The 57,671-nt window shown below is 45.3% G+C and carries 44 protein-coding genes and 1 tRNA gene (2 of these 45 cut by a window edge); 13 read left to right on the forward strand and 32 right to left on the reverse strand.

Annotation, left to right across the window (positions count from 1 at the left end; translation table 11 throughout):
- The 3 genes in view from KN811_RS17270 to KN811_RS17280 are tightly spaced (at most 12 nt apart) and all read left to right on the forward strand, a layout consistent with a single transcriptional unit that may run on beyond the window.
- A protein-coding gene (locus KN811_RS17270; protein ID WP_187964127.1) for a TolC family protein crosses the window boundary here: on the forward strand, positions 1-122 show its final stretch. Its footprint begins 1,240 nt before the window's first position; 122 of the gene's 1,362 nt are visible here — the last part of the coding sequence; its start codon lies off the left edge, out of view; the stop codon is at positions 120-122.
- A 12-nt stretch (positions 123-134) separates the two neighbouring features.
- Positions 135-3,314 (forward strand): efflux RND transporter permease subunit, encoded by a 3,180-nt coding sequence (locus KN811_RS17275; RefSeq protein ID WP_187964126.1) that lies wholly within the window; start codon positions 135-137, stop codon positions 3,312-3,314.
- 1 nt (position 3,315) lies between these two features.
- Positions 3,316-4,407, forward strand: coding sequence for an efflux RND transporter periplasmic adaptor subunit (locus KN811_RS17280; protein ID WP_187964125.1), 1,092 nt, complete (start codon positions 3,316-3,318; stop codon positions 4,405-4,407).
- 189 nt (positions 4,408-4,596) lie between these two features.
- Here the strand turns inward: KN811_RS17280 and KN811_RS17285 are convergent, their stop codons facing one another.
- Positions 4,597-5,994, reverse strand: a complete 1,398-nt coding sequence (locus KN811_RS17285) for an aminotransferase-like domain-containing protein (RefSeq protein ID WP_187964124.1) — start codon at positions 5,992-5,994, stop codon at positions 4,597-4,599.
- A 164-nt stretch (positions 5,995-6,158) separates the two neighbouring features.
- Here KN811_RS17285 and KN811_RS21885 point away from each other — a divergent pair, with 164 nt between their 5' ends.
- From KN811_RS21885 to KN811_RS17305, 4 genes are all read left to right on the forward strand, one after another.
- Positions 6,159-7,361, forward strand: a complete 1,203-nt coding sequence (locus tag KN811_RS21885) for a hypothetical protein (RefSeq protein ID WP_247716539.1) — start codon at positions 6,159-6,161, stop codon at positions 7,359-7,361.
- Positions 7,362-7,470: 109 nt separating this feature from the next.
- Positions 7,471-8,283, forward strand: coding sequence for a helix-turn-helix domain-containing protein (locus tag KN811_RS17295; RefSeq protein WP_187964123.1), 813 nt, complete (start codon positions 7,471-7,473; stop codon positions 8,281-8,283).
- 80 nt (positions 8,284-8,363) lie between these two features.
- Entirely contained in the window at positions 8,364-8,822 is a 459-nt protein-coding gene (locus KN811_RS17300; RefSeq protein WP_216334913.1) for a YybH family protein, read from the forward strand.
- Positions 8,823-8,952: 130 nt separating this feature from the next.
- A complete protein-coding gene (locus KN811_RS17305; RefSeq protein WP_187964122.1) occupies positions 8,953-9,477 on the forward strand; it encodes a DinB family protein in 525 nt (174 codons plus the stop codon).
- A gap of 496 nt (positions 9,478-9,973) precedes the next feature.
- Here the strand turns inward: KN811_RS17305 and KN811_RS17310 are convergent, their stop codons facing one another.
- From KN811_RS17310 to KN811_RS17330, 5 genes are all read right to left on the reverse strand, one after another.
- Positions 9,974-10,192 carry a hypothetical protein gene (locus KN811_RS17310; protein WP_187964121.1) on the reverse strand — a complete coding sequence of 73 codons (219 nt, stop codon included), beginning with the start codon at positions 10,190-10,192 and terminating at the stop codon, positions 9,974-9,976.
- Positions 10,193-10,679: 487 nt separating this feature from the next.
- Positions 10,680-13,337, reverse strand: coding sequence for a sodium:solute symporter family protein (locus KN811_RS17315; RefSeq protein ID WP_187964120.1), 2,658 nt, complete (start codon positions 13,335-13,337; stop codon positions 10,680-10,682).
- Positions 13,338-13,356: 19 nt separating this feature from the next.
- Complete coding sequence (locus tag KN811_RS17320; protein ID WP_187964119.1) at positions 13,357-15,393, reverse strand: family 20 glycosylhydrolase; 2,037 nt, start codon at positions 15,391-15,393, stop codon at positions 13,357-13,359.
- 61 nt (positions 15,394-15,454) lie between these two features.
- Positions 15,455-17,056, reverse strand: coding sequence for a sialidase family protein (locus KN811_RS17325; protein WP_247716540.1), 1,602 nt, complete (start codon positions 17,054-17,056; stop codon positions 15,455-15,457).
- A 12-nt stretch (positions 17,057-17,068) separates the two neighbouring features.
- Entirely contained in the window at positions 17,069-18,235 is a 1,167-nt protein-coding gene (locus KN811_RS17330; protein ID WP_187964118.1) for a n-acyl-d-glucosamine 2-epimerase, read from the reverse strand.
- Between the two features lie 176 nt (positions 18,236-18,411).
- Here KN811_RS17330 and KN811_RS17335 point away from each other — a divergent pair, with 176 nt between their 5' ends.
- Positions 18,412-19,131: a FadR/GntR family transcriptional regulator gene (locus KN811_RS17335; protein WP_187964117.1), complete on the forward strand. Its 720-nt coding sequence runs from the start codon at positions 18,412-18,414 to the stop codon at positions 19,129-19,131.
- 94 nt (positions 19,132-19,225) lie between these two features.
- On the opposite strand, the gene KN811_RS17340 is transcribed toward KN811_RS17335, so the two are convergent.
- The 3 genes from KN811_RS17340 to KN811_RS17350 all read right to left on the reverse strand — a co-directional run bounded on the left by KN811_RS17340 (position 19,226) and on the right by KN811_RS17350 (position 25,045).
- Complete coding sequence (locus KN811_RS17340) at positions 19,226-20,728, reverse strand: RagB/SusD family nutrient uptake outer membrane protein (RefSeq protein WP_187964116.1); 1,503 nt, start codon at positions 20,726-20,728, stop codon at positions 19,226-19,228.
- A gap of 10 nt (positions 20,729-20,738) precedes the next feature.
- Positions 20,739-24,041 (reverse strand): SusC/RagA family TonB-linked outer membrane protein, encoded by a 3,303-nt coding sequence (locus KN811_RS17345; protein ID WP_187964115.1) that lies wholly within the window; start codon positions 24,039-24,041, stop codon positions 20,739-20,741.
- A 77-nt stretch (positions 24,042-24,118) separates the two neighbouring features.
- Positions 24,119-25,045 carry a dihydrodipicolinate synthase family protein gene (locus KN811_RS17350; protein ID WP_187964114.1) on the reverse strand — a complete coding sequence of 309 codons (927 nt, stop codon included), beginning with the start codon at positions 25,043-25,045 and terminating at the stop codon, positions 24,119-24,121.
- 135 nt (positions 25,046-25,180) lie between these two features.
- On the opposite strand from KN811_RS17350, the gene KN811_RS17355 reads away from it, so the two are divergent.
- Complete coding sequence (locus tag KN811_RS17355; RefSeq protein ID WP_187964113.1) at positions 25,181-26,317, forward strand: recombinase family protein; 1,137 nt, start codon at positions 25,181-25,183, stop codon at positions 26,315-26,317.
- A gap of 381 nt (positions 26,318-26,698) precedes the next feature.
- On the opposite strand, the gene KN811_RS17360 is transcribed toward KN811_RS17355, so the two are convergent.
- Positions 26,699-26,780: transfer RNA gene (locus KN811_RS17360), tRNA-Leu, on the reverse strand.
- A gap of 306 nt (positions 26,781-27,086) precedes the next feature.
- Between KN811_RS17360 and KN811_RS17365 the strand changes: the two genes are divergently transcribed.
- A complete protein-coding gene (locus KN811_RS17365) occupies positions 27,087-28,490 on the forward strand; it encodes a dipeptidase (protein ID WP_187964112.1) in 1,404 nt (467 codons plus the stop codon).
- Between the two features lie 60 nt (positions 28,491-28,550).
- On the opposite strand, the gene KN811_RS17370 is transcribed toward KN811_RS17365, so the two are convergent.
- The 5 genes from KN811_RS17370 to KN811_RS17390 form a co-directional block, all read right to left on the reverse strand.
- Entirely contained in the window at positions 28,551-29,864 is a 1,314-nt protein-coding gene (locus KN811_RS17370; protein WP_247716541.1) for an NAD(P)/FAD-dependent oxidoreductase, read from the reverse strand.
- Positions 29,824-30,822: a 4-hydroxyproline epimerase gene (locus KN811_RS17375; RefSeq protein ID WP_187964111.1), complete on the reverse strand. Its 999-nt coding sequence runs from the start codon at positions 30,820-30,822 to the stop codon at positions 29,824-29,826. Before KN811_RS17375 ends, KN811_RS17370 begins: the two co-directional genes overlap by 41 nt.
- A 33-nt stretch (positions 30,823-30,855) precedes the next feature.
- Positions 30,856-32,580, reverse strand: coding sequence for a DUF885 domain-containing protein (locus KN811_RS17380; protein WP_187964110.1), 1,725 nt, complete (start codon positions 32,578-32,580; stop codon positions 30,856-30,858).
- 183 nt (positions 32,581-32,763) lie between these two features.
- Positions 32,764-34,347 carry an aldehyde dehydrogenase (NADP(+)) gene (locus tag KN811_RS17385; protein ID WP_187964109.1) on the reverse strand — a complete coding sequence of 528 codons (1,584 nt, stop codon included), beginning with the start codon at positions 34,345-34,347 and terminating at the stop codon, positions 32,764-32,766.
- A gap of 116 nt (positions 34,348-34,463) precedes the next feature.
- Positions 34,464-35,378: a dihydrodipicolinate synthase family protein gene (locus KN811_RS17390; RefSeq protein WP_187964108.1), complete on the reverse strand. Its 915-nt coding sequence runs from the start codon at positions 35,376-35,378 to the stop codon at positions 34,464-34,466.
- A gap of 266 nt (positions 35,379-35,644) precedes the next feature.
- On the opposite strand from KN811_RS17390, the gene KN811_RS17395 reads away from it, so the two are divergent.
- A complete protein-coding gene (locus tag KN811_RS17395; protein ID WP_187964107.1) occupies positions 35,645-36,493 on the forward strand; it encodes an AraC family transcriptional regulator in 849 nt (282 codons plus the stop codon).
- Here the strand turns inward: KN811_RS17395 and KN811_RS17400 are convergent.
- The 4 genes from KN811_RS17400 to KN811_RS17415 form a co-directional block, all read right to left on the reverse strand.
- The gene (locus KN811_RS17400) at positions 36,479-36,847 is read right to left on the reverse strand and encodes an MmcQ/YjbR family DNA-binding protein (RefSeq protein WP_187964106.1); all 369 of its coding nucleotides are present in this window, start codon (positions 36,845-36,847) and stop codon (positions 36,479-36,481) included. The genes KN811_RS17395 and KN811_RS17400 overlap by 15 nt on opposite strands.
- Before the next feature lie 79 nt (positions 36,848-36,926).
- Positions 36,927-37,565 (reverse strand): DUF4230 domain-containing protein, encoded by a 639-nt coding sequence (locus KN811_RS17405; protein WP_187964105.1) that lies wholly within the window; start codon positions 37,563-37,565, stop codon positions 36,927-36,929.
- Positions 37,566-37,575: 10 nt separating this feature from the next.
- A complete protein-coding gene (locus KN811_RS17410) occupies positions 37,576-37,932 on the reverse strand; it encodes a DUF4260 domain-containing protein (RefSeq protein WP_216334915.1) in 357 nt (118 codons plus the stop codon).
- A gap of 61 nt (positions 37,933-37,993) precedes the next feature.
- A complete protein-coding gene (locus KN811_RS17415) occupies positions 37,994-38,758 on the reverse strand; it encodes a cyclase family protein (RefSeq protein ID WP_187967563.1) in 765 nt (254 codons plus the stop codon).
- A gap of 118 nt (positions 38,759-38,876) precedes the next feature.
- Between KN811_RS17415 and KN811_RS17420 the strand changes: the two genes are divergently transcribed.
- Entirely contained in the window at positions 38,877-39,842 is a 966-nt protein-coding gene (locus KN811_RS17420) for a M20/M25/M40 family metallo-hydrolase (RefSeq protein ID WP_187967562.1), read from the forward strand.
- A 79-nt stretch (positions 39,843-39,921) separates the two neighbouring features.
- Here the strand turns inward: KN811_RS17420 and hemW are convergent, their stop codons facing one another.
- The 7 genes from hemW to KN811_RS17455 form a co-directional block, all read right to left on the reverse strand.
- Positions 39,922-41,049 (reverse strand): radical SAM family heme chaperone HemW, encoded by a 1,128-nt coding sequence (gene hemW, locus KN811_RS17425; RefSeq protein ID WP_187967561.1) that lies wholly within the window; start codon positions 41,047-41,049, stop codon positions 39,922-39,924.
- Between the two features lie 38 nt (positions 41,050-41,087).
- Entirely contained in the window at positions 41,088-41,642 is a 555-nt protein-coding gene (gene ruvC, locus KN811_RS17430; protein WP_187967560.1) for a crossover junction endodeoxyribonuclease RuvC, read from the reverse strand.
- A 54-nt stretch (positions 41,643-41,696) separates the two neighbouring features.
- On the reverse strand, positions 41,697-42,254 hold the full coding sequence (locus tag KN811_RS17435) for an energy transducer TonB (RefSeq protein WP_187967559.1): 558 nt from the start codon (positions 42,252-42,254) through the stop codon (positions 41,697-41,699).
- 89 nt (positions 42,255-42,343) lie between these two features.
- Positions 42,344-43,513: a tetratricopeptide repeat protein gene (locus KN811_RS17440; RefSeq protein WP_187967558.1), complete on the reverse strand. Its 1,170-nt coding sequence runs from the start codon at positions 43,511-43,513 to the stop codon at positions 42,344-42,346.
- Between the two features lie 49 nt (positions 43,514-43,562).
- Positions 43,563-45,101: a M56 family metallopeptidase gene (locus tag KN811_RS17445; RefSeq protein ID WP_187967557.1), complete on the reverse strand. Its 1,539-nt coding sequence runs from the start codon at positions 45,099-45,101 to the stop codon at positions 43,563-43,565.
- 62 nt (positions 45,102-45,163) lie between these two features.
- The gene (locus KN811_RS17450) at positions 45,164-46,567 is read right to left on the reverse strand and encodes a M56 family metallopeptidase (RefSeq protein WP_187967556.1); all 1,404 of its coding nucleotides are present in this window, start codon (positions 46,565-46,567) and stop codon (positions 45,164-45,166) included.
- The gene (locus KN811_RS17455; protein ID WP_187967555.1) at positions 46,564-46,932 is read right to left on the reverse strand and encodes a BlaI/MecI/CopY family transcriptional regulator; all 369 of its coding nucleotides are present in this window, start codon (positions 46,930-46,932) and stop codon (positions 46,564-46,566) included. The genes KN811_RS17450 and KN811_RS17455 overlap by 4 nt, the downstream gene beginning before the upstream one ends.
- 156 nt (positions 46,933-47,088) lie before the next feature.
- Here KN811_RS17455 and KN811_RS17460 point away from each other — a divergent pair, with 156 nt between their 5' ends.
- Positions 47,089-47,595: a DUF456 domain-containing protein gene (locus KN811_RS17460; protein ID WP_187967554.1), complete on the forward strand. Its 507-nt coding sequence runs from the start codon at positions 47,089-47,091 to the stop codon at positions 47,593-47,595.
- A 236-nt stretch (positions 47,596-47,831) separates the two neighbouring features.
- Here KN811_RS17460 and KN811_RS17465 read toward each other — a convergent pair whose 3' ends face one another.
- The 6 genes in view from KN811_RS17465 to KN811_RS17490 are tightly spaced (at most 52 nt apart) and all read right to left on the reverse strand, a layout consistent with a single transcriptional unit that may run on beyond the window.
- Positions 47,832-49,091 carry a hypothetical protein gene (locus KN811_RS17465; protein WP_216334918.1) on the reverse strand — a complete coding sequence of 420 codons (1,260 nt, stop codon included), beginning with the start codon at positions 49,089-49,091 and terminating at the stop codon, positions 47,832-47,834.
- A gap of 21 nt (positions 49,092-49,112) precedes the next feature.
- Positions 49,113-50,603 carry a calcineurin-like phosphoesterase C-terminal domain-containing protein gene (locus tag KN811_RS17470; protein WP_187965976.1) on the reverse strand — a complete coding sequence of 497 codons (1,491 nt, stop codon included), beginning with the start codon at positions 50,601-50,603 and terminating at the stop codon, positions 49,113-49,115.
- Positions 50,604-50,655: 52 nt separating this feature from the next.
- Positions 50,656-52,635: a calcineurin-like phosphoesterase C-terminal domain-containing protein gene (locus tag KN811_RS17475; protein WP_187965977.1), complete on the reverse strand. Its 1,980-nt coding sequence runs from the start codon at positions 52,633-52,635 to the stop codon at positions 50,656-50,658.
- An 11-nt stretch (positions 52,636-52,646) separates the two neighbouring features.
- Positions 52,647-53,879, reverse strand: a complete 1,233-nt coding sequence (locus KN811_RS17480; protein ID WP_187965978.1) for a BACON domain-containing protein — start codon at positions 53,877-53,879, stop codon at positions 52,647-52,649.
- Positions 53,880-53,899: 20 nt separating this feature from the next.
- Positions 53,900-55,465, reverse strand: coding sequence for a SusD/RagB family nutrient-binding outer membrane lipoprotein (locus KN811_RS17485; protein WP_187965979.1), 1,566 nt, complete (start codon positions 55,463-55,465; stop codon positions 53,900-53,902).
- Positions 55,466-55,475: 10 nt separating this feature from the next.
- Positions 55,476-57,671, reverse strand: the 3' portion of a protein-coding gene (locus tag KN811_RS17490; RefSeq protein ID WP_187965980.1) for a SusC/RagA family TonB-linked outer membrane protein. Its footprint extends 1,404 nt past the window's final position; only the last 2,196 of its 3,600 coding nucleotides appear in the window; its start codon lies beyond the right edge, outside the window — the gene reads right to left on this strand; it ends in the stop codon at positions 55,476-55,478.

The following is a 57,671-nucleotide window of genomic DNA, read 5'->3' on the forward strand; positions in this document are numbered from 1 at the left end:
AGCAAACCTTACAATTTACAGACAAGGAAAGGATCACCGCCTATTATCAGTACTGGCAGTACGTTATACGTTTAGCCGGGGCCCGGGCAGATTTTTCCCTGTTGACCCGAACATTCAATTAAAAAATTTAAAATATGAAAATAATCAGGCTCTCACTGAGAAACCCTATCGCCGTTATCGTGGTGATTCTGGCCCTCATATATTTCTCCTTCCTGGCCATACGGAAGATCAAAGTTGATATTTTTCCTCAGATAACATCTCCTGCCATTTATATCGCCATGCCATACGGAGGATTGTCTCCCGCATATATGGATGGTTTCATGGCCAACGAGTTTCAAAAAGTACTGGTTTTTGTCAGTGGCGTACAGGACATGGAATTTAAAAGTGTCCAGGGACTTACCCTGATGAAACTTTCTTTTTACCCGGGAACCGATATGGCGCAGGCAGCCGCAGAAGTATCTACACAGGTATCCCGTGCCATGGCATTTACCCCTCCGGGGGCGGTCCCTCCCCAAGTGGTTCGTTTCGATGCCGGGGCACAACCCGTAGGCCAGTTGGTGTTCGAAAGCCCGAAACGTTCTATCGGGGAACTTCAAAACCTGGTACTGTCCCGTATTCGTCCCATGTTTGTCAATATCCCAGGGATCAGCGCCCCGGCACCTTTCGGGGGGAATACCCGGACCATGGTGGTCAATGTTATTCCCGAACAAATGCACGCTTATGGTTTAACGGCAGAAGAGGTTATGCTCGCCATTAACCGGAATAATTTCCCTTCACCGGCCGGTAATGTGCAAATTGACAACCAGGATTATATGGTCCCGGTCAATACCCTGGAGCTGGGTCCGGAAGACTTTTTAAATACTCCTGTAAAAACCGGAAACGGGCCTACGGTATTTATCCGCGATATTGCCACTGTCACCGACGGAACGGACAAAATTACAGGATATGCATTGGTTAACGGAAAGCGTACGGTATATCTTCCCATCATAAAAAAGGCAGATGCATCTACCCTGGATGCCATAAATAACCTTAAAAATTCCATGGACCTTCTCAAAGATACACTCCCTGAGGATGTCTCTGTGGAGTACGTATTCGATCAGTCCGGATATATAGAAAATGCGCTTTCCAATCTGATGCATGAAGGAATACTCGGAGCCCTGTTAACGGGACTCATGGTACTTCTGTTCCTGGGAGACAAACGAGGGGCGCTCATTGTTGTACTTACAATACCCATCGCCATTTTATCGGCCATAATCACCCTCTATTTGTTTGATCAGACCATAAATATAATGACCCTGAGTGGCCTGGCCCTCGCCATCGGGGTACTGGTAGACGAGGCTACGGTAACGATCGAGAATATTCACCAGCATTTTGAAACGAACAAACCCAAAAGCAGGGCCGTTTTAGATGCCTTGCTGGAAATCTCGGTTCCCAAATTGCTTATCCTTTTATGTATCCTCGCCGTACTGATCCCGTCGTTCATGATGGCCGGTGTACCGAGGGATATGTTTATGCCATTGTCCATAGCGGTCGGTGCAGCAATGGTCGCTTCGTTTCTCGCTTCCCAAACCTTTATCCCGGTGCTGGCTAACTGGATCATGAAAAACAATCACACCGCCCGGGAACAGAAAAAGCAACCGGGACGTTTTGAGAAATTCAGGAATACATACCTCCATACAATTCTGGGCGGCAAAAAACGTAAACCGCAGATCGTGGGGGGCTATCTCTTAATTGTAATCCTCCTGGTAGGACTCTGCTTCTCATGGATAGGGACAGATATTCTGCCGGCCAGTGATGCCAGGGACCTACAGTTGCGTATCCAGGCACCGCAGGGATCAACACTTGAAAAAACCGAGGAATATATTCTAAACATTGAAGATCTCATAAAGGAAGAAACAGGAGAGGGTGGAATTAAGATCACTTCCGCTTTTGTAGGGATGCATTCCCCAAACTCTCCGATCAATCCTATTTTTCTGTTTACCACCGGATCTCACGAAGCGGTTTTGCAGTTTTCGGTCAACGGGGAGGCCTACAACGGTTCCATGGAAGCCCTGAAAGAAAGGATCCGGAACAAGGTAGCCGGCAAATTCCCGGAAATACAACTCACTTTTGAACCGATGGAGCTCGTGGAAAAGATCATGAGCCAGGGCAATACCACTCCCATAGCCATAAAAATACTGGGCAAAGACCTGAGCCAGGCCAAAACATATGCGCTAAAGTTACAGGACAGGTTAAAAGATATCGACTATATGAGGGATGTCCATATCACCGAACCTCTGAACTACCCCAGTATTTCCGTACAGGTAGACCGCGAACGGGTAGCCCAGTTCGGCTTGAGCATGAAACAGGTAAATGCAGCCCTGACCACGGCAACTTCCTCATCGCGGTACATCAACAAAAATGTATGGATAGATCCTAATTCGGGCCTGGTCTACCAGGTACAGGTGCAACTACCGGAAACCCGTATCAAAGCTCTGAACGATCTGAGAAAACTACCGTTAAAACCCGGTAGTCTTCATCCCATTTTAGAAGATGTAGCAGACCTGACCCCTTCGGAAGAGCAGGGACAGGTTAACCGACAGGGACCAAACCGGTTCATTACCCTGCTGGCAAATACACACGACAAGGACCTGGGGAGTGCCGCGGTCGCCGTAAAAAAAGCCATTCGGGATATTGGTCCTCCCCCGAGGGGTTACCTGGTTAAAATGACAGGAGCTACTGAAATACTGGGAAGCACCCTTTCGGGCTTGCAGGAAGGATTATTCATTGCCATCATTGTCATTTTTCTATTGCTCTCGGCATACTATCAATCATTCCAGGTGTCCGCCGTTATCCTGTCTATGGTACCGGCAGTGATTGGAGGCAGCCTGCTGTTCCTGCTGTTTAGTGGAAGTACGCTTAATCTGCAGTCCTACATGGGGATGATCATGGCCGTCGGCGTTTCCGTATCCAATGCGGTATTGATCGTAAACCAGGCAGAAGTTTACCGGACAACACAGAGGATCCCGGCATTTAAAGCCGCTCTGGGGGCAGTTGAATCGCGTTTCCGCCCTATTTTAATGACAGCTTCGGCCATGATCGCAGGAATGATCCCCATGGCCCTGGGCATAGGAGACGGAGGAGGACAGGTAGCACCATTGGGGCAGGCCGTTATCGGCGGATTGCTTTTCTCTACTTTGGCCTCTCTCCTGGTATTGCCGTATATCTATACACTGATCCGCAGCAAAGCCACGTTTGACAGTGTATCCCTGGATCCGGACGACCCTTCATCCAAATACTTTACACCTCAGTCTGAAACAAAAATCGAATCATAAAATGAAAACAATCCATAATTCCATACTGGCAGTGTTTACCGTATTGGCGGTTTCCTGCAATACCGATAAACAAGACCCCGTAACAAAGGCCTCTCCGGGGAAGGAAAATGTTATTTCCCTGTCTACCATCAAAGCTAAAAAAGATACCGTAAGCTATACCTTAAGCCTGCCCGGGGAACTGTATCCGTACGAATCTGTGACACTCTATGCCAAAATAGAAGGTTTCGTCGACAAGTTATACGTCGACCGGGGAAGCCAGGTAAAAAAAGACCAGTTGCTGGCCACACTGGATGCTCCCGAGATCGCACAGCACTACCTGGCGGCCAGGGCAAAGCAACGCGAGGTCTTTCAAAAGTTGAATTTCAGTGAGGCCAACTATCGCCGGATGCTGGACGCTTCTCGCGTGGAAGGTGCAGTATCTACCCTGGAACTGGAACAGGCCAATACCCGTTTTTTAGGTGACAGCGCCGCACATAACGCTATACAAGCCGAAATGGAGGCCGCCGAGGAGCTTCAGAATTATACCAGGGTGAAGGCTCCGTTCTCCGGGGTTATTACAAGACGGCCGGTTTCTCCGGGAACACTGGTGGGAAATACGGAAGAACCCTTATTTGACCTGGCCAGGCAGAATAAATTAAGGCTGGTAGTTGCTATTCCCGAAAAACACGCTCAGGCCATACAGGATAGCGTTACCGCTGTTTTCACCGTAAACAGCCTTAAAAACAGGACTTTCAGGGCGGGTTTTTCCCGGAGCAGCGTTGCCCTAGACCCGCAATTGCGTTCCTTAATGGTAGAATTTGATGTGGATAACCCCGGCCAGGTACTCAAGGCTGGTTCTTACGCCCGGGTTCAATTGAATTTCAGGCGAAGCACTCCTTCTGTCCGGGTGCTACAAAGCAGTATTATACGTACAAAATCCGAAAATTATGTAGCCCGTGTCATCGAAAATAAAATTAATCTGGTCCCGGTCGACATCGGCCTCGGTTCCGGGGGCTGGACAGAGATCTCCGGGGCCATAGAAGCGGGTGACATCATTGTTAAGCAAGGGAGTACAAGCCTGACGGAAGGTATGCCCGTTCAACTAAAGGATTAACTGTTTAAACCGACCTGGGTTTCCATCTTAGAAATTACAAATGACCTATATGGAAACCCGGGTTTCATCGTTTTCTCTGGTATCTCCACGAACAGCTGAACCTATGAATCCGTGCTTCTGCCAGTAATCCATCGCAAAATCCCCGGCATCGATGAACTCTTATATCGTTTCAGGACCGCGCTGCAATATTTAATCCAGAATCTGCTTTACAGTCTCAATAAATTTGTCCATCTCCACATCGTTCAGCGAAGCAAATCCAATCCTGACCCCATTGAATCTTTCGATAAAAATATTATCGGTTTCGAGTAAATAGCCTTGTTCTAAAAGTTTATCAGGCAGGTTTTTTAATACCTCCGCATTTTTGAAAACCAACCAGACCGACATGCCTCCTTCAGGTTTTATGAAACTCAGGTGTTCTGAAAGATTATTTTGTAACAAAGAACAAAAATAATCTCTGCGATGCTTATATATCCTGACAGTTTTTTTTAAATGCCGGTTCAAATCACCGGACTTTATAAATTCACTTACCGCTCTTTCTAATAAAGGATCGCCCTGCCTGTCAATGATCCTTCTCAATTTATTAGCAGCCTCCATGATCTCTTTCGGAGCAACAAAATACCCCACACGTACAGATGGTGAGAGACATTTACTGAAAGAACCTATGTAGATTACACGGCCATCTTTATTTAAACTTGCCAGGGGCAGTACCGGGCTATTGTTATAATGCAAATCATAGTCATAATCATCCTCCAGTATGTAAAAATTATGCTTTATGGCCAGTTGCAACAATTCAATACGGCGTTTGGGAGAAAGCCTTACTGTTGTCGGATAATGATGATGGGGTGTTATGTACAGCAATTTGACTTTCTTCTTTTTACAAATCTCATCCACCTGGCCCACATCGATACCTTCCCTGTCTACTGCTATATGGGCTATCTTACCTCCCAAATGATTAATAATATTGTCAACTATCTGATAGCCGGGCAAACTTGTAATGCAATAATCATCCTTTTTTAATAAGGTACTAACAGCAATATAAATTGCCATCTGGCTCCCCCTGGTTATAAAAATGTTCTGACCATTGGTCATTATTCCCCTGGTAGTATGCAGGTAAGATCTTAGTGTCATTCTCAAATCAAGATCTCCCTCAATATGATTGTATTTCAACAAAGCACTAAAAGCATTTTTGGAAAGAATGGAACGATGATATCCATACAGCGTATTCAATGGTGATAACCTTACATCAGGAACCCCATCATCGATAAGGCGGACATTATTATAATCAAGGTATAAGGATTCAAGAAAACGGAATTTATTGACTTTATGGCCAGTTCCTTCTACCGCTTCCCCAAAAACCGTATGCTGCAATGGCTTATACTTTAATTTGGGCAAATTATTTGATACGAAGGTCCCCCTGCATTCATAACTTTCCAACCAGCCCTGACTGGATAGTTCTTCAATAGCAGCTATAACAGTTTTACGGTTTAAATTTAGTAAATCTCCAAGCACTCTGGCTCCGGGTAATTTCTGTCCGGGAAAAAGATGTCCTTCATGGATCGATTTAATTATGGCATCTGTTAACTGCAAGTAGATCGGTTTAGTTGATTCCCTACTAAACTTTAATATCGATTTCCATGGAAACATATACAGCCATTTTCAGGTCCTTAATCTGGCCCAGTTACAATGTAAAAAGTGTACCACTAAGATAGTCGAATATAATTATATTTTTATTGCGAAAAACAAGGGATATAATGAAACACTATAACACATACATCGCAGTCATATTTTCACTGATTCTACCGGCTATTTTTACACAGAGTTCCGCACAATCCATAATAACGAAGGAGGACCTGGTTAACGCCACTATTGAGGCAGATGGCAAATTAAGGATTATACCGTCTGAAACTTCTTCTAAAAATGATTTTGACTTTTTTGAAGGTAATTGGAAAATCCATAACAAAAAACTCAAAACACGATTGAACAACAGCACGGAATGGATTGAATACGATGGCACCAACAAAGACAAAAAGATATTGAATGGGCTCGGCCATACCAATAACAATCGTTCCGTTATTGATGGTAAACCCTACGAAGGCATAGGCCTTACCCTCTTTAATCCGAAAACAAGACTGTGGAGTATTTATTGGGCAAGCAGCAAAAATGGTATACTTGATAGAGACAATCCTGTCGTAGGCTCCTTTGAAGGTAACATCGGCACTTTTTATGCCCGGGAAACTTTTAATGGTAAACCCATTATTGTCATGGCAAGGTGGGATAAAACTGATCCGGACAAAGCCATCTGGAGCCAGGCCTTCTCCGAAGACAACGGAAAAACATGGGAATGGAACTGGTACATGTACGAAAACCGGATCATTGAAAATGAAAAAGAACTCCGGGAAAAACTGCTGACATTTGACACAAAAATCCCCATTCCTGATCTTTCGTTTGATAAAAACGGAGAACTGGTCATCAAAGCCTCCGAAACATCTTCCCACGACGACTTCGATGTGCTGACGGGCAAGTGGAAAATGTACCATAAAAAACTTAAGTCCAGGTTAAGCAATAATAACGAATGGATTTACCTGGAGTCTGTTGATGTCAATTATGGGACCATATTACAAGGTATTGGCAATACGGATTTATATAGGGCAACCTTTGATGATAAACCATTTGAAGGGTTTACGTTACGGTTATTCAATCCGGAAACAAAATTGTGGAGTTTGTATTGGGTAGCAAGCGATTCAGGTGTACTGGACCCGCCGGTTGTCGGTTCGTTTGACAATGATATCGGACACTTTTTCGGAAAAGATACTTTCAATGGAAAAGATATCGTCATGGTGTTCCGCTGGGATATGCGCGACAGGCAGCATCCTGTATGGAGCCAGGCCTTTTCTGAAGACAACGGAAAAACATGGGAATGGAACTGGATTAATGTTTCGTATAAAATGGAGTAAAAATAATTTTGACTTATAACGCAACACTAATGCGTCATAATGGCCTGCCGGTTTTGCTCTTTTTTTCATCTTCTTGCTTTGTTTTTATCAGCACAGAATTTCAGTAGTCATGGTCTATAAAACAATTGTTCCGGGTGATGAATTAAGGCCCTATATAAAGAGGTTCTGGTTTTTCGATTCGGAAGAATTCATCATCAGAGAGGAAGTTCTATTGCCTTCGGGTTACCTGCAAATTGCTTTTAATTTAGGAGGTGCCGAATGGCAATCTAAACGTGGTGATAACTTCGAGACCGACACAAATTTGGAATTGCGTGGCCAACAAATGGGCCCTTCAAGGACCAAAATGATTGGACGTGATATTATCCTGGGAATCAATTTTCATCCCCATACGGCCTGCTGTTTTATAAATGACAGAGCCACTATTTTCAGTAATAATATATTCGATCTGCATGACGTTTTTGGAAAAGACACCTCCTTGTTACATGAAATGTTGCTTTCAGAAAACGATTTAACTGCCCGAATCAATATACTTGAAGCATTTCTGATAAAAAGGCTGAGTAAGTACAAGGTAAAAGAAAGAAATATAGAGTTTCTTAATTATATGATATCCTTATTGGCACAAGACATTACTACCCCAACTGCAGTAAAAAAAATGACAACTGAAACGGGATACAGTGAACGTCATATACAGCGGCTGTTTAAAGAATACATTGGCGTAACGCCTAAAGAACTTCAAAAAATATATCGTTTCCACGAGAGCCTTCGCGAATTAAACAAATCTCCCGGTACTCTTACCTCGGTTGCATATAAGTGTGGTTACTCAGATCAGTCACATTTTATTAAAGATTTCAAATCTTTTACAGGAATTACACCATCTTCTTACCAAAAAGGGTTATTTCCGTCGAGCAGTAGTTTTCTATAAAATAGAAATGTCGGTTTTTTACAATCATAACACTTAACTGAAGTATACTTTTATCCAATAAAAGCTTAAATCAGTTAGTTATGACAGGCAAAAACTATTTATTTGGAATCATGACCTTGGTATTTTTTATCTTCTGTCAGAAAAACTTTGGTCAGACATCTGAACTGGAAGAAGCAAAAAAGGCAATAGCAGAAAGTAATGCTATTTATTTTAAATCGTATGAAAGAAACGAACCCAAACTTTTTACAGATCGCTATGCCAAGGATGCATGTCTAATGGAACCGGGTAAACCGATTATGTGTGGTGAAGACGTCGTGGCTGAATTTTTCAGAAAGTCATATGCCGGTGGTACCCGTAGTGGTGAATTTATCACCCAGGAGGTTTTTGGCGCCGGGGACGGATATGTTGTCGAGGTTGGTTTGCTTAAAATTTATGATGGAAAAGGAAAACAGAAGGATAACGGAAAATATCTGGTCCTCTGGAAAAAAACACCTGATGGCTGGAAAATGTTCCGGGATGCATTTAGCAGTAATCAATAACTGTGAATATTATTAAACATAAATTACTTTGTGGCTTTAGGTCATATCCATACGTTTGCAATGTCGATTATACTCCACCCGATATACCCAAACAAAAGTAATTTTAGTACTCATTAAATTATTACACATAATGATGAAATATATTTTGATATTAATTGGTATGGGAATATTAGTAAGTTGTACTAATAAGACCCGGAATACGAATGATCTTGACGTGAGATCATTACTCTTACAACAATTGAAAAATACACATAACAACCAGGAATGGTTTGTGCCTTCAATAAAAGCAATCGAAAATCTTTCAGCGGAACAATCAAACCGGAGAGACAGTACAGCAAATCATTCCATAGGCGAATTAACTTCTCATTTGATATTTTGGAATGAAAAGCACTTAAAAGCAATAAAAGGTGAAGACCTATCTGATTTCCAAATTGAAAGCAACGAAGTTACATTTAAAAAATATAAAGATTTAGAATGGAAAACCGCAGTTCAAAAGTTAGATCATCAGCAATCGGAACTGGAGATGTTAATTGAAAACGCAACACCGGAGCAAATTGATCAATGGGGCTCAGCGATAGCCAATTTAGCGGCACATAATGCATATCATACGGGTCAGATCATTTACATAAGAAAACAGAACGGATGGTGGAAATGATTAATCTCCGAAGGGGGTTTTGTATCGGGTATGGACACTCCCAAACAAAATGAATGCAATCTGTTTGAAACAGAGTTATGCTTAAACAAAACAGGAGATTGCAAAAGCCGGACACTTAAAACCCTAACAATAAAACCCAAATAAAAAGCGAGATCTCTTACAGAAACCTCGCTCAGTGCGGATGAAGGTACTGCACTCGAACAGCTTATTTCTATTTTAAAATTCCTTAGCAACTTAAAAACACAAAATCAAAACACCTAATATCAATTAGTTACAATTAAAACAAAACATTTATATTGAGCTATTTCACGATCGCATAAATTCTCGTTTTTCCCCAAAAATTGAATTAAGCTGATAAACTAAATTCTTTTCCTTGAGTTCGACTCGAACCCAAGGGAATGGTAGAGGGACTACAATCGAACATCTCATACTATTTTGGAAATGTCTTAATTTTTTTGAATAAACAAAGCTAATTTTTATTTTTTCAGATTTGTCCCTAGAGGCTATCCTTACGCGTTCCGGGTTGTAAACCGTTCAATAGTTTTTCTATCGCGTGGTCACCTGGTATTCCGGGGGCTTGTTGCGCTTCGTCTTTTACAGATCCGTTCGCATTGGCTTCCGCTGCAGATGTGCCCGGATTTCCCAGCTTATGTGTTTCTTTACAGGAAATCAGCAATGTTGCCAGTATGATAATTGTCAACATCTTCTTTTTCATTTCATTTCTGCTTTTTGCATCGCGACAAAGATGCGCAACGCAATTTTTGAGGTTGCCAATTTTTCGCATATGATCAGGTTTTGATTTCAGAAAAGTCTTTATTCCACCTCAAAAACAGCCAGAATCTCCACCGAAGAATCTACCGAAATGGACGAAGTTTTGTAAGTGCCCCGGTTTAGGAAGATAAAAAATTTACAGTAAAATTTTAAAGGTCAAGAAAAGAAGATTCAATTGAAATCAATTTTAAAGGATATAATTATGATAGCAGGAGAATAAGATCAAATACCGGCTAATTTTTATTTTACGGTTATTTTAACACAGCCCATGTCGAATCTCACTGTAGTTTCTTTTACTTCTCACAAGAAGATAACCTTTACTTTATTTCCGGGAACTCCCTTACCCCAGAAACGGACAATTTTACCTTGTTACAATACCATATTATCCGTAAATATATCCGGCAATGAGAGTTGGGCATTTAAATTCACCACTATATTTTTTCATTGTTCTTTTCTTTTAAGACCATACTGAACATATACCCAAAAGCAAAACACGATACAAGCCCGAGCAATGCATACATTAAAAAATTTATTGCCGTATATACGCTTACAAACCATATTAAGATTCCACTGAGCACCAGGCCTGTCAACGTTCCCCTGGAATTTGCCGTTTTTGTGAGCATGCCCAGTAAGAACATTCCTCCCAATCCACCGGTGAACAATCCTAAAAACCTGTAGAATTGGTCCCAAAGCGATTTTATGCCGGAGTTAGCCATCCACAATGCAAGTATGGTCCCTGCCAGCCCCGTCAATACGGTGATCCATCGAGCTATTTTTAACAATTTTAAATCGCCTGTTTTCGGATTGTAATGTTTATAGAAATCGTTGCAAAAGGCCGTTGAAACCGAATTTAAACTGCTGCTTATACTGGACATGGCGGCAGAAAATATACCCGCGATCAAAAGCCCGGAAACCCCGACAGGTAACTCGTTGACTATGTACCACGGGAAAATAGAATCGTTATTTGAAATTTCAGGGGATAAGCTGTTGGGCATTTCGGTATAGAAAATAAACAACAGGGTACCGATCCCGAAGAAAATGATCGTTGCCGGCAGGGTAAGCACGGCATTGGTGTACAATGTTTTTTGCGAATCCTTTACACTTCTGCTGGTCAAATAGCGTTGCACTATGGTCTGGTCCGTACCCTGTGTTACCATGGCCGAAGCCAGGCCTCCTACAAATACCACCCAAAAAGTGGATTCCGTAAAATCAAAATCCAGATCTGCAATATTGAACTTACCTTGCTCAGAGGTATAGCTGATCATTTCCCCGAAAGGGGTTTCGGTATGAAGCAATATCCAGGCAACCGCCAAAACGCTACCCCCCAAAAGTACAATGACCTGCAATACATCCGTCCATATTACGGCCTCTATCCCTCCGAAAGTGGTGTAGGCGATACAGATGATCCCCATAATAAGAATACTCGTTTCCACGGAAATCCCGGTTACAATGGAAATGGCCAAAGAAGGGAGTAACAATACTATGCCTATTCTTCCCAGCTGGAATAGAATAAATGACAGGCTGCCCAGGGCCCTGGCCAGATAATTAAACCTGTCTTCCAGAAATTCGTAGGCCGTCCTGATCTTTAACCGGTTGAAGTACGGAATAAATAAGAACGCGATCAAGGGCGTAATAGCTATGGCCGCTATATTCAAAAAGAAGTATGACCAATCCGTAATAAATGCCTTGGCAGGAATAGCCATAAAGGTGATGGCACTCAATAAGGTTCCGAAAACACTCAGTCCTGAGGCCCACCACGGTATTCTCCCGCCTCCTACAAAATAATCTTCCGTGGATTTTTGTTTTCTGGAAAAGTAGATCCCAATAGCCAGGGACAGCATTAAATATAAAAAAAGAACGGCATAGTTTAACCATCCAAATTTACCTTTTCTTTCTCCGGTACTGAATTGGAGAACTTCCGGAGTCCTGATCCCGGGGGACACTTCGCCGGAAACAATTAAAAAATCATCTCCTTTTTTAAAGGATAACGCCGTTACCGGAATATGCCCCTCCATTGTATTGTACACGAACCACTTATGCGTAATGGTGTTATAGGCCAGTACTTCCTTTTGAAAGCCCGGGTGATGGTTTAAGATATCTTTTCTCTTTTGGATAAGCCCGGCCTTAAGGGAATCATTCTTTTGGCGCCGCTCTTCTAATGACAAACGTTCTATTTTATCGAACAGTTTTTCATCAGAACCTCCATAAACCAGGATATGCATGGAGCCCTTTGCCTCTACCGAAGCCCCCATGACCAACTTTTCCTCTCCGTGTATCAAAATTTTTCCTTCTTCTTTCCAGTCCCCTGTTTTCAGGTCATAAGAAAGATAGCCGGACAGGGCCACGGACTTTTTTCCGGTCATTTCATTTCTCCCTCCGATGACGAATATTCTTTTGGCGGTGGAAGTTTCCTGAACAGCCATAGCATGGACAGCCCTCGGCGGGCCCGGAAAGTTTGGCAGTTTTTCCCAGATACCACTGTTGTTGTGGATATTTATACGGTAAAAAACATTTGTACTCCCTTTATCGTTTTTCCCCCCTGCAACATATATATATCCGTTAACATAAACGGCAGCCGTATAGGACAACGGTTCGGGCAAAGGGGTATATTGATTTACAACAACTTCTTTGTTGTCTGCATCATACTTAAACAGAAAGACCTTATCACTTGTGGTATCCCGGTTATCTCCCCCTATACTGAAGATCCCTTTATCTGTAGAAACGGAGGCTGCATAGGCCACGGGAAAAGGCAGTTTATTTTCGGAAAGGGCCCATTGTCCATTCTTATAAAAATATATCTTATCGCTCCAGACTTTTTCACCACCTTCCCAGGGCATGGCCTCCGGAAAATTGGCGCCTCCGGCAGCAATAACCATATTGTTATGAACACCTCCCAGCATCCCGGCATATCCCAAAGATTCCTGTTGGCCAGGTGGGGCAGGAAGCCCGGACAGGTTTGTTGCCTTAATCCTGGTGCTATCGACTCCCTTTGCATGAAGTGCATGTACAAATGCATTGAAAAGGACCAATAGCAGAAAAAAGCATCTGTTTTTATTTCCCTTAAAAAGTGGTCGGTTAATTATTTTCATCGGTGTAGTGCCTCGCTGTTTATTTCGTTGGGAAATCGGATATCAGGAACTCATTATCATAAAAAGGAGCGAATGTGAACATCCAGTTTTGATAATCGTTGCTCCCGGGGACTTTTATTATGATTTCGTTCCAGCCCTGCTTTAAAGGTACGGTGACTTTATTCCTGGTCCAGTACAATTCTTCATCCCTCCACGGAATTTCCTGGTCTTCGGCACTTCCCCAACCGGAGGTTTTCGAGGGTTTCCATCCGGGGTTTTTCCAGTGAGGTGCCGCCAATTCAATGTCGTTAATCCAGATATTTCCGCCGTTCACATCCCATTCACCAGACTCCGGTGTACCCGCGTATACCCGGTTGGCCCTGAAAGGGGTCTCAAAACCTATCCAGGCATTTAGGCCTGTTTCTTCTTTTGAATGGATATAGGTCACGGCGTAATAATCTTCTCCGGGTTTAGCGCCGGGATAGTAACCTCCCAGCTTAAACCGGTCTTTGATATATATGGTATTTCCCGTTGCCGATTTGTAATTATTGGTATCTTTTGCAAGGAGACGTATTTTTCCGGAAGTCATATCCGGTTCAGAAGCATCAAAAGGGCCGAATAATTTCCAATGCGTCTGCGCCTGATAGGTGTAGGGAAAGGGTTCTTCCTTAAAGTATTTTTCTTTATGGTACATTAAGAACTCTTCAAATGCCTTGAAATAGGTGTTTTCCGGCGTTCCTTTTAAGGGGATCTTGGTCAGGTATTCTTTTGAGGCATGCTGCACATCAGCAGTCCAGGTTTTCCAGGCATAGGTTAATAATGAAGGATAAAGCGGGTTATTCCTAATAAAATCATCTTCTTTATCTGAATTGACATCATTCCACATACAGATAATCCCTCCCTGCACATCGTTTACGGAACCTTTGCCTATCGGCTTAAAAAACAGCTTGGAGATATGCACAAATGGATCGCCGTTATTGATATAGCTGTTCCATGAGTCGATCTCCCTGTATGTATTCTCTTCTATGTGATCGGGTTTCCAGGTTTGACGAATTACATTTTGACTGGCCGGAAGGCCCGGGTTCCATATAATAACTTCTCTTCCGTGACTTTCACATGCACTCACCATTCTGGTGATAAATTCTTCGGGATTGTCTATTTTAACTTCATCCGAACCGATATGGACGGTCGGGCAAAGTTCCTTTGGTATTTCCTCAAAAAATTCACTCAGCGCCTTTTCCAGGATCTTCATTCCTTCCGGTGATTCCATTTTATGCCCGGTCGCTGTCATAAAAGAGTCGCTGTGTCCGGGCATGTCAATCTCGGGAATTACCTGTATCTGCTTTTTTTCAGCATACTTTATGAGCTCCCTTATTTCATTATAAGTATAATATTTTCCGGGATCTCGTGTTTGCCGGTGATTCCCGGCGGCTGTAAGCTCCGGAAAGACTTTGCTTTCTATACGCCATGCCGGCCTGTCGGTCAAATGCCATTGAAAGACGTTAAACTTATACCTGGCCATGACATCAATTTGATGCTTCAATAGTTCCAGGCTCTGAAAGTTTCTGCCGACATCTACCATATAACCACGTACCGGAAAGGCGGGCTTATCCCGGATAGCACACATCTGTATCGCAGCTTTTCCGCCGGAAACAGCGATAAGCTGCCTCAGCGTTTGCATGGCATAAAAACGGCCGGCATTGTCCGAAGCCCTGATCTGAATGCTCTTTTTCCCGACTTCCAAAACATATCCTTCTGCCGGCATATTTTTTACGGTTTTGAACACGACGGACTTTCGGGACCTTTCGGAGAGCTCTATGTGATTTTCGTTTAAAATGTCCAGGAACTCATCCATCAACGACTGGGATAATACAACATCTGATGACAATTTAACCGCTTCAAAGGATGCACTCCCTCTTCCCCACACCGCTTCCTGCGGATACGGAATGAGTTTTACCGGGGCCTTTTGCAGCTCATCTGCGGTAAGCCTGGATTTAAAAATATCTTCCTGGCTATTTGCCCTGTTTACAAGCAAGAACAGGATAAACCATATTAAATTTTTTTGTCCTTTTATCATTTTTGAGGTGTGTGATTTACCTGAAGTAAGACCCGACCGGTTAGCCCTACCTGTATATCGATTATAATCCGCTAAAAATATCTTCTATGGGTATTTTTTGAAAATACAGGTCTCCCCGGCCTTCATACAGGATGCCTGCATGATCCTTGTCAACCTGAGTCAGGCAGGAATAGCCATAGGTGTTTTCTTCATAGATTTCCAGCTGGTTCTCCTGTGGCCATGACATACCATCGTCTATGCTGGCCTTGATGGTGATATGGTCTCTTGCAGCCCTGGAATCGGGGTTAGAGAAGAACAACACGCTGTTCTTTCCTGCAACATCCACTTCAATAATACTTGCCATGCATGTAGACTCCTGCAATGCTTTCCGGGAGGTGGGATGTTCTGCCCAGGTTTTCCCCATATCCCTGGTTATGGCTACGGAGCGGCCGTTTAAAGAGTCTTTTCGGCCCTGGTGATTACGGTTATCGCGCATATTCAACATCAAACTGCCATCGGACAATTCAACGACCTGGGCTTCTGTGGTATCTGATTTGGCACCGGTACCTACATGCCATGTTTTACCGCCGTCCCTGCTGTAAATAATGGTAGAATAAGGCACCTTATCCTTATCTTTATATTGTGCCGCAAAAACCAGAGTACCGTCCTTCATGGTTATCCCCGATCCCGGGCCATTAAAAAATAACTGCCAGTCCGGGTCCTTGATCTGAGGGGTTATGTTTATGGGATCGGACCAGGTAAGTCCGTCGTCCTCACTTTTAACCAGGACAAACTGCCCTGTTTCTTCGGGAGTCATTCCCGGTTTAGAGGCATTCCAGGCCCTTTTGCCCTTATTGCCGCTTAACCACAGCGCCGCAACCCATATGGTATTGGTCTTTCTATCTACCAGAACGGCAGGGTCGCCTATACCGTTTTCATCCTGGGGCCTGCCACCGTATTCCTTCATGTCCATAATGATCTTCATATTCTCCCAGGTCTGTCCTCCGTCGGTACTTCTGCTCATCCCCACATCTATATCCTCCTGCAGGTCTGCCGAATTGTTATAGCGCACATCATAAACCGCAATGAGCGCCCCTTTATTGGTCGTTGCCAGTCCGGGTATGCGGTAGGTATCCGCACCGTCATCGTGTTTTTGACGGACTGCAATGCCAATACGCTGTGGTTTTGACGGTTCCTGTGCTATCTCCAGGATCTCATTTTTATCGTCCAGCCCGACATGTGTGAGTTGCGCCCCGATTTTATGCAACAGATCGGGGGTACCTTTCAATCGCACAGCTAACCAAAAGTAATGTTCTCCGGAATCCAGGTATTGCTCGCCTGTGACCTTTGCCCGGGGTCCGATATCTGTTACAGAACCAAAAAGTGATGCCCGGGAGAAGTCGTCTTCAGAAGCATATAAAACCAATGCCTCTGCAATATCATCTGTTTGTGTGGTTCCCTTAAAACCGAACGTAAACGATTTTACTCTGACCTCACCGGGAACACTATCTTCAGGGATATTGAACCTGATGGCCAACACCTTGTTCTTTTCTTTATTAGCCAAAACGGGCAATACGGGTTGCCGGGTATTTACGGTTATTTTATGCACTTCCTTTTGGTTGTTACAGGCAGCCATAAGAAGCAATGCCCATACACACAGAAACAGGTTCAGGTAATTTTTCATAGGATGTAAATTTTAGTCTTGTCGTTGGTTTTCAATGCGTTCAAAAGTTTTCCAGCACTGGTACATGGCACGCGGCACGTGAAAACAACCTTTCCACTTCCCTCCTTTCAGTGTAAGCAAAGGCTGCCCCTGCCTGTTCAGATACCCGAACCATTCTCCACGGGCAGGATCCGGAAAATGAGACCAGGTATAGTGATGTACTTTCTCATACCATTGCCATATGGCATCGTTTTGTGTTTGTTCATATGCCTTGGCCAGTGCTACCAGAGTTTCCAGGTGTACCCACCACAATTTCTGATCCCATTCCAGTTGTTGGAGCGGATGTCCTTTGGCGTCCATAAAATAAAAGATCCCCCCGTATTTTTCGTCCCAGCTGTACTCAAGGATATTTAAAATGGTCCGGGTAGCCTTTTCCCGGAGTTCCACATCATTCCGGCGGGCGGCTATATCCAGCATAAACCACATCGCCTCAATGCCGTGCCCCGGATTGAGCAGCCTGCCTTCGAAACTATCGGATAGCGAATGGTCCTTATGGACAAATTCGTAAACAATACCGGACCTTTCCCGTAAAAAGACCTGCATCACCTCACGGACACTGTGATCTATTGTCATTTCCACGTCTTCAGACCCCAGTACATCTTCGAGCTCCAAAACGAGGTTCGACAGGATCATGGGGAGCGAAAACCCTTTTAAGGGCCTGGCACCGGTGCTTTTCTCATAGCGCCCTTTCGGATTATCCCTCTTCTCTATAATATTGAAATATGTGTTCCTGGCCAGGGTTTTAAACGATCTGTCCCCGGCTGCCCTGGAATATTGGGCAAAAGCCATAGCCGCAAAACAATCGGAAAAAATGTTATACGGTTCCACCAATGGCCTGCCGTCTCTGGTGGTAGAAAAATAGATATTTCCATCCTTGTCCATTCCGTGTTCCCGGATAAAGTCCACACCCGATCTGGCGATATCCAGCCAACGTGGTTCCGGGGCCACATTATTGTATAACATGGAGAACATCCAGGCCTGCCTTCCCTGCAGCCACATAAATTTATCTGTATCGTACACTTCACCTGTTTGCGTTAAACAGGTAAAATAGCCTCCATAAGTGCGGTCCAAAGAATTCTTCTCCCAGAATGGGATGATATTTTCGAAGAGCGTATCTTTATAAAGTTGAGAATATTTCATATATTATGTATAACATAATACAAATTTATGTAATTTTGATGATACTGCCATCTTTTTATGGTATTAAATACATAAAATAAAGTATTATATATACCCGGCATTGATTAACAATACTATTTTTGTAAAAAATCCCGCCCCCGGGATTACCGAATGACGATCTATAACAGGAAAGTGATATGAAAAAAATGAAAAAAATAGGGCCTGTGGATACCCTGTCCCTGGTCGATAAGGTAGAGTTGAGGCTTATGCAGTATTTCAAAGAGAACAACCTGAAGCCCGGAGATCCCATCTCCAGGGAGATAGATCTTTCCGAGTCGTTAGGGGTGAGCCGTACCGTGGTCCGGGAAGCACTGTTGCGTTTACGGACCCTGGGATTTATCGAATCGAAGAAACACCGGGGCATGATCTTCAAAGAACCGGATATCATCAATAATTTTGAACGTATCCTGGACCCTACCCTTCTCGGGGCAAATACTTTAAAGAGTCTATTTGAACTCCGCCTGATCCTGGAAATGGGAATGGCCGACTTTCTTTTTGAATACAAAACAAAAGAGGATCTGGAGGAGCTGGAGAACATTGTACGAACGGAAGAAGAAACCAGCTATGACAAAACGGTCTTTTCCCTGGACAAGGAGATTGCTTTTCATGGAAAGCTATACCAGATCTCCAAAAATACCACCCTGCAACGTTTCCAGGACCTGCTGCTACCGGTTTTTGAATACCTGTACCAACAAGAAGAGTTCAAAAACAACGGGACTTATGCATACTCATCGGGTAAGTTTGTCACTCACCGAATGTTACTGGACAACCTGAAGGTGGGAACTCCCGAGACCTTCCGCAATGCCATGCGAAGGCATCTGGAACCTCACTTTGACCGGATTTTTAACTCCAAATAAAAAGAGGGGCTTCCCCCTCTTTCTAACTAACCCAGACTAAAACCGGCTATCGATACAGGATTGTACTGTTTCTCAGCCAGTTTTTATCCCATATCTATTCATAGCCCGGAGTTTGCTCCAGCATGGGATTCCTGCCTATCATATCCAGGGTTATCGGCAACAAGAGCTTATATTCCTCGCCGGGGCTTAAAAATTGCACATTATCCGTCACATATTTATCACCTGCCCTTCGAAGGTCCCACCACCGTTTACCTTCGGCAATAAATTCCTTATATCGTTCATCCAGGATCGCCTTGGTGTTGTCTTCTTCAGAACCATTGACATATGCATGTATTGCAGCGTCATAATTCCCGGCATAAGCACGCTTTCTGACCTGGTTGATCTCGGCAGAAGGGTCCTCCCCGAGCCGGTTCTTTACTTCCGCCAGTAGTAACAGCACGTCCGCATACCGGTATAAAGGGACATCGTTATCCGATATTCTGATGCTTCCGTCAATACTTCCGCCGAATTTACGGATAACAGCACCAAAATATTGTGCGCCATCATATACGGGATAGCCGGCTCCTCCGTTATCATCTTTATACAGCCGGATAAAAGTAGCGTCTTTCCGGGTATCCAGCGTATCATCCGTAAGCAACAATGTTTTTTCAGACGGTCCGTACCTGTTTGCCCCGTTCACGATAAAATCATTCATGGAATTTCCTTTATCGTCGTATTGTGGCTGGATCTCCGTGGTCCGCCCCGTAAAACTGCTGTAAAAATTCGTAGCCTGGTCCTGCTCGTATTGAAGGGCAAAAATAAACTCCCTGTTGTTTTCATTGTCTGTAGACCACAACTCCCCATAATCCGGTTCCAGCTGTACGTCCATATCCTGTATTTGCAGCAAAGCATTTTTAGCCACTGTATAGTCTGCTTCTCCCCCGTTGAGCAATGTGCCGGACCAGATGTACACCTCTCCCTTAAGCGCCAGGGTTGCTGCTTTGGACCAGTAAATGCGTTTGCCCTGCCAAAAGGAACTATCTCCCCCGAAAGCATCCAGGGAAGCCGTTATGTCCGATTTTATTTGTGCCATGACATCTCCTTCGGATGATCTCGGCTTGCTCAATCCTTCGGGATTTGTTGTAGCCAAGGGTTCGGTTGTGATCGGAACACCTCCCCAGGTTTTCAATAAAGTGTAATAATACAGTGCCCTCAGGCCATAAGCCTGTCCCAGCATGTGGTTCTTTTCAGCTATATTCCCGAACGTTATATCCGGAACATTCAGTAAAAAATCATTTAATTGATGGATCCTGGTATAAATTCCGGCCCAGCCGCCAAAAGGGGCCGTGGAAACTGTTATGTTAGATTCTATCAGGTTCAGGTTATCAGGAGATTCAAACGTTTGCCCTCCCCATACATCACTCCGGATCTCCCCGAGCAACCACATCGTAGAATTCAGATCCCGCAATGAACCGTAAAGTCCGGAATGTGCAGCTCTGGCACCGTTTTCCGAATCCCAGAACCCGGAAGCTGTTAATTCACTTGGCGCTGTTAACTCCAATTCGCTTTCGCACGAACCGAGTATTGTCAATGCTAAAAATATATATAAATATCGCATGGCGTTTGTTTTAAAAGGTTAAATCAAGTCCAACAGTAAATGTTCTCGGTACGGGGAATTCTCCGTACTGATATCCTCCCCTTTCAGGTGTATCTCCGCTATAGCTCTTAAAATAATGCAGATTACTTCCTGTTACATACAACCTCAACCGGTTTATCTTATCTTTAAAAACCTCTGTCGGCAGGTCGTAACTCAGGGTAACTTCCCTTAAGGCCAGGTAGTCCCCTTTTTCCCAAAAATGACTGTTTACTACGGCTTCACTACCTCTGAAAATATTTCGCTGTGCATCTACAAACACAAACCTGGGGATGTCCGTATGGCGGTTTTCGGGTGTCCAGGAGTCAAGGACAAGGGCATCCTGGTTTAGATTGCCCTGCGTCTGTGCCAGCCCTTTACCCCGAATGTGATTGTATATAACATGCCCGGTAGCAAAATCGGTCTTTACAAACAATCCGAAATTCTTGTATTTCAAATTCGTACTGAGGCCCCCGATAAAGTCCGGAGTAGTCCTTCCAATGACCTTTCTGTCATAACTATTAATAACATCATCATTATTTACATCCACCCATGCCACATCGCCAGGGTATCGCTTGGTGGGGTCGGGCAGTAATTCGTCCTGTCTGCCAGCATGTGCATCTACCTCGGCCTGGTCTGCATAGATATAATCCTGTTCATAGGTTACCACAAGATCCGTCCCAACCCGTTGTCCTTCCTGTAAACCACCGACCCATTCTAATTCGCCGGTATTCGGGTTATAGATCTGCGAACCTCCTTGCCGGTTCAGTTCATTATCGTTATCCGGTAGTTGCTGTACAAAACTTTTGATATGAGATACAGAGCCATTCACATTCCAGCTAAAATCTTCATTGCGGATTATATCGGCATTTAATTGCAGTTCAAGACCTTTGTTCCTCAATATACCGTTATTCGTCCTTATGGAACCGAACCCTGTCCAGTATGGCAATGTTAAATCTGATATCTTGTCTTCTACGTCGCGTATAAAATAATCGGCTATTATATTAATCCTGTTCTTGAAGAACGATATATCCAGCCCCATATTGAAGGTTGTAGAACGTTCCCACTGTAAATCGGGAGTAGGAAGGCCTGTGTTTGCATAACCGGTCTGGCCATCGTAAATACCCTGGGAACCATAAGAACCGAAGGTCACATAATTGGCCGTGTAATCGGCCTGGCCGGGAACTACCAATGACGCCAGGTTTCCGTTCACACCATAACTAAGCCTCGGTTTTAGGTTTGAGATCACTTTACTTACAGGAGAATCCATAAAAAAGCCTTCTTTATGCACATTCCATCCTATCGAGGCACCCGGGAAGAACCCGAACTTCTCATTGCCGAGCCTGGACGAGCCATCCCGCCTGAACGTAAGGCTTACAAGATATTTGTCCTTAAAATCGTAATTCAAGCGCCCGAAAGTGGAAACAATAATATTTTCCGATTTGAAACTGCTGGGCACGCCATTGGCCTCACTACCGGCATTAAGGGTATAGATAAAGTCTGTAGGGGAATTTTTGGTCCCTGCACTACTTAAAAAAATATTGTCTTTATAATATTCCGCACCGAGCAATAAGTCGAAATTATGCTCACCAAAGGACTTCGCGTAATTCAGGGTTCCCGTTAATTGATTTCTAAGCGTTCGTTCCAGGCTGGTAGAGGCGTTTCTTGTTGTAATAAGCGTACTTCCGTTTAAATATGCCTTATTAAACGATTCGTTATGATTGTTGATCGTGAAATGACTTCCTTTTAAGGACAAGGTCAGGTCGGACATTATATCCCAATCCATCCCGACAGAAGCCGATAATCGTTGTTCTATATTTTCTCTTATAAATTTATCCTGGTAATACAACGGATTGCCAAATCCGCTATTGGTCCCGGGATTGTACTCATCTGACAAACTTCCGTCTTCATTATTGTTATAGGTCCTGGAGGTAGGCGCCTGACCGGCAAATCTTCTAAATACGGTATCGTCGTTCCCCAAAGGGCTTCTGTTCAGGTTGGAATGTGAATACAGTATATTGGAATTTACCCTGAACTTATCGGAAATCTGGTAGGACCCGCTGAATTTACCGGAATACCGTTTAAACCCGGACCCCAGGATCAACCCTTCATTGTCCAGATATCCCAGTCCCAAGTAATAAGTCCCTTTTTCATTGCCTCCATCAAAGGACAGGTAGTGATCTGTGGTTTGACTGGACTGGTATATGTTGTCACTGACATCATTTTCCAGAAAGAGGATCTGCCTGGCCGGATCGAGTGGGTCGGCCATGGTACTCCATCCCGGCCTGTTCAGCAAATACCTGTTGTTTTCAGTCAGGTATTGGACCGTAAAAGGTGAATTGGTGGTATTCCCTCCGGTACCGAATGCCGTAGGGCCATCCAGAAAAGCGGCAAACCCATTCGGATTATTGGTCGCTTCCCTATAGTATTGGACAGCCTGCCGGTTGTATTTAATAAAATCTGCCGCACCGAGATATTCGGGTGTTTCCCGTTTGTAATTCATGCTGTATTTCTGCTTATAGTTAATGCTCGACCTGCCCACTTTCCCGGTTTTTGTGGTCACCAGGATCACACCGTTCGCAGACCGCGCTCCGTAGATAGCTGTGGCCGCGGCATCTTTTAACACCTCTATCGACTCTATATCATCGGCATTTAAGGCATAAAAACTACCGGGTATCCCGTCTATAAGTATCAGGGGAGAGCCGGAACCGTCGAAGCTGGTCCCTCCTCTCAAAATAATTTCCGGGGTAGAACCGGGCTGTCCGGTGGTATTGGTAACCCTTAACCCGGCTATGGTACCCTGCAATGCTGTAGCGGCATTTGACCTGGTTGATGTTTCCAGAATACGGGTATCTAATTTGGAAACCGAGGTGGTTAATTTGGCCCTGGACTGTTTTCCATATCCCGTAACTACCACTTCATCCAGTACGGACAAGTCTTCCTGAAGAGCCACATTAATCGTCGATCGATCCTGCACAGGTATTTCTTCCGACACATATCCCATATAACTGAAGACCAGAATATCGCCGGGGTCAACCATGATATTGAACTGCCCGTCAAAGTCCGTTTGGGTTCCCCGGGCAGTCCCTTTAACTAATATTGTTGCCCCGGGCAATGGTACATTGTCCTGGTCGGAAACACTCCCGGAAATTTCCCTTTGTTGTGCAAAAACATCAGAAGAAAAACCACAAAAGGCAAAAATTAAAAATAGTAGTGTTGTAATATGCCCTCCTTTCTTCAAGCCTGGGGAGAGGGGACCATTATCCCTGCCTCCCTTCTTTAGTTCTGATCGTTTCATAATAGTTGAGTTTGGTTAATGATTATAAAAGCTAGTTAAATTGTATTATGTATAACATTATAAATTAAAAAAATAGATTATGGCTCCGGATTTACCCGTAAATGGCCAAAATAGCGATTCAATACCGCATCCTTCTCGAATTCCTCCAATAAGGTTTTCAATTGTGTATCAGACAATGTATTATGTGGAAACCGGCTCGGGCCCAGATCCAGCCCGAACACCCTCATAAAGCTCTTCCCTGCACCGTTAAAACCGGCTGTACCGTCCAGGAGCTCCACAAATTTCACCGCTTTTTCCTGTAAATCCGAGGCTTGGCGGTAATCCTGCCGGTTGAATGCCTCAAGTATATCCCTGTACAATGGAAACAGGTGATTGTAGGTACTGCCTACCCATCCCCTTATGCCGAAGGGCAGGCTGGACAGGAACATTTCATCAATACCGAAAAGAATCTCCTCTTTTCCGGATTCCCAGGTCAGGGAGACGCATTTTTGTATATCTGTCAGGTCGTTATGCGTAAATTTAATTCCTGAAAAATTCGGGATTTCTTCGCGAGCAATTTTAATAAAATCGGACATCTTGAAATCTACCCCCGAAAGCACCGGAATATGGTAATAATAAAAAGGTAACCCGGGAGCTGCCCCAGCTATCTCCCTACAATACTGAACGAGTTTGCCCAGGTCCTTAACCCCAAAATAGTACGGGGCAATTGCAGAGATAGCATCCGCAAAATGAAGCGAATGTTCCGCCAGTTCACAGGCTTCTTTCAAAGAAGTATGCCCCACCTGATTTATCACGTAAAGACTGTTTTGCCTTTCCTTACCCCAAGCCTCGATCAACATTTTTCTCTCTTCAATGGTCAATGACACAAAATCACCGGTAGAACCATTTACAAAAACTCCCCAAACCCCATTTCCGGAGAGATAATCTGCATAGCGGTGTATTATTTCCGTGTTCAAGGAATAATCTTCCTGCATGGGAGCATAGGTAGCTGCTATTATTTTCATATAATTGTATTATGTATTACATATACAAATATATGAATTTTTCCATACGATGTATTATTTTATAAAAATTTCGATATTATTCCCAATAAACCACTTTATATTTTTATAAGAAGACTGCCTATTAAACCCTAAAAATTGTATGCAAAAGAAGGGCCGTATTTATCCAGTGTTCCCCCATATGGGTACAGAAAAGCGGGAGAATGTAAAGAACGTATTCTTGTTGTGGAAGATAGAGAAGCCAAAATCGTTAGGTTTATATTCGATGCCTACCTTCGAAAAATCCCGTTGTACATAATAAGGGAAAAAGCTTGTAAAATTGGTTTTCAAAGAAAGGGAAATACGGCTATACAAAGAATACTCAAAAATCCTGCTTATGCAGGGTTACTTAAAGTTAAACCTTTCAAAAACTATCCTGGCGGACTGTTTCCTGGAGCACACGAACCCATTATTGACAGAGTAACCTGGCATGAGGTGCAAACTAAAATGAAAAAGCCCAAGAAAACAAGAACTAAAATTGATGACAATATACCCTTAAGAGGAATCTTAAAATGCCATTGTGGAAAACCACTCACCGGTGCGGCTTCAAGAGGCAAATCGGGTAGGTATTATTACTATTACAAGTGTGCCTCACCCGGGCATAATAATATCAGTGCCATAAAAGCATATCATCAATTCCTAGGTATATGCGAATTTATGAGTTTAACCAAAAGGAAAATTCAACAAATTAAAGAAAAATGTCATCTTCGCATGGAATCTTTGATAAAAAGGAACAGAAAGGTTGTAAAAACAAAAAAGCAACAATTAGAACAGGTAAAAGAAAAACTCTATAGTGTAGAAGAAAAATGGATAAAAAACGAAATCAAAAAGGATACCTATAACAGATGGTACACAACCTATAATCATAACATTCTTGAATTGGGGGATGCTATAAAACGTTTAAGTCAAAATAAAATATTTGATCTGTTAACTAAAAACCTCGACTTCCCCGGTGACGTACGTCATATCTATGCTTCCATAAATACTATAAAGAAAAGAGTGTTTGTCAGCATGGTATTCCACAATAATTTATATTATCAAAATGACATTTACCGAACACCAACAATGATGGAACTGTTTACTCACAACCATTCAAAAATGAAAGAAAAAAGGCTCCTTGTTTATGAAAAGAAAACAGCATTCCGTAAGAATGTACCATTGTGTGAGAATACCGAAATATCCATAGAGCGTCTTATCCTCTTTTTAATGTTTTTGGATAGCCTGAAAATATCATAGCACACCAAATGCAGTTGTAGAGTTAGAATGAGTAATTATTGAGGTTATTAAGGAAAAAATTGGTGTTTACTCCTCTAAATACGGTATAAATAAAAAATTCAAGAAAACAGCCTATCGAACCCTAGACCATCTAATTGATTATCAATCAGATAAAAAAACATAATAAAGTTCGATTTCCCAGCAGCCCTATACTTAATTTTCCTACTTTTGAAAAAATAAAAAACATAAATTATTGATAATCAAAAGAATAAAAACTAAGAGAAATCATTAAATTTTCTCAAATCGAACACCAAATTATTACAAATAAAATCCTGACAGTCAACCAATTAAAACAAAAAAACCACATAAAAAAGCGAGATCTCTTACAGAAACCTCGCTCAGTGCGGATGAAGGGAATCGAACCCCCACGCCTTGCGGCACTAGATCCTAAGTCTAGCGTGTCTACCAGTTCCACCACATCCGCGGCTATAATACCTTCTGGTATCGGGCTGCAAATATAGCTTATTTTTCGAATAATGGACCGCAGCGGTCAAAAAAATATCTTTCCCATCTGTCACTTTTTATTTATTTTTAACAGGCCATGCCTCGACAAGTGATGTACTGAGTACTTCGATAAACTCAGTATAGTATTTATCGAAGTGTGATATACTGAGCTTGCCGAAGTGCTCAGCACAAACATGTAATGCACTGAGAACATTGTTGGTTGGTTTGCACGAATTGTTAGCGGGCATTTTGTACTTTTGATTTATTATAAAAGTTTATCAACTTCATGGAAGATATTTCATCATACGTTCAGAAAAATAAAGAACGGTTTATCGGGGAACTCATAGAGCTCCTCAGAATCCCTTCAGTGAGTGCCGACCCTGCTTTTTCCCAGGATGTCCTCAATACTGCCGAAGCTGTCAAGGAAAGTCTTTTGCAAGCCGGGTGCGACCATGCGGAAGTCTGTGACACTCCGGGGTATCCCATCGTTTACGGGGAAAAGACCGTCGATGCGGCCTTACCGACTGTTTTGGTCTACGGTCATTATGATGTGCAACCTCCCGATCCCGTAGAGCTATGGGAAAGCGGGCCGTTCGATCCTGTGGTAAAAACAACGGAGATCCATCCCGAAGGTGCTATTTTCGCCAGGGGGGCCTGTGATGACAAGGGGCAGATGTACATGCATGTCAAGGCTCTCGAATACATGGTCAAAAACAATACCCTCCCCTGCAACGTAAAGTTCATGATAGAAGGTGAGGAAGAAGTAGGCTCGGAAAGCCTTGAATGGTTTATAAAACGCAACCAGGAAAAGCTGAAGAACGACGTTATCCTTATTTCAGATACAGGGATGATAAGCAACTCCCAGCCTTCCATTACTACCGGGCTCAGGGGACTGAGCTATGTTGAAGTGGAAGTTACCGGTCCCAACCGTGACCTGCATTCGGGGCTCTATGGCGGTGCCGTGGCCAATCCTATCAATGTCCTCACTAAAATGATCGCCTCCCTTCACGATGAGAACAACCACATTACTGTTCCCGGTTTTTACGACAAGGTAGAGGAGATCTCCGCAGAAGAACGCGCGGAAATGGCAAAAGCCCCTTTTTCCATCGAAAAATACAGGAATGCCCTCAATATTGATGAGGTTTACGGTGAAAAAGGCTATACGACCAGTGAACGGAGTTCCATACGCCCCACCCTGGATGTGAACGGGATATGGGGAGGATATATCGGGAAAGGTGCCAAAACTGTAATCCCCGCCAAAGCATACGCTAAAATATCCATGCGACTGGTACCCGACCAGGATTGGGTGGAAATTACGGAATTGTTCAAAAAACATTTTGAAAGTATAGCGCCCCAAGGGGTAAAAGTCGAGGTAAAACCGCATCACGGCGGACAAGCCTACGTAACTCCCATTGACAACATAGGCTACCAGGCAGCCAGCAAGGCCTACAACGATACCTTTGGTATCATCCCCATTCCACAACGAAGCGGGGGAAGCATTCCCATTATTTCCCTGTTTGAAAAAGAACTGAAAAGCAAAACCATCCTGATGGGCTTCGGCCTGGACACGGATGCCATACATTCGCCTAACGAACACTTCGGCATCTTTAACTATCTGAAAGGGATCGAAACCATTCCGCTGTTCTATAAGTATTTCACAGAGTTGTACAATTCCGACTCCCGGTTGTAGGTAACGTGCCTATAACAGTTTTGCATACCGTATGGGCGCAAGATTTTGCGCCCTTACCCCCTACGGGGCTATCCTGAACATGTTTGTATCTACGGAGGTTTTTTTACCGGAGAGCATTTCACTGACCAGCTTACCCGTAGCCGGGGCCAGGCTTACTCCCATCATGGCATGGCCGGTAGCTATGACCAGATTGGATATTTTTTCAGTACCGGATATGACGGGTAAGCCGGAAGAGGTACAGGGCCGGAAGCCATACCACGTATTCTTCTTTTCGGGCAATTCGAGCTCGAAACCAGGATAAAAATCACGGATAGTATCTACAATTCCCTGTAACCTGTTGGTACGGATACGGGTATCTCCGGTATGGGTGATCTCCATGGTGCCCCCGAACCTCAGGTCATCTCCCATCGGGGTTACGGAAACCTTCCCCTCACATAAAATGGCCGGGTGCAAAGGTTTTTCTTTTCTGTTCCTGAGGGTAAAGCTATACCCTTTTCCGGGAAGCAGAGGGAGTTTTAAATTCAGTTTGTTTGCAATACCGGCGCTCCATGCCCCGGAAGCCAATACAAATTCGTCTGCTTTAAAATTTCCCTGGTCCGTAAGAACTTCGGATATCTCCCCTCCTTTTACCTGAAAATCACTGACTTTTGTATTCCTTTTTAATTCCACCCCCAGCTTCAGGACCTCATCGCGTATAAATGCCATAAACTTATTGGGGTACAGGTGTGCGTCCGATCTGTAATGAACACCCCCCAGAACATTTGTATCCACCCCGGTTTCCAGTTCACGCACCTCCTCGCCGGACAAAAAGTCTACTTCCAGGCCGAGTTTTTCTGCTTCTTTTGCCACATGTCTTTCTTCTTCGCCTGTCTTTTCCGTTTTATACAACATCAACAGGCCCTTTTCATCATAGAAAAAAGCATTGTCCTTCCGGGCGAGGTCGCGGTATAATTCCTTGCTCAACAGGGACAGATCCCGAAGTGCCGGCATGGCTTTTTCCACATGCTCCCTGGTGGAATTGCGATAGAATTGCCAGCTCCAGGAAAGCAATGCCTTGTGAAGCCTCGGCCTTACATAAAACGGACTTTTCGGATTGAACATCCAGCGGATGCCCTGTGCTATCATGCCGGGCTGGGCCAGCGGAATAATATGTGAAGGCACTACCAATCCGGCATTGCCAAAGGAGCAGCCGTCGGTCATATCCGAACTATCCAGGACAGTCACCCTGTGGCCTTCCCCGGCCAGGTAGTACGCGGAGCACAATCCAATGACGCCTCCCCCGATAACGATCACATCTTTCAATGGTCTGTGGTTTAAAATTACTATACGAAAATCAAATGACCTGGAATCCGTGGGCATAGGGATCATCATCATCTATGATAATATTGTTATAGCCGGTGATCCTGGCCCAGCCCTCAATACTCGGCACAATGCCCTTTTTGTCTCCGATGTCGGTCACGGATTCCACCCTTCCGGTAAACTTGCTGCCAATAATACTTTCGTGTATGAATGTTTCCCCTTCCTTTAATTTCCCCCTGGCATACCACTGGGCCATCCGTGCAGAGGTTCCTGTACCGCAGGGCGAACGGTCAATGGCCTTATCGCCGTAGAAAACGGCATTCCGGGCCGTAGCTTCTTCAGACAGTGTTTTCCCTGTCCAGAGTATATGGCTGAGCCCGTTTATGGTTGGGTCTTCGGGATGGGTAAAGGTATATTTTTCGTTCAGTTGCCTTCGCAAATGCCTGCTCCAGCCGATCAGTTGATCGGCCGGGTGATGTTCCAGTCCTTTAAAATTATCCTGCACATCTACGATAGCATAAAAATTGCCTCCGTATGCCACATCTACCTTGAGTTTTCCAAGATCCGGGCATTCGGCCTCCAGGTTTTCGGAATCGAGATATGCACCGACATTGACCAGCCGGACGGAAGTGACCCTTCCCCCTTCTTTCTTATAACTTACCCTTACCAGTCCGGCAGGGGTTTCCAGTCGTAATTCTCCGGGAACCTTCGGGCTCACCAGGCCTTCTTCAATGATCACGGTAACCGTCCCAATAGTACCGTGCCCGCACATGGGCAGGCAGCCGCTGGTTTCGATGAACAGTATCCCCACATCGTTGGCTTTGTCAACCGGGGGGTACAGGATGCTTCCGCTCATCATGTCATGTCCGCGCGGTTCGAACATCAGTCCTTTTCGTATCCAGTCGAACTCCCGTAAAAAATGTTGTCGTTTTTCACTCATGTTCTTTCCTTCCAGGAAAGGCCCTCCTCCTGTAACTACGCGTACAGGATTACCACAGGTATGGGCATCCACGCAAAAGAATGTCTTTCTCACTGCTAGACCTAAGCTAATTGATGAATAGAATATCTAAGATTTTTGTTTTATATAGGCTTTTACTCTTTGTTCCAGTATAGGCAATGTTACCGTACCCTGTTCCAGGATAAGCTCGTGAAATTCGCGGATATTAAAGGTATCGCCCAGTGCTTTCTCTGCTTCTTTCCGAAGTTCCCTGATTTTCAGTTCCCCTATTTTATAAGACAGGGCCTGTCCGGGCCAGGAGATATACCGGTCCACTTCGGTATTGATCTCATGAATGGACAAGGCCGTATTTTTCTTTAAGAAGTCTACGGCTTCTTCCCTGGTCCATCCCTTGGCATGCAGGCCTGTATCTACTACAAGGCGGCATGCCCGCCACATCTCGTAGGTAAGCCTCCCGAAATCTTCGTAAGGAGTGGTGTATATCCCCATTTCCCTGGCGAGGTATTCCGTATAAAGTGCCCAGCCTTCTCCGTAAGCGGACAAATACAGGTTTCTCCTGAACTTGGGGATGCTATCGCCCAGTTCCTGATTGAGGGATATTTGCAGATGATGACCGGGCACGGCTTCGTGTGCCGTGAGCGACGGAAGCACATAGAGCGGCCTGCTCTCCAGCTGATAGGTGTTTACCCAGTAATAACCCGGCTCGGTATCGGTTGAACTCCCCACATACCTGCCCGTGGTGTATTTCGGGGCTATGGCATCGGGCACCGGGGCTACGCCATACGGCTTTCGGGGGAGGGTCTTAAAGAACTTCGGGAGTTGCCCGTCTATCTTTTTGGCAATGTTCCGGGCTTCCTTTAACAGGGCTTCGGGAGTTTTAACATAAAACTGTTCATCTGTGCGTAGCCAGGTGAGAAAGTCATTGAAACTACCGTCAAAATCCACTTCTTTTATGATCTGCTCCATTTCTGCCCTGATCCGCGCCACTTCTTTCAGGCCTTTTTGGTGAACTTCTTCTGCCGTAAGGGACAGCGTGGTGTAATAGCGTATCCTGTTGCTGTAATACTCCCTGCCGTTGGGTGTTTCCGATACCCCGAGCGTGGTCCGGGTATTCGAATAGTATTCTTCTTCAAAAAAACGTTTGATCTTTTTGAACTGCGGGGTAACGCTTTCAGCCACCACTTTTTTTGCCACTCCGGCCAGGGAATCTTTTTTTTCCTTTGAAAACCGGTCGGGCAGGTTTTTAAAAGGGGAATAATAAAAACTGTCTTCAGGGTTGTCTACAATATGGTCGTCATAGGTTTTTTCATAGCCTTTCAGGATCACCAGGGGTTGGGAAATACCTTTTTTAAGGCCTTTGCGGAGCAGCTCTATATGATCGTCCACAAACCGGGGGACAGCCCTGAGGAGGTCGAGGTATTTTTTTACCTCTTTATCATTGTTCAACGGACGTACGCGATAAGTGAGGTTGTTATGAAACCCGGCATCGGACAGAATGGGGTTCAAATAAGCCTCAAACCTATAATCATCTACATCTTCCCGAAGCGTAAACTTCAGCAACTCAAGGGAGATCCTTTCTGTTTCGGACAATTGTCCGGCATCCAGCGCATCCAGCTTTTTGATTTCTTTTGCGGCAAAACCGGCTTTTTCTTTGTAAAGCTCTTCTGTATACCGCCCGAGAGGATATTTGTCCTTGTCTACGGGTTTGAACTCCTCAACCTCACGGATAATCCCGGCCAGCTCTCCCGAAGCGTCCTTTAACTGGGCCCGGACATCGAGTACGATCCCGAAAAGGAAGAGCAGGGATAATAGTATTTGAAGTATTTTTCTCATTGTTTTTTTATCTAGCGAAGTGATCTGTTTTTTTGTTCATGGGGGTGATTTTTGTTGCAGGTTGCAGGTTGCAGGTTGCCAAAGCTACAAGTTCCAAAAACATCTGCAAATCACAATAAATTAACTTAATGCCGATCTGCTCATCATCATCGCTCAAAAAGTTGAGGTGACTTTGTGTATGATCTACAACTCCGTCCTGGTTTTTTCTCCATTGACCAAACGGGAGATTCCCAGTGGATTGTCGTTCTTCAGTTCGCCGGGTAACAGGGCGTCAGGCCAGTCCTGGTAGGAGAATGGCCGGACCCATCGTTTTATGGAATGTATCCCCACCGCGGTAAACCTGCTGTCTGTCGATGCAGGATAAGGCCCGCCGTGCTGCATGGACGGGCATACTTCCACTCCTGTGGGCACCCCGTTAAATATTATACGGCCTACCCGGTTTTGCAGAGCTTCCACTATATCGCCATGCTCCCTGATCTCAGCTTCTTCGCCCAGTATGGTCCCGGTTAACTGTCCTTCCAGCTTTTTGATAATGGCCACCAGCTCTTTGCTATCCCTGCATTGTATCACTACTGAAAACGGACCGAACACCTCCTTGTGCAGGGTACTGTTTTCCAGAAAGGTTTTCCCTTCCACGGTAATGATCTTTTGTTGTGCATAATTGGCCTTTACCTCTTTTTCATATGCCGCTACGACATTGACCTCCGGCTGACCGGAAACTTCTTCTTTCAAGTTGTTAAATGCACCGTGGATGTTGGGGTGTAGCATACAGCTTGGATCTATTGCCATTATCTTTTCTCCGAGTGCCTGTGTAAATTCCGTCAGGTTATTACCTTTTATACCGATAATAAGCCCGGGGCTGGTGCAAAACTGCCCTGTTCCGAGGGTAATGGAACCGGCGTACTGCTGCGCCCAGAAATCCGATTTTTCTTTTAATGCGGAAGGCAAAGCCACTACCGGGTTTACACTTCCCATTTCGGCAAATACTGGGATGGGTTCTTCACGTTTTGCCGCCAGGTCAAACAACGCCCGGCCTCCTTTTATGCTCCCGGTAAACCCTACGGCCTTTACCCCGGGGTGCTGCACGAGTTTTGCCCCTACTTCCACCCCGCTGCTGTTCAGGTTGGAAAAGACACCGTCGGGCATTCCTGTTTTTTGGGCTGCCTTTATCACTGCCGAAGCTACTAGTTCTCCCGTACCGGAATGCATGGGGTGACTTTTTACAATCACGGGGCAGCCTGCTGCCAGTGCGCTTGCCGTATCTCCTCCGGCCGTGGAATAGGCAAAAGGGAAATTACTGGACCCAAATACCACTACGGGACCAATAGGGATCAGCATTTTCCGCAGGTCTGGCTTAGGAGCGGGTTTCCTATCCGGAATACCTGTGTCTATGGAGGCTTCGATCCAGCTGCCTTCGGCGACCAGTTCGGCAAACGAACGGAGCTGGAAGAGGGTACGCCCTCTTTCGCCTTCGGCTCTTCCCCTCGGCAAACCGGATTCCTGCATATAGGTTTCCAGGAGTTCATCGCCCAGGGCCTCCATCTCGTCGGCAATGGCATTTAAAAATTCGGATTTTTTCTTTCCGGAAATGTTCCGGTAACCCTCAAAAGCCTGCGATGCCAACTGAACCGCCTCCTCGATCTCATCTGAAGAGGCTTCGTGGAAAACCCAGGGGTTTTCAGTGTTCAGCTCCGGATTAAAGGTTTTGTAGGTGATCCCGGATTTTGATGATTGCCGGGTGCCTATATAATTTTTTCCTGTGATCATTGTTTTATTTTTTATTTTCCTATGAAGGCTAATGCATTTGTGGAGACACAATACATTTATGGGGACACAATGCATTTGTAAGGGTGCAATGCATTGCACCCCTACGGTATATAAAATTACAAATTTTTATAATCGGGCAGCGCGGGCCTGGTCTTCAGGCTGTCCTCTATGACCTGCAATACGCGTTGGCGTTCCTCTCCAACCAGGGGTAGCCTCGGTGCACGTACATTTTCGGTACCGATCCCGGTAGCCACTTCGGCCAATTTGATGTTTTGTACCAGCTGCGGGCTCAGGTCGAGATCCAGTAAAGGGTTGAACCAACGGTATATTTCCAGGGCTTCCCCTATTCTTCCTGCTTTGGCCAATTTATATATGGCCACGGTTTCGCGGGGGAAGGCATCCACCAACCCCGCTACCCAACCATCGGCTCCGGCCAGAAGGCTTTCAAACGCCAGGGGATCCACTCCGCAAAGGATCTTGAGCCGTTCGCCAAAGCGGTTGATGAGCCTGGTGACATTGGCCACATCTCTTGTCGATTCCTTTACCGCCCGGATATTGTTCAGTTTCAGGAGTTCTTCGAACATATCGAGGGTAACTTCTATCTTGTAATCCACCGGGTTATTGTATATCATTATGGGAAGGGAAGTGTTTTTGGCGATCTCACTAAAGTAGGCCACGGTTTCCCTGTCTGTCGCCTTATAGCGCATGGGAGGCAGCACCATCAGGCCTTCGGCTCCGTCTTTTTCTGCCTTATGTGCAGTTTCTATCGCCTTTCTGGTGGTCTGTTCCGCAATATTAATAATAACAGGAACCTCTTTTTTAACCATATCGACAGTTGCGCGAACAAGTTCTCCCTTCTCATCATCGGTAAGGGTACTGGCTTCCCCCAGGGTACCTCCCAGAATAATACCGCTTACCCCGGCTTCCAGTTGTGCCTGGATATTGACTTCGAAATTTTTCAGGTCCAGTTTGTCGTCATCCGTAAACTTGGTCGTCACCGCGGGCATTACGCCTTTCCATTGTATAGCCATTTTTATTGCTTTTATGTGATATCATTTTGTAGTTCAAAAATAAGGGCTTCCGTTTCATTGAAATAATCCGTAATTAGCAACTATTGATACTATATTACCTATTTAATATCTATAAATAATACAATTGAGTAATATTTGCGTATTTTTATCACTCCGCCGAATGAAATGGCTATTTTTTACTGAATTTCTGAGGGACGGATGACCGGTGAGCGATGACCTATACGGGCATCTGTCACCGAGCATCGGTCATCTATGCAAAAAAACAAATGAAAGTACTACCTTTTAAAATTCCGAAGACCAAAGAGGAGTCCCTGATCTACCAGGAGGATTTCGAAAAGGTGTTTTACGACAAGCTGCATCAGCACGAGGAAATACAAATAAGTATTATTGTATCGGGTGAAGGGAGCCTGATCGTAGGCGACAGTATCAATCATTACAAGGCCGGCGACATCCTCGTTATCGGCGGGAGCGTCCCTCATGTGTTTAAAAGTGACGGTACTGCAAACCAGTACTCTTTTATGCTTACCCTCTTCTTTACACAGGCTTCCTTCGGACAGGATTTTTTTCACCTGCCGGAGTTCAGGATGCTGGAAGAGTTCTTCAGGCTCTCGGAAAACGGTTTTAAAGCCTGCACTAAAAAATCAGCATTAAAATCGCGATTCTTAAAGTTAAAAAAGGCTGACAAGTACAAGCGGTTCCAATTATTTCTCGACATTTTACGCCTGCTTTCCAAGGCGGAAAAACAACCTTTGTCTACTTTTATCTATAAAAAAAATTACACGGAAAATGAAGGAAAGCGCATGGGCGACCTCTTCGAATACGTTATGCAAAACTATCATGGTTCCATGACCCTGGACACCGCAGCCAATATTGCAAGTATGAGCAAAAATGCCTTTTGCAGGTATTTTAAACAGCGTACCAACAAAACCTTTTTCCAGTTCCTTATCGAGGTCCGGGTGGAGAATGCCTGCAAGCTCCTGCTGAAGAACAGGGAGCTTTCCATTGCGGATGTTTCCGACCGGTGCGGGTTTCAGAATATTTCGAACTTTAACCGGAAATTCAAGGAGATCAAAAAAGTGACCCCTTCGCAATACCGCAGGTTACAGGGAAGCTAGATTTTCGCGCTGCTTTTTGGTAAGCCCCCTGACCACCAGATCATAGGAATGGTCGATAAGCTCTTCGACAAATCGGGGAGGCAATTCACCGTTATCGATATCCACGGTGTTCCAGTGCCTTTTGTTCATGTGATAGCCCGGTTGTATGCTCTCATACTCCGCCCTTAATTCGGCAATGCGTTCGGGATCGCATTTCAGGTTTACGGAATGGTCTCCGGCTTCCCATTTATTCAGGGAAGTAAGTGCAAACATCTTGCCCATGACCTTGAATACTATGGTGTCTTCCCCGAAAGGAGCGTCTTCGGTGGCGCCTTTTTTGTTCAGGCAGTAGTTTCTCAGGTCTTCTATGTTCATGGTTTATTAGTTTTGGAGTTGAGGAGTTTGGGAGTAATTTATTGAAATTCATTGTAACCTGTCTTTAGCTCTCAACTCATCAACTATCTTCCGTTTTATCCTCGATCAGTTTTTTCTCCCCGTCCTTGATCTCCAGGGCAGAATAATCCAGTTTCCATCCTATGGTCTGAACAATGGTCTCTATGAGCAATACGGCTTCCAGGACCTCCTTCCGGGCGGTGTCCATCAGTCCGCTCTCCGGTATTTTATCTAGAATATGTTGTTTTGCTTCCTTGTTCAGTTCCGTAAGGTCCGTAGAGGCAAACCTGTTGAACAGGCCGTTCTTCACGTCATAATATTTCAGGTCGGGTTCTATGGACAATACCTCCGGTTGTGGAAAATCGGTCAGGACGATCCGTTTTTTCTGGTTGTCGGCCCGCATTTTCACCTTCCGCAGGTCAAACCCTATATGCACTTTGGCATTGATAACAATAAGTGCCTTTTTCTTACTGGAAATGAGGCTCAGCAGGTGTTCTTTGGTATTTTCGTAGTGATATATTTCTGCAAAATCGCCTTCCACCGTAACGAGTTTGCACACTCTCCTGATTTTTTCCAGCAACACTACCGACTGTTTCTGGGTGAGTTGCCTGCTCTGCCTTTTTTTCAGAAAGGTGTACAGCCAGTACGTAGCTATAACACCGATGATAAGGCCTATGAATAAAGTAGTGATATCGTTCATATAATCTTAATTACTCTTCCTTCCCTATGGCTCCCAAATGTGTATTCTTAAAAGAGTTTCCATATTTGAGCCCGTATCCCAGCATACGGTCAAAGCTGGCATGGGCAAACAGTATTGCCCCGGCCATTTGCAGCGCCTGTACCTGTGTAAAGAAACCCAGCAAATATACCGCTATGGCGATACCTTTGTGATGAAAAATGTTATAGGTTATCGCGCCTACCCTGGTATTCCAGGCATATCCTATCATCCCGATATCGGGGGCCAGGAACAGGGCAATAAACCACCACCAGGAATAGTCGAGCTGTTGGAAAAAGAAAATTCCAAGGGCCAGCATAAAGAGTTCTTCCAACCGGAGTGTTTGTTTCATGTTTTATGTTTTTTAGATGGATGACCGGTAACGGAAGACCGAAGCAAACATCCGTCATCCGTCACCGATCACCTATCTCCCCAGATATTTTATACAATACAGGTTTGCTCGGCGAAGCATCGTTGACAAAAGATGCTATCTGTAAATTTAGCAAATATGATCCATCCGGTACGGTATCGGGAACAAAAATAAATTCCGTAATGGTTGCGTCCAGCCTTATTTTTTCGTTTACGTTCCAGAATGCTTTATGGGCCAACAACTTTCCGTCGTCCTTTTCCCTGTCTACGGAAGGAAGGTCGATCAACAGGTGCTTTACCCCGGTTTCCCGGAGATAAACGGCAACGGCTTCTTCCAGGTACGGGGGATTGGTATGGGAATATTTTTGGGTCAACTTACCCTTGTCGTTGGGCAGCGTACGCAGCACCACGGCTTCCGGCTCCTTTCCATGAAGAGCGGTTTCCACCTGTGTTTTTGTTATGACGAGGTCTTCGCCCATAGGTTCCGGTTGTATGGAGATCAGCTCCGCAATAAAGAAAAACCGTTTCAACACATCGTTAACATTGTAAAATTCCCTGGTGATATGTCCGGCACATTCCGTATGCGTACCATGAGCATGTGGATTAAAACGGATATTGTTGAAATTGGTCGACGCCCCCGCAGCTACACTTCCGGTCCAGTCGCCCAACTGTACGGGCTCGATTTCCGGGGCACCGAGATACCAGGCTACGGGATTGTCCTCCGAAGCGCGTAACGGAATGGATATGTCGATAGGTTTGTCAAGGTTTGCCATATACACCTTGTCCCGGTATTGGATTGTTGTTTGCATAGTGCAATTTAGGAATAATGGTTTAAAGTTTCAGGTTGCCGGTTGCCAGTTAAAAAAGTTATTCTTGTCTCTTATCGGCAAAACATATAGTTTTGCCTTTCTGTAAATTTTTATCCCGATGGATATACACAAAACAATCCCGACTGCTTTTTTTGCCTTGTTTTTCCTTTGTCTCTTTTCTGTTTCTGCCCAGGATATTTCTCCTCAACCGGATGCAGCGATCATACAGCAGCACGTCAATGTCCTTGCTGCCGACGGGATGAAAGGACGCGGCACGGGCAGTAAGGGACTGAAAAAAGCGGCCCGGTACATCAAACGCCATTTTAAAAAATACGGGCTTGCTCCTGCGGGAGCCCGGAAATACGGACAACCCTTCACAGCAAAGGTTAAAAAGGCCGTAGTTGCTGACAGTTTGCGAAAAGCTAACAACATCATAGGTTTCCTGGACAACGATGCCCCCTATACCATTATCATCGGCGCTCATTACGATCACCTGGGGATGGGTAAACAGGGCAGCTCCAAACATCCTTCCCCCGAAGGGCTTATCCATAACGGTGCAGACGACAATGCTTCCGGCGTGGCGGGGCTGCTGGAACTGGCAAGGTATTTTTCCCAAAACGAAACAAGCGAACCGTATAATTTTCTCTTTATCGCATTTTCTGCCGAAGAATTGGGGCTATTGGGATCGAAATACTATGTGGAACACCCTGTCATCCCCCTCAAAAACATCCATTTTATGTTGAATATGGACATGATAGGCCGCTATAATCCGGAGCGGGGTATCGGTGTGGGCGGATATGGTACAAGCAGCGAATGGCCTGCAATTTTTGAAGGGATAGAAGCGAAGGTGAAATTCTTTACAGACAATGCCGGAAGCGGAGGTTCCGATCACGGTTCTTTCTATGCAAAACAAATTCCGGTGCTGTTCTTCCACACCGGAGGGCACCCTGATTATCACATGCCTTCGGACGATGCAGACAAGCTAAATGCCGAAGCAGAGGCGAAGATCATTGACCTGGAGATCCGTATCATAGAGAATGCTATGAAACAAGGAAAATTACCTTTCACGGAGGTGAAAAATTAATCTGGGATAGGGCCGTAACACCTGTACTGAACAGAGTCGAAGTATGCTACGGCTTTACTTACGGTTTATAACAGGGTATTTATTTTACAAAAAAGAGATCAGCAGCAATACCATCGGCCAGGAATTTGCCTTTTGATGTTGTTAGCAACACGTGTTCATCAAGGCTTAGCATACCGTTTTCTATATGTTTTCCGGCCTGTTTTAACAGATAACGGCTGTATTCCGGTCCAAAATCCTTTTCCACCCGGGCAGGAGAAATCCCCCAAATGGTCCGCAAACCGGTCATCACATATTCATTATAGCGATCCGTTTCGGTGAGTATTTCTGTTTCCCTGGGCAGTTCTTCCCGGTTTATGGCTTTGATATACCTGGCATTATTGGCAATGTTCCAGCTTCTGCCCCGGCCGTCATAACTGTGTGCCGACGGACCGATGCCCAGGTATTTCTTCCCCAGCCAGTAGGCCGTATTATTTCTTGAGAAATAGCCTTCTTTGCCAAAATTGGACAGTTCATAATGGACAAATCCATCGGATTGGAGGGTTTCGGCCAGGATAGCAAACTGCTCTCCGGCCTGTGCTTCATTGGGTGCATCGGCCTTTCCAACACGGATAAATTTTTCGAGTGCTGTTTTAGGCTCTACGGTCAGGGCATAGGCCGAAATGTGAGGGATTTGATATTCAAGTGCCCTGGCCAGGTTTTCCATCCACCGGGAGTTGTCCATTCCGGGGATGCCGTAAATGAGATCAATGGTCATATTATCGAAATACCGTGTTGCCCCGGACAGGCATTTCCGGGCTTCGTTGGCATTGTGAGCACGGTTCATCCATTTCAGGTCCGTATCAAAAAACGACTGGATACCGATACTCAGCCGGTTTACAGGAGAAGCCGCAAGTTCTTCGATCTTTTTTGCCGAAAGGTCGTCCGGGTTAGCTTCTACGGTGATCTCCGGGTTTTCATCCACCCTGTAATGCGTATAAACGGTGTTGATAAGCTGAGATAATTCACCCGCTGATAACAGGGAAGGCGTGCCCCCGCCGAAATAAATGGTCTCAACCTTTTCGTCCCGGAACTCCTCCTTTCGCAATTGCAGTTCTTTTTGCAGGGCACGTATCATCTCCTCTTTTTTCCCGGTAGATGTGGAAAAATGAAAATCGCAATAGTAACATGCCTGTTTGCAGAACGGTATGTGGATGTATATGCCTCCCATGATATAAATATCTGGTTTCAGGTTTTAGGTTTCAAGTTTCACTTTTTGATCCGGCCTTCGTTTTGTTTTACAAAAGCGCTCCAGTTGTTATATGATTTTTTTTCGCTTGTTTTCCCTGAGTTAAAGAAATGGCACACGGCTGCAGCCAGGCCGTCGGTGGAGTCGAGGTTTTTGGGTAGTGTTTTGAGATGGAGCAGGTTTTGCAGCATTCCGGCCACCTGTTCCTTACTGGCATTTCCGTTGCCGGTAATGGCCATTTTTATCTTTTTGGGCGAATATTCGGTTACGGGAACTTCCCGGGAAAGCCCGGCTGCCATAGCTACACCTTGTGCTCTTCCCAGTTTGAGCATGGATTGTACGTTCTTTCCGAAAAAGGGGGCTTCTATGGCTATTTCATCGGGGTGATAAGTATCTATAAGTTCAATGGTCCGCTCAAAGATCATTTTGAGTTTCAGGTAGTGATCGCTGTATTTCTGGAGCTGCAGTTCGTTGAGTTGCAGGAAATGCATCTCCCTGCCTGTTACTTTAATGAGTCCGAACCCCATGATCGTAGTCCCCGGGTCTATACCTAATATGATCCTCTCTTTTGTCAAAATCTGAAAAGTTATACAGCTTAAAACAACAAAGGTACGAAGATAGAACGGGTTTCAGGGTGCTGCGGAAGAAGATACGACAGCATCGAGCACGATGGGTAGCCTGTATTTGGTAGCAACCGGGATATTCCTTTTGAGTGCGGGGTACAGGCCCGGCATTTTTGTCAGACTGACATCTATGATACTGTCCAGATCGGGCAGCCGCTTTTCGATCCTGTCGCTCTGCTCTATTTCGGAAACGGAGACCTTCCCGGTATTGGATATGAGAAACCGTACATAAACCGTATCGCTGACCCTGCCGTGCATGGCGACCTGCTGGTCTTCTATACCTGCATAAAGATGCTGTATAAAGGTCCTTTCGAAACACTGTTTCTGCTGTTCCTTGTTTGCGGTTTCGTCACAGGTATCGAACATGGGATAACGGTCTATCTCATTCCAGTTGATGTTCTCTATTTCATCGCGTACAAGCTGATCGGCAGCTATTTTTTCCTTATTCCGGTTGCAGGAAGATATTGCAGCCAGCAAAACACCCCACATCAAAATGCGCATAAACGTGAACCTGCCCAGGTCATATCGCAATATCGCAAAGAAAAAGTCTCCTGTCTTTCGCATAAAACACCCGTTGAATGCTGAAAATTACGACTTTTTGAGAAATTCAAACAAAAATATTGTGATTTCCGTGCTTTTTCAGATATAACAGGCTATTCGGCCTCCCCATTCATATGCATTTCCTTTTTAATGGCAGATATCCGCTTTTTCGCATAATTATTGTAGTATGCTCCCCGGTCGGAATTCCCGAATTTTTCAGTAAAACGCTGGTAGTATTTCAACTTTAATTCGGGGTCGGCATAATAGTTATCGGCTGTAAGGCATATCCTGTAATAGAGATGTGCGTTGTCCGGGGCCTGGGCATAGGCTTTTTGGAGATAGTCCAGACCTGTTTTGACATCTTTTTGCTGAAGGGCAATATTGGCCAGGGTTTCGTATTCGTTCTCAAAGGTCACTTTCTGTACTTCTATGGCCGTCCTGGCGTATTTTGTCGCGAGTTCGTAGTCTTTTAGTTTTAAATAGGCCTTGCTCATTGCCAGTAATGTTTTGGGGTTAGGGTCGATACCATTAAGGTCCAGGGCAGTGCCATAGGCTTCGATCGCCTTTTCATATTCTATTTGCCGTATATAGCAATCGCCCAGCCTTTCGTAAATATATGCCTTTTCCTCCCCGAGTTCCACCAGGCGTTCGAATTCGGGTACCGCCTCATTATGGTTCCCGTAATTGAAAAAGGCCAGTGCTTTCAGGTTGATAAGTTCTACCGCATCGGGATAGAAATCCAACCCCTTGTCCACATATTTCAATACCGAATCTTTCTCCCTGTGTTTCAGGTGGTATTTCCCGATCTGGTAAATGCTTTTCAGATGGTGATTGTCCAATGCGAACGCATGTTTAAAAGCGGTCAGTGCCATATGGGCATCCCCGGTGCCCTGAATACTTCGCCCCAACTGGTAGTAGTTGTCCGGATTGAGGCTGTCTTTTTCGGTAAGGGTAATAAACGTTGTTTTGGCTTTTTGGAATTTTTTGGTCTTTAAATAGAGTTTTCCCAGTTCGTTTTGGGCCAGGAGCATATCAGAGGCTTCTCCCAGTAAATTTTCATATTGTAAAATGGCCTTGCCATAATTGCCGATAGCATTATAGGCACGGGCAATCTGCAGGCTGCTGTTTGCCGAGGGGTGTTCTGCATATGCATTGATAGCCATAGTATAATTGCCCAGGGCATACAGGCTGTCTGCGGTGTGTAAAGCCGGGGACTGTGCCCCGGCCCGTAACATAACAATCAAAAAACCTAAAATCAGGAAAATATTTTTCCTAAACCACATTTTATTCATTTTTTATTCTGGTATTCACAAGGTTAAATACATTGCGGTATTACATCACAATTTTATACCGGTTTTTGTCATTTACAGTAAACTCTGTATCCGGTAGCCCTATAAAATCTACGGCCACCACATCTCCTTTTGATGCCCTGATCCTGAAATTGCCATCAAAATCAGTTACCGTACCTCGGCCCGTTCCTTTTACCTTAATATTAGCGCCGGGCAATCCTTTTGAACTGTTTAAAACAGAGCCATACACATACCCGTCATTTTTGGAAAGATCGCGATATGCCTCTACCCTCCGTTCATCCGGGCCTCCTTTTACAGGAGCATGTTGTTCATGACCTGAATCTGATAAAAGTTTGAACGTGATCGGAACGGAAAAGGGAACGTTTATCGGTTTGCCTTTCTGCTTTCCGGGGGTCATATGGGGTAATAACTTTATGATCCGGCGGGCTTCTTCTTCCAGGAACGGGGACGGACCGCGCATTTTAATATCCGTAATATCTCCTTCCTTGTTAATCGTAAACATTACAGATACCCTGCCCTGAATACCTTGTTCCTGTGCCTTTTCGGGGTAACGGAAATTCTTACGGATGTGTTTTAGCAGACTTTCCTGAAAGCATTCCCTGGGGTTTTCGGCATTTTCACATCCGGGAAAAACAGGGACTTCGTCCACGACGGCATAAGGAACATAAACAGAATCCACTCCTTCCGGCACAGCTTCAGGAGTTTCCGTATCCTTTTCACAGGAACTGTACACCAGCATTCCCAGTACCAGGGGAACCAGTACGAGATATTTGAACTGCCATATCTTTTTGGATTTTGATTTTTGTAACATCACTATTCGTTTTTTGATCAATGACGATCTGAAAAACGGATTGATGAATGATATTTTTTCGGTGTGGAACACTTCCTGTAAAAGCAAACGGTAACTTTCCCTTTTGTCCGGACCGGCCGTCCCTGCATCGGCGATGAACTCGTGCAGTTCCGCCATACGGTTTTGATACATATAGACCAGGGGATTAAACCAGAACACTATACGGAGCAATTCGAAGAACAGGAGGTCAATGCTGTGTTTTTCCCGGATGTGGACCAATTCGTGGGCAATGATATGCCTGTGGTCCTTTTTATAAACTGCTTCGCCCAGGTAAATACTGTTGAAAAAGGAAAATGCGGTATTACTGTCCGGAAGCACCACTTCTTCATAGGCTTTTTGCTTAATGATCCTTCCTTTATACCTCAACCGGAATACCCTCCCTATTTTCACGAGAAAAAGCACAAGGCTAAGGGCACTGCCTATGATCAGGACCCATTGCCAGGCAGGAAGGGAGGTGACCACTGTTGCATTCCGGACACTTTCTTCCGATGCGGGGCCTACGAGGATCTCCGGCAGGGCTATGATATATTCCTGTGGCACGGCTTTGCCCAGTTTTTCTATTTTTATCAGGGGAATGATGCAGGACAACACCGGGGTTGTCCACAGGTACAAACGGTTCCAGTTAAAGAAGGTTTCTTTTTTGAGGAACAGGTCGTACACCATCAGAAAAAACAGTTGAAATGCGATGGTTTGCAATAAATAATGGATCATATTCTCGTGTTTTATGTTTTCGGTTCTTCCCCTGATCTTTCCTTTGAAAAACTTATATCAACCTATTGCAGCTTAAATGTGATCGGGATGGAAAAAGGAACATTTACAGTTTCTCCACCTTGTTTCCCCGGTGTCATTTTAGGGAGCTTTTCAATGATACGTACTGCTTCCTCTTCTAAAAGAGGAGAAGGGCCACGTTTTTTAATGTTCACAATGTTCCCTTCTTTGTCAATGATAAACATGACGGACACCCTTCCCTGAATGCCTTGTTCCTGTGCTTCTTCCGGATAACGGAAATATTTACGAACATGCCTCAGCATTTGTTCCTGGAAACACGCTCTCGGGTCAGTGGCATTTTCACAGCCGGGGAATATGGGAACTTCATCAATTACGGCGAAAGGGACGTCTGATCCGGATGCGGAGTAATTCAGAGCCGGGTACTTGTCTTCCAGCTCCATGGCAGCTTTTTCTCCATAGCCGACAACAACCATTTCACTCAACTGCATGACCTCTTTTTTCTCCTGCTCGGTCATATGCTCTTTCTCTGCAATGGTGGCTTTTAACTGTTCTACCTGTGAAGATATAGAAGAGTCCTGTTCCGGCACTGCGGCTTCTTCATTTTCACAGGAGCTGTATACCAGCATTCCCAACACCAGGGGAACCAGTACCAGATATTTGAACTGCCATACTTTTTTTGATCTCGATTTTTGTAACATAACTATTCGTTTTTTGATTAATGATGATTTGAAGAACGGATTGATGAATGATATTTTTTCGGTGTGGAACACTTCCTGTAAGAGCAAACGGTAACTTTCCCTTTTGTCCGGACCGGCCGTCCCTGCATCGGCGATGAACTCGTGCAGTTCGGCCATACGGTTTTGATATATATAGACCAGGGGATTGAACCAGAACACTATACGGAGCAATTCGAAGAACAGGAGGTCAATAGTGTGTTTTTCCCGGATGTGAACCAATTCGTGGGCAATGATATGCCGGTGGTCTTTTTTGTAAACCGTTTCGCCCAGGTAAATGCTGTTGAAAAAGGAAAATGCGGTATTACTATCCGGAAGCACCACTTCTTCATAGGCTTTTTGCTTAATAATTTTTCCTTTATACCTCAACCGGAATATCCTCCCTATTTTCACGAGAAAAAGCACCAGGCTAAGGGCACCACCTATGATCAGGACCCATTGCCAGGCAGGAAGGAAGGTGGCTACCGTTGCATTCCGGGCACTTTCTTCCGATGCGGGGCCTACGATGATCTCCGGAAGCGCTACGATATATTCCTGTGGCACTGCTTTGCCCAGTCTTTCTATTTTTATCAGGGGGATGATGCAGGACAGCACCGGGGTTATCCACAGGTACAAGCGGTTCCAGTTAAAGAAAGTTTCCTTTTTGAGGAACAGGTCGTACACGATCAGAAAAAACAGTTGAAATGCGGCGGTCTGTAACAGGTAGTGTATCATTTTTCCGGATCTTTGTCGTTAACCTCCTTTAATATGTCTTCGAGTTCCTCCATGCTGATATCGTTCTTTTTCATAAAAAAGGAAACCATACTTTTAAAGGACCCCTGGAAATAATTGTTCAACAGTTTATTGATGGACTGATTGCTGTATTCCGATTTTTTCAACAAGGGAAAATACAGGTAGCCCTTCCCCTCTTTTTCATGTCCTACAAAGCCTTTACTTTCCAGTATCCTTACAATAGTGGACACTGTGTTATAAGCTGGTTTTGGCTCTTCAAATTTTTCTATGATGGCAGCTACATTGGCTTTTTCCAGCTTCCACAATATTTGCATGACCTCTTCTTCGGCCTTCGTTAACTGTTTCATTTGATGGTTTTTCAACTAAACTCTTAGTTTGTTAATACAAATATAACTAAATTCTTAGTTTAAACTAATTTTTTAGTTAAATTTTTCATTCCCCGGGATATCCAAAAGTCCTACACCACAGGTTTTTTTGTTACATTAGCATATAAAAGAAAACCTATGGATATTGTTCTGACCATTCTCGGCCTTTTGTGTATGTTAATCGGTATTCTGGGAAGTATACTGCCCGTATTGCCCGGGCCTCCCATAAGCTGGGCAGGGCTTTTATTACTGCACCTCACCAAGGCCGCCACCCTGAGCTGGTGGTTTCTCGGCATTACACTTGTGGTGGCCGTTACCATCACTGTACTGGACTATGTGGTCCCTGCAATGGGCACCAAAAAATTCGGGGGAAGCAAAGCGGGAATGTGGGGGACAACTATTGGCCTTGTTGTCGGGATCATCGTCCCTATCCCCCTGGGGATCCTTATCGGGCCTTTCCTCGGTGCACTTATCGGTGAAATGATCAACAAGGCGGATGGCAAGACTGCTTTGCGGGCGGCTTTCGGTTCTTTTCTCGGTTTTCTCACCGGAACTTTTATGAAACTGGTGGTGACCGTGGTTTTTCTGGTGCTGTTCCTCGTTAAGATGTGGGATTACAGAACGGAGCTGTTCTCTTTTGGGTAGGTGTAGTTTTGGAGTTCGGAGTCCTGGAGTTTTGGAGGTTTCTCTATTAAACGGTTAACAATTCCATCGCTCTTTTGTTATTGTCTCATTGTTGAACCGGACAGTATTGAGCTTTATACTTCCGTCGCTTATCCTAATAAGATCAGCAAAAATCATTTGCCTCCAATAAAATGCCCCGAAAGCATCTTTCGACACCTCCGGGGCCATTCAAAAAGCACAGAAAATATAAAACTAAATCAATCGTAATCGGCGTATCTTACGGCAAATACACAACGGTTGTCACTGCCGTATTTGGAGGTCTCATATTCGGTTAAGTTCCACAAGTACCCGGTATTTTGTTCGTAGTACAGATCTTCCGCTCCATGCGGCCAACGATAACGGCCACCATTGGCAGCGCCGTCATAGTAACGCACCAGCCTTGCGGTAGATCCCTGGTATTTGCTTTTTCCCGTAACGGCCATCAGGGTTGTAGTGCCTTTTCTGTACACGCCCTGCATGTTGTATACCGGACCGTTGTTCCCGGTTTCGTTGTCTTTGGGCTGTATAACTTCCGGAAGCGGGTTCTGGGTGATCTCTCCCTGTGCATTGACCGGAAAGCCGTAAACCTTCGGAGTCCTGCCATCGGAAGATGTGATATACTGTCCTGTCCAGAACCTTTTTTCTGAAGCGGTCCCTTCTCCCAGGGCTATGCATGAATATGGAGAGGCACCATCGATATCGTAAAACCCGGTCTGTGGCAGGATATACCGGTAGTTAAAGGCTTTGAGCGTACCGTCAGATTCCTTGCCCAGCCGGTTTTTGGAAGCATCGCCCGATACCTCAATGATCTTGTTGAGGTCAAAAACACGTACTCCGAGGCCGGTAGAAGCCACATAAATTTTCTGATTGTGGTAAGCCACTCCCCCGGCGTGGATACGCACAGGGCCAAACTCCCCCAACTGGGTATATGCACTGTCTTCTTTGTAAAAACGGTTGTTCTTGTCCTGTACCAGAAGGATATGCCTGTATTTGATATTGTTCATATCCGTAATATCTACCAAAGATACCCGAACGCCTTTGTGCTTATTTTCGACTCCGGGTATCTGTGCCGGCCCTATACCATACCAAGTAGTGAGCAGAAATCTTCTTCCTCCCCACTGGAAACCGGTAATACCCTGCGGCCTCCAGTCCGTGGTCTGTTCGTCCCCGCTGTTCCACTTAAACCCGGTCACCTGGCGGTCTGCGGGAATATTAAATCCGTATACCGAATTATAACCGCTTTTCGAGGCCGTGCGGTTAAGGTTCAGTTGAACCGGCGTCTTATATCCGTAAGAAGACAGCCGGGAAACAAAACTACTTTCGTCGGTATAGGAGAAAGTAACATCGTTTGTCGGCGTGCTTACGGAAAATTCCTTACTAACGGGAGCTTCTTCCATTTGGGGCATATCCTGGTCCTGGTCGGAACAGGAAAGCCCTGCAAGGGCAAAAAAGGCAGTAATCAAATAAGTAGGTTTCATCGTTCTTGGGTTTTTAATTTATTATTTTACAGTTTCTTTAAATACATTCCCGAAACGGTCCGTAACCTCCACCACTATATCTGAGGCGGAGGTATCCGGGTCAAAGAAGAACATGTGGTCGGTGAGTTGGGGCTCTACCCATTTTCTTCTTTCCGGGAGTTCGGGGCCTTCGTGCAGTTTTATACTCATAGGGTCCCTGGCCACCACGCGTTCCAGTTCGCCTTTGCGGATACCGTCTTCATACCATACTACTTTCCAGTCCGGGTCCCAGTTCCATACATTGGCAGCCCATCGCCCGGGATGATCGGGGTGTTCTCCTTTTTTATACACCCGGAACTGGTGATCTTTATCCAGTCCGGTGGATTTGTACTGCCAGGAAATATCCGAACCTTTTACTTTATACGTTCCGTACCCGCCCGGTGTACCGTCGTGGCATATGGGGCCGCTCCACCAGGCACCGCATACGGTACCGTGGCAGTGTTCGTAAAGGTTGTCGGCAAGTTTCATATTGTCGTTAAAGTGGGTATGACCGGACATGATATGGGCCGTAAACGGTTCGAGGAGCTTATACAGGTGCTTCCTGTTGTTTACAATACCTCCTATATGGTCCACGTCCGGATAGCGTTTTACCGAACCGGTATAAGTAGGGATGTGCAGGGACACCACCACTGTTGTGCCGGGCTCTACAAAGCTGAGGTCTTTTTCCAGCCAGGCGAGCTGCTCTTCGGTGATATAGCCTATGTATTTCTTGTCCCTTCCTATGAAAAACACATCGTCGAGCACCACGTAATGCACTTCTCCCCTGTTGAATGAATAATAGGTAGGTCCGTAGAGGCTGTTAAAAGTTCCCGTGGTCGTTTCATCACTTCGTCCGCCAAGGTCCATATCGTGGTTGCCGATCACCTGGAAGAAGGGAATATCCATTTGTTTTACCATGGCATTATAGTCCTTGAACAGCGACAGGTTGTCAAAAACAAGGTCGCCACAACCTATTCCGAAGGTGTTGGGATCGTTGATCTCTTTAACGGTCTTCACCAGGTCGGGAGTGGCCACAGTGAGCAACTGGCCGGCTTCGTACTCGTTCTGTATCTGTGTATCGGCCAGGACGAGAAAATGGTGGTTTTCATCGGATTGTTCCAGCTTTTTTAACTTAAAGTGGACATCCTGGGTTTCCCTGTCCCTGGCCAGGGGCTTGAAATAATGGGCAGAACCGTTCTCCAGGCGGTCTATGGCATAACCGGAAGGTGTACTGATATAGACAAAACCCCTGCCGTTGTTGCTTATAAATTCAAAACGACCGTCGGCATCGGTCTGCACTACGCTTATTCCGTCAGTAACGGAAACCCGGGCTATACCTTTGTCACGGGAGGTCACCCTTCCTTTTACTTTTACGGGCCTGTACAGGTCCTGGTCCAGAATGTTGGCATACAGCCCGCCGGGAAAAAGCCCCAGGGCGGAGACCCCTCCGGTGGCGAGGCCCATTTTTTTGAGAAAATCTCTTCTGTTTTGCATGGTTGTGATAGATTGTGTTTGTGGTTTATAGTTTCTGTTGTTTCAGGTTTGGTTAGCTCATATTCAATGAAAATGCCTTGGGGCGTTCCATACTTTCCGTATTTACATTTCCGAACCGGTCTGTCACTTTTATGTTTAATGTAGAATCGGCCGAAGCGGCTGTTACCTTAAACATATGGGTAGTTTCTGTTGTTTTGAAAGCGGATGTAGGTGTTTTACCGTCGTTCACCCTGAAAGCCTCGTATGACACAATATGCAGCGGGTCGAGGGTTTTTAAGCGGGTTACATCCAGTTTGTTACCGTTTTCGGTGACTTCGATGTCCCATTGGCTGTCATATCCCCATATATTGATCAGTACTTCGTTTTTTGAACCTGGGGTACCGTATGGCCCTACGTACGGAGCGAGGTCGGCATCGGTGGCATTGGGTGCAAAATCGGCTGCGGTAATATGGATCTCGTTCAGATCGTAGGCCCTGAACTGATAATCTTCGGGATAGCCCGCACTTTTGTAGCTCCATTGCATATCACTGCCGTTCATTTTCCATATCCCGTACCCTCCGGGGCTTCCGTCCTTGCAAATATGGTTTCCGGCATACCCGCTTCTGCCGGTCCACCACCAGGTGGCACAAACAGCCGCGGTATTGTGTTCCATGATCGAAGGTTCTTCTTCTACGGTATAGTTTACATGAACGTGACCTGACAATACATGGACCGTAGAAAAATCCTTAAGGCAATCTATCAGTTCACTTCCGTTCATCAGATCGAGCTGGTTGACCTGGTTTCCACCGGCATCAAGCGAAGGCCTTTTATACAAGGGGGTATGCATGGCCACCACCACAGGAGTGCTTTTGTCCGTAATTGCGGCAAGGTCTTTTTTTAACCACTCCAACTGGTCCGAAACGATTTTTTCGTTGTAATTGCGCTGACCTACATTTCCTTCACCCCCGCCACTGTTCAGGTATTCCACATCATCCAGTACTACATAGTGTATCTTTCCGAGGTTGAACGAATAATAGGTAGGCCCTATAACTGTCCTGTATTGGTTTTCCGCATCCCAGTCGTTCGCATGATAAGGGTCGTTGTCATGGTTCCCGATAAGATTGAATACCGGGCAGTTGAGCTTGTTCATATACGGTATATAATCGCTAAGGCCAAAGTTATTATCGTACCAGAACAGGTCCCAGGTCATATCGCCAAGGGTCAGCACATAGACCTTGTTGCCCTCCGCTGCGTATTTGTCTATGCTGGTATTGACATCGGGCAGTATCCGGTCATTGTATTGGTCCAGGTCGTTGTTCCGGTTGGCCAGGTGCCAGTCGGCCATGGTGATCACCACGTGTTTTTCGTTGTTGGTTTCGATCAGCGAGAAATTCTTTTGCTCTGTCGTATCTGCACTACTGCTTAAACGCTTGAAAAACTGGGGGGCATTTCCGTTATTGACTACTTCGAAATTTCCGGGAACCGATATAAAAACAAAACCTGTTTTTTTAAGTGAAGGGAGGTAGTATCTTCCCTGGTCATCGGTTACCGTTACTTCATATCCGTCCGAAACCGTTACACCGGGAATTCCCTCGCCATTGGAGTATACCACGCCCTTTACGGTCATCCCTTCGATATCCGGAAGGTCTGTATCGGCCATAAGGTTCACCAGGGTGCTGCCCAGCAGCAGGGTGGTCGCTTCCCTGGTCAGGGTAATTTTATAGTTTCCCGTGGCAACTCCTTCGGGGACAGGGAAAGTCATCGTATCTTCCGTTACAGAAGATACGATGACAGTGTAGGCTGTATTTTCATCAGCAGATGAAGTAAGCGTTATCTGGTCGCCGGCCTGAAATCCCTTTCCGTGAAGTGTTACCTCTCCTCCGGCGAGGATGTCCAGGCTTGAGGGGATGATCACTTTGGAGATATTGAGGCCATTGTCCGGATCAAAACTGTCGTCGTCCTTACAGCCGGAGAAACCGAGCCCGATACCGCTCAGTCCGGCCAGGGTGGTGAGCCCTCCTATTTTTATGAATTTTCTTCGGGTCTGTGTCATTTGTGGCAGGTTTAGTCCATGATCTGTACTTTAATGTCGTCGAGGAAAATACGGTTTTTACCCTGTCCGACTCCTTCAAGATCGTAATCGTTTCCGAGGAATTTGACCTGGGTGTCTGAAGTAGCCCCGGTAATAATAAAACTATACACCCGGTCTTCTGCCCATATATCGTTTTCTATTCCTGCATCGTCTTCTGCAGCCGAGTTCGGGATATTATCTATAACGAAATCGTCTACACTGGTTTCCCCGGCCCCAAGGGCAAACACTTTCAAAATTCTGTCGTCTACATTTCCGCCTTTGGAAATATAGGCCGCTGCTTTAAACGTTACTTTTACATCGGCGGTTCCTTCGATATTCAGTTTGGGGGAGATCAGGTCCCCTCCAACACCGGTTTTTCCCAGTTTTACAAATCCCTGGCGGGCATATACGATTTGTTGATTGCTCGATATTTTAACCGGGGTGCTCTCCCATCCGTGGTCCTTCTCTTCCTGTGTCCAGTTATCATAACGCTGTTCATCCGTGGTCACGTAAGGAACAGCACTTCCGTAAGACAACCAGCTGAAGTCTTCTTCGAGAATAACGGTATTGGACGACTGCGAAATGGTTACGGTCTGGTCCAGGTCCGGATATTCCGGAGAGCTCACGGTAAGCGATACCTCACGCCCGTCCCCCCGGTTCTCCATACCCTGAAGTACGATACCGCTCTCCGATACTTCCACCTCGGTGAGCCAGTCGTTATCGTCCACGGTATAGCTCCAGTCTACTGTTGCCCTGATCTCAATGGTAAGTTCTCCGCCTGTTGCCGGAATGGAATAGCCGGATTCGGCATCTTTCAGGGTGATATAGGGAACATTCTCTTTTTGTTCTACCGAAAACAATGTTGGTTGCTCTGTTCCGTTCACCACAATGGCAAAATAAGCATTCCGGGGTTCCAAGGTCATATTTTCGTTTACTATAATACTGAAAATACCTTCGTCGTCCCCTTCGTCGGGAAATGCCCTTACCCAGTCGTAGTCTTCCTGTCCTACCACTTTCCAGGGCTGATTGGAGCGCACCACGTATTTCTGGGTTGTGTCCTTTACATCGGCAAAAAGCCCTGAAGGGTCGCCCTCAATCATAAAATAGGGGTCTTCGGCAACATCGTCGTCGTTCTTACAGGACATAAAGGCAAGGGGGAGTAGCAATACCAGGGCAAGTATCCTTCCTGAAGTTTTCCTGATACTGAAAATATACTGTTTACTCATCTTTTTTCTCTTTGATTGGTTTAATTGCCCGATTCTATTGCTTGTTTACTCCACCAGACCGGGGTTTTCATATTGTTCTCGCCTCCCATTCTGTTCAGGGCTTCCTGAGCATTGTCGTTATTTGTTGCCATGGTAATGTTGGGATAAGCAAAGCGGGTAGGCAAAATATAGTCGTTAAATACGGTGCCTTCGCCTATGGTCAGTTCCGGGTATCCGGTGCGCCGGTATTCGTGGTAGGCTTCCATGCCTATCCAGAACAGGGCCAGGAATTTCTGGCTGGCTATCAGTTCTTCCTTGTTTGTGGCATCGTCCCATGAGGCCAGTTCGGAATTGAGGAAGGTATCGATATCGTTACTGGTAATAGTAACGGGTGTTTCGCTATACTGGCCATATTCCGCCCATTTTTCCAATGATGCGCTTACGGCATTGTTATAGTACTCCCGAGCGGCAGATTCGCCTCCTGCTATATCTCCTTTAAGGGCAGCCTCGGCGAGAATAAACTGTACTTCGGCATAGTCCATAAACCATCCCGGTGCGTCGGGGCGACAGAAAACGGCGGCGTTCAGCCACGACGTTCCCCGGTCTACTTCGATCCGTTGCTCCGGGGTGCAGCCCGATACGGTTCCCTTCCATACATTGCCGGAATTGTTGGGGTTTTTCTTGCCTATAATGGGCAAACGGGGGTCGGTGTAGGTCTGTTGCCCGCCAGAACTGGTTACCACGGTCATTTTTATCAATTGTTCCGTAAGTTTTCTTCCCGAACTGGTAAAATCTCCTTCATTAGTGATGGCAAATTGATTCCGGTACGGGTCGTTCCCGGAAAATATCACGGTGGCATTGTCTGCATTGGATTCAAAAACAGGGTATTTTGAAGGGTTGTTTAAGATCTCGGTCATTTTAGCTGCCGTTCCCATTTCACTTCTGCCGCTTACCCTGCACAGCAGGCGCAGGTAAAGGGAGTTGTTGAATTTGCGCCATTTCTGCATATCCCCGCCATACATGCCGTCTAATTCGGGTTTAAGGAAATCAGGGTTTGTGGCGTAGAGGGCATTAGCTTCTTCTAACGCTTCAAACATCTGCCGGTAGACCTCTTGCTGCGAATCGAATTTCGGCTTTAGTATGCCATCGGTCTGCCGTGCCTGGAAAGCCTCGGAATAGGGAATGTCGCCAAATATGTCGGTAAGGTTGGACATGTACATTACTTTTAAGGTCATCGCTATGGCCTCCAGCGAGACATCTTCCTGTTCCACACTGAGCTCGTGCATATGGCTGACATTGTTGCCATAGCGGGAATACATGTTCCACACACTATTCCAGTTACTTTCGCTTATGGAATAGAGATGTTCCTGCCTGGTGGTCCCCCCGGTAAATGCAGTAAACTGTATCAGTTCGTTATTCCAGAACCAGGTATAGTGCAGCCAGGCATTGGCCCCGTTATACAACAGGGGTTCAAACATTCCGCTTGCTTTTATATCTCCTACCAGGGTGGTATTGGGGTTGGTATTGGTATCTTCGAAATCACCGGTACAGCCCACGGCAAAAAGCAGGCCCAATCCGATAGTCATTATTTTGTTTACGCTTGTCATCTCAGTAGTATTAGAATGAAAGTTTAACATTTAAACCGTACGACCTGGTCATGGGGAAAGCCATGGACTCTATTCCTGGATGGATATCCGATCCGTTGAGCATCCCGGTTTCCGGGTCGTATTGCGGAAAATCGGTCCAGGTGAACAGGTTGGTGGCAAAAGCCCCTATACTGGCACTTTGTAAAAATCCGGTCTTACGGCATATTTCAGCGGGAAAATCGTAATCCAGTCGTACCTCCCTCAATTTCAGAAAAGAAGTGTCGAAAGTATTCATCTCTACATTATCCCTGTTCCATACATAGGTGTTGTAATAGGTTTGTATGCTGTTGGTTACCGTAGTGTTTTTGGTATAGGTTACTGTTCCGTCCGAGTGTTCGATTTTATTAACCCCCGGGTGTACGAGGCCGTCATACCTTCCTTCCAGTGAGTTTTTGAGTTTTCCCTGGTAGGAAAGGGCAAAATTGGTAACGGAAAAAGCATTTCCTCCCCATTGTCCTGAAAATGCTGCCATTAGTGAAAGGTTTTTGTAGCGGAAACGCTGTACCATACCACCTCTCCAGTCGGGGCTGACCCTTCCTATCCTCCTGTCGGGATTGGTGTCGAGCAGGGGATATCCTTCTTCATTTACTATATGCATTCCCGAAGCATTGACCTGCTCTCCGTTCTCATCCGTATAGAAAGCTCCTTCCGGTGCCCTCTGGAATCCTTTTCCGTAAATGACATTCATTTCTTCACCGAGGTAGGAATATACAAAAACCCGGCTTCCTATGGTGGTCCCCCGGCCGGGGTGATAGGGTTCGTCAGGGTCCCAGCCATCCTGAAGGCTTACCAGCCTGTTGATGTTTTTTGACCAGGTAAGGTCGAACGACCAGTTAAAATCATTCGTTCTTACCGGTACAAAAGTTGCGGCTACCTCAATACCCTTGTTTACAATTTCTCCCGCATTGATCTTTCTCCCGGTTGCCCCGGTAATCTGGTCGGTTGCAACCGTAATGATCTGATCGGTCATGGAAGAATGGTAAAGGGCGAGATCGAGCGAAACACGATTCTTAAAAAACTTGGCTTCCAGTCCGGCCTCCCAGCTCTCCACGTTTTCCGGCTGAATCAGGGGGTCCGGAATGGTCCCCGTAAGCACAGATCCCCCGGGGAAGGAAGTAGTACCGTATGACTGGTCTAACTGATAGGGACTGGTATCATTACCTACATTGGCCCATGACAACCGCAGCTTGAGCATATCTACCCAGGGTGCATTTTCTCTGAAATTGAATATTCTGTCGGTAAGTATACTGGCTGCCACGGAAGGGTAAAAGTAAGACCAGTTGCCCCGTGCCAGGGTACTGGACCAGTCGTTACGGGCCGTGATATCCAGAAAATAGGTGTCGTCCCAGCTCAATGAAGCCATTCCGTACAGGCTGTTGATCACTTTTTTACTGTGGTAGTCATACACACTGGGAATTACCCCGGTAGGAAGATTGGTGGTATGGTATACCCCTTCTTCTCCCAGTTCATCCAGGGTGGTTTTACTGTTGTGGTATTTATTGGTCATATTGTTCCCTCCGAACATCAGGGACAGCCCGAAACGGTCTTCCACGAGAGTATTGTTGACATACCTCAGCATAAAATCGGTATTCATCTCATACCTGCGTATGGTTTGCTCCCTGTAAAAGCCGTTCTGGTACCCTGCTGTATAAAACGGTTTTTGTTGTGTGCGGAAATCATTAGACCAGTCGAGCCCGGACCTTACATCGAGTGTCAGGCCTTCCATGAGGTCGAACGAGAGGCTCATATTTCCGAACAGGCGGTTCTTGTCGTTTCCGTTCAATGCTTCATACAAGGTTCGGTAAGGGTTAAAAGAATTTGCCGACGGAAAAACCAGCCCCTGCCCGTTCTGGCCCTGGGCATTCCAGTTGGTATAGTTGTAGCGTCCTTCAAATTGCTCTTTTTTCCATTCGTCTATACTGTTCACATTAAATCCCCATACCAGGGAATACATGGGGTTGGTCTCGTCATATCCCCCCACGGGCATATTATCGCTCTTCCTGTTGTAGTAATTGAGTTTCGTACTCAGCTTGATCTTGTCGTGTAAAGGGGTGGTAAACGACAGTGATACCGTACGTTTATTAAACCCGGTATTGGGTAGTATCCATTCGTTTTCGTAATTGGTAAACGAAAATCTCGTGGAGGTCCCTTCTCCGTTGCCTCCGCT

The sequence above is a fragment of the Sinomicrobium weinanense genome (genome assembly GCF_018863395.1).
Lineage (GTDB): Bacteria > Bacteroidota > Bacteroidia > Flavobacteriales > Flavobacteriaceae > Sinomicrobium > Sinomicrobium weinanense.

Bases quoted from the DNA above. Each gene is read 5' to 3' on its own strand.
- KN811_RS17380 (WP_187964110.1), bottom strand. From the start codon at position 32,580: ATGAGAAAAATACTTCAAATACTATTATCCCTGCTCTTCCTTTTCGGG.
- KN811_RS17410 (WP_216334915.1), bottom strand. From the start codon at position 37,932: ATGAAACAAACACTCCGGTTGGAAGAACTCTTTATGCTGGCCCTTGGA.
- KN811_RS17465 (WP_216334918.1), bottom strand. From the start codon at position 49,091: ATGAAACCTACTTATTTGATTACTGCCTTTTTTGCCCTTGCAGGGCTT.
- KN811_RS17390 (WP_187964108.1), bottom strand. From the start codon at position 35,378: ATGGCTATACAATGGAAAGGCGTAATGCCCGCGGTGACGACCAAGTTT.
- KN811_RS17300 (WP_216334913.1), top strand. From the start codon at position 8,364: ATGACAGGCAAAAACTATTTATTTGGAATCATGACCTTGGTATTTTTT.
- KN811_RS17340 (WP_187964116.1), bottom strand. From the start codon at position 20,728: ATGCGATATTTATATATATTTTTAGCATTGACAATACTCGGTTCGTGC.
- KN811_RS17310 (WP_187964121.1), bottom strand. From the start codon at position 10,192: ATGAAAAAGAAGATGTTGACAATTATCATACTGGCAACATTGCTGATT.
- KN811_RS17320 (WP_187964119.1), bottom strand. From the start codon at position 15,393: ATGATAAAAGGACAAAAAAATTTAATATGGTTTATCCTGTTCTTGCTT.
- KN811_RS17440 (WP_187967558.1), bottom strand. From the start codon at position 43,513: ATGTGGTTTAGGAAAAATATTTTCCTGATTTTAGGTTTTTTGATTGTT.
- KN811_RS17315 (WP_187964120.1), bottom strand. From the start codon at position 13,337: ATGAAAATAATTAACCGACCACTTTTTAAGGGAAATAAAAACAGATGC.
- KN811_RS17475 (WP_187965977.1), bottom strand. From the start codon at position 52,635: ATGACACAGACCCGAAGAAAATTCATAAAAATAGGAGGGCTCACCACC.
- KN811_RS17365 (WP_187964112.1), top strand. From the start codon at position 27,087: ATGGAAGATATTTCATCATACGTTCAGAAAAATAAAGAACGGTTTATC.
- KN811_RS17420 (WP_187967562.1), top strand. From the start codon at position 38,877: ATGGATATACACAAAACAATCCCGACTGCTTTTTTTGCCTTGTTTTTC.
- KN811_RS17330 (WP_187964118.1), bottom strand. From the start codon at position 18,235: ATGAAATATTCTCAACTTTATAAAGATACGCTCTTCGAAAATATCATC.
- KN811_RS17485 (WP_187965979.1), bottom strand. From the start codon at position 55,465: ATGACAAGCGTAAACAAAATAATGACTATCGGATTGGGCCTGCTTTTT.
- KN811_RS17455 (WP_187967555.1), bottom strand. From the start codon at position 46,932: ATGAAACAGTTAACGAAGGCCGAAGAAGAGGTCATGCAAATATTGTGG.
- KN811_RS17385 (WP_187964109.1), bottom strand. From the start codon at position 34,347: ATGATCACAGGAAAAAATTATATAGGCACCCGGCAATCATCAAAATCC.
- KN811_RS17295 (WP_187964123.1), top strand. From the start codon at position 7,471: ATGGTCTATAAAACAATTGTTCCGGGTGATGAATTAAGGCCCTATATA.
- hemW (WP_187967561.1), bottom strand. From the start codon at position 41,049: ATGGGAGGCATATACATCCACATACCGTTCTGCAAACAGGCATGTTAC.
- KN811_RS17370 (WP_247716541.1), bottom strand. From the start codon at position 29,864: ATGATGATGATCCCTATGCCCACGGATTCCAGGTCATTTGATTTTCGT.
- KN811_RS17400 (WP_187964106.1), bottom strand. From the start codon at position 36,847: ATGAACATAGAAGACCTGAGAAACTACTGCCTGAACAAAAAAGGCGCC.
- KN811_RS17345 (WP_187964115.1), bottom strand. From the start codon at position 24,041: ATGAAACGATCAGAACTAAAGAAGGGAGGCAGGGATAATGGTCCCCTC.
- KN811_RS17415 (WP_187967563.1), bottom strand. From the start codon at position 38,758: ATGCAAACAACAATCCAATACCGGGACAAGGTGTATATGGCAAACCTT.
- KN811_RS17460 (WP_187967554.1), top strand. From the start codon at position 47,089: ATGGATATTGTTCTGACCATTCTCGGCCTTTTGTGTATGTTAATCGGT.
- KN811_RS17280 (WP_187964125.1), top strand. From the start codon at position 3,316: ATGAAAACAATCCATAATTCCATACTGGCAGTGTTTACCGTATTGGCG.
- KN811_RS17405 (WP_187964105.1), bottom strand. From the start codon at position 37,565: ATGAACGATATCACTACTTTATTCATAGGCCTTATCATCGGTGTTATA.
- KN811_RS17445 (WP_187967557.1), bottom strand. From the start codon at position 45,101: ATGATCCATTATTTATTGCAAACCATCGCATTTCAACTGTTTTTTCTG.
- KN811_RS17275 (WP_187964126.1), top strand. From the start codon at position 135: ATGAAAATAATCAGGCTCTCACTGAGAAACCCTATCGCCGTTATCGTG.
- KN811_RS17435 (WP_187967559.1), bottom strand. From the start codon at position 42,254: ATGCGAAAGACAGGAGACTTTTTCTTTGCGATATTGCGATATGACCTG.
- KN811_RS17335 (WP_187964117.1), top strand. From the start codon at position 18,412: ATGAAAAAAATGAAAAAAATAGGGCCTGTGGATACCCTGTCCCTGGTC.
- KN811_RS21885 (WP_247716539.1), top strand. From the start codon at position 6,159: ATGAAACACTATAACACATACATCGCAGTCATATTTTCACTGATTCTA.
- KN811_RS17470 (WP_187965976.1), bottom strand. From the start codon at position 50,603: ATGCAAAACAGAAGAGATTTTCTCAAAAAAATGGGCCTCGCCACCGGA.
- KN811_RS17480 (WP_187965978.1), bottom strand. From the start codon at position 53,879: ATGAGTAAACAGTATATTTTCAGTATCAGGAAAACTTCAGGAAGGATA.
- KN811_RS17350 (WP_187964114.1), bottom strand. From the start codon at position 25,045: ATGAAAATAATAGCAGCTACCTATGCTCCCATGCAGGAAGATTATTCC.
- KN811_RS17305 (WP_187964122.1), top strand. From the start codon at position 8,953: ATGATGAAATATATTTTGATATTAATTGGTATGGGAATATTAGTAAGT.
- KN811_RS17450 (WP_187967556.1), bottom strand. From the start codon at position 46,567: ATGATACACTACCTGTTACAGACCGCCGCATTTCAACTGTTTTTTCTG.
- KN811_RS17395 (WP_187964107.1), top strand. From the start codon at position 35,645: ATGAAAGTACTACCTTTTAAAATTCCGAAGACCAAAGAGGAGTCCCTG.
- KN811_RS17325 (WP_247716540.1), bottom strand. From the start codon at position 17,056: ATGAAAAATTACCTGAACCTGTTTCTGTGTGTATGGGCATTGCTTCTT.